This is a genomic window from Ralstonia sp. OTU4908 (assembly GCF_038440115.1).
Taxonomy (GTDB): Bacteria; Pseudomonadota; Gammaproteobacteria; order Burkholderiales; family Burkholderiaceae; genus Ralstonia; species Ralstonia pickettii.
Genome location: NZ_JASATD010000032.1, coordinates 1 through 47,572 on the forward strand (window position 1 = coordinate 1; position 47,572 = coordinate 47,572).

Here is a 47,572-nt window from a genome sequence, read left to right on the forward strand (position 1 = left end):
ATGAAACCAGGGATGAACCACAAACACAAAACAATCAAACAGCCGCCCGCAACAACCGCTGCTGATAAGCCTGCAAATGCGCAAACGCCACCCGCAGTAGCGAAACATCCGTCCCCAACGCCCGCCCACGGCGCAGCATGTCCCCCACGATGTGATCCGCCTCCACCCGCGCGCCATTCTCCAGATCCCGCAGCATCGATGCCGTCAGCGGTGACCCAGCCTGCGTCAGCACGTTCAGCGCACGTTCGCGCGCCGCCTGCCGATTCGGATACCCCGACGCCGCAGCCACACGCTCGCACGCGGTGAACATCGCCTCGTTCAGCGCCGCGCCTTCATCCGTGGCGACGATTTCGCCCACCGTCGCCCGCATCAGGCAAGTCATCGCGGCCAGAGAAGTGAGGAACGTGAATTTCTCCCACATGTCCTGCATGACGTTCTCGGCCAGCACGGAATCAAAGTTGGCCGTGGCAAACACGTCTCGAATCGCCTCAGTGCGCTCGCGCGGCGCATGCGGTGTGCGCTCGCCAAAGGTGATCGAGTGCACGGCGGGGCCCTGGCCGTTGCTCAGATGCAGCACGGCACCATCCGGCGCACTCGTCGCACTGATGTGGCACAGCCCACCCAGCACGCGCGATTCACCAAACGCCGCATCCAGCCGTTCCAGATGCGCCAGCCCATTGAGCACCGGCAGCACCACCGTGCGCTCGCCCACCACGGGGCGGATCGCGGTGATGGCGTCTTCCAGGTCGTATGCCTTGCAGCTCAGTAGAACCAGGTCGGCGCGGCCCCAAGCCGTGGCTTGGTCCGCGGTGATGGTCTGCACGGGCAATTGCGCATCGCCGTGCGGGCTGCGAATCACGAGACCGTGTTGGCGCAACCGCGCCGCGCGCGCGGGCCGCACGAGAAACGTCACGTCCGCGCCGGCCTGGGCGAGCCGCCCGCCAAAATAACCGCCGGTGCCACCGGCGCCAAGCACCAGAATCCGCATTGCTGTCGTCATGGGGTTCGTTTCCATCGAGCAGAAGATAGGCAAACGATTCTAGGCTTGTTCGCGTGACCCTGCAGACGGCGCCCCGTGCGCGCTAAAATGCTGATTTTCCTCACAATTTGACGCCTGTTCGGCCATTATTCAGCGCTGGCGGGGTCGAGATGCCATGACGTTTTCCAATAATTTCCACCGCCTCGAAACCCGACTGCAGTCGCAGGTTGGCCGCGCCATTGGCGACTTCAACATGATTGAAGACGGCGACACCATCCTCGTGTGCCTGTCCGGCGGCAAGGATTCGTACACGATGCTGTCGGTGCTGATGGCCCTGCAGAAGCGCGCGCCGGTCGACTTCAAGCTGATTGCGATGAACCTCGACCAGAAGCAGCCCGGCTTTCCGGAAGAGGTCCTGCCCAACTACCTGAAGAAGGTGGGCGTGGAGTACGTGATCGTCGAGGCGGATACGTATTCGATCGTCAAGGAGAAGGTGCCCGAGGGCAAGACCACGTGCTCGCTGTGTTCGCGCCTGCGTCGCGGTGTGATCTATCGCACGGCCAAGGAGCTGGGTGCCAACAAGATCGCGCTGGGTCACCACCGCGACGACATCGTCAACACGTTCTTCCTCAACATGTTCTTCGGCGGCAAGATGAAGTCGATGCCGCCCAAGCTGGCCACCGACAACGGCGACCACATCGTCATCCGGCCGCTCGCCTATTGCGCGGAAAAGGACATCGCCTCCTACGCCCGCGCGATGGAATTCCCGATCATCCCGTGCAACCTGTGCGGCTCGCAGGAAAACCTGCAGCGCAAGAAGGTCAAGGAGATGCTGCTGGAGTGGGAGCGCCAGACGCCGGGCCGTATCGACAACATCTTCGCTTCGCTGCAAAACGTGGTGCCGTCGCACCTGGCCGATACCGATCTGTTCGACTTCAACGGCCTGACCACAGGCCTGGCGAAGATCGGCGAAGACGCGCTGTTCGGCCAGACCGCCTACGACCAGGCCCCGCTTGTGTTTGCCGGCTCGCACGATGACCGGATCGAGTTCGTGCGGTTTGAGCGCAAGCCCGGCGACAAGTCCGCCGAGCAGGCCGTGCCCGGAGAGGCGGCGGCAAACTGAGCGCAACTCCCTCCATGCGAGGTGGCGTATGGCGCACTCATGCGCGCAGCGCGCCATGCCGCACGTCCACCATCCGTCCGACCGGCCGGCGGTCTACCCGTCTCGGTCATGGCGCGATTGCAACAATTCCACCGTTTGACCGGTTCAGGGGGAGGGCGGGCCCCATGCTAGAATTTTTCCATCTGTGTCTTATACGCCGCAAAAGCGCCCCGCAGAAGGGTTTGCAGGCGGTCCGGCCATCCTGAGGGGAGGTGGCGGGCGGTGGGTTACAGGCAGCCATTCCCGGTGCCGGCAACCCGTCGCAGGCTATCGCTTCGAGTCACTCTAGGAACCTCCTTGTGAATATCGTCATCCTGGCTGCAGGCATGGGCAAACGCATGCGCTCCGCCCTGCCGAAAGTGCTGCACCCCCTGGCCGGCAAACCGCTGCTGGCGCACGTCATTGAAACCGCCCGCACCATGTCGCCGACGCGGCTAGTGGTCGTGGTGGGCCACGGTGGCGACCGGGTGCGCGAGATGGTCGGCGCGACCGACATCGCCTTCGCCACGCAAGACAAGCAGCTCGGCACGGGCCACGCCGTCATGCAGGCCGTGGACCAGCTCGACGAGAGCGTGCCCACCCTCGTGCTCTACGGCGATGTGCCGCTCACCCGCGCCGAAACGCTGAGCGCGCTGGTAAGCGCGGCCGGCAACGACCACCTAGGCGTGCTGACCGTGCACCTGGGCGACCCGACTGGCTACGGCCGCATCGTGCGCGACGCCGCAGGCCGCATCACGCGCATCGTCGAGCAGAAAGACGCCAACGAAACGCAACTCGCCATCCATGAGGTGAACACCGGCATCCTGGTGTGCCCGACGGCCAAGCTCAAGAACTGGCTGGCGACGCTGTCGAATGACAACGCGCAGGGCGAGTATTACCTGACCGACGTGATCGAGCGTGCTGCCAGCGAAGGCGTGCCCATTACGTCCGCGCATCCGCTGGCCGAGTGGGAAACGCTGGGCGTGAACAGCAAGGTGCAACTGGCGGAGCTGGAGCGCATTCACCAGCGCAACATCGCGCAGCAACTGCTGGAAGACGGCGTGACGCTCGTCGACCCGGCGCGCATCGACGTGCGCGGCAAGCTCACCTGCGGCCGCGACGTCGTGATCGACGTCAACTGCATCTTCGAGGGCGACGTCACGCTGGCTGACGGCGTGCGCATCGGCGCCCATACGGTGATCCGCGATGCGGTGATCGAGGCCGGTGCCGAAATTTTGCCGTTCTGCCATATCGAGCGCGCCAAGGTTGGCGCCGACTCGCGCATCGGCCCGTACGCGCGTCTGCGCCCGGGCACCGAGTTGGCCCAAGACGTGCACATCGGCAACTTTGTCGAGGTCAAGAACAGCCAGATCGCGGCACACAGCAAGGCCAACCACCTGGCCTACGTGGGCGACGCCACGGTCGGCTCGCGCGTCAACATCGGCGCGGGCACCATCACGTGCAACTACGACGGCGCGAACAAATTCCGCACCGTCATCGAAGACGACGCCTTCATCGGTTCCGACACGCAGCTCGTGGCGCCGGTGCGCGTTGGCAAGGGCGCGACGCTGGGTGCCGGCACCACGCTGACCAAGGATGCGCCCGAGGGCAAGCTGACGGTCTCGCGGGCGCGGCAGGTCACCATCGACAGCTGGCAGCGCCCGGTCAAGCAGAAGAAGGAAGGCTGACAGGGTTTCTCCTGCGCCGAACAGCGGATGCCGCTTCGGCGCACGAGCATCGATACTGAATTACCGAGTGCGGCGCACATAGACAGTGCTGCCGCACCCCAAACTGGAGAAATCAACATGTGCGGTATCGTTGGCGCGGTTTCCACGCGCAATATCGTTCCCGTCCTGATCGAAGGTCTGCGCCGCCTGGAATACCGCGGCTATGACTCGTGCGGCGTCGCCATTCAGCGCGATGGCCAGCTCGAGCGCGCGCGCACCGTGTCGCGCGTGGCCGATCTCGATGCCCAGGCACAGACGAGCCACCTGGACGGCGCCATCGGCATCGCCCACACGCGCTGGGCCACGCATGGCCGGCCGGATACCGTCAACGCGCACCCGCACTTCTCGGGCGACACCATCGCCCTGGTGCACAACGGCATCATCGAGAACTACGAAGCGCTGCGCGAAGAACTCAAGGCCGTCGGCTACGGCTTCGAATCGCAGACGGATACCGAAGTTGTCGCGCACCTGATCCACCAGGCCTACACGTACCCGAGCAGCAAGACGCGCGGCGACCTGTTCGCCTCGGTGCGTGCGTCGGTCAAGCGCCTGCACGGCGCTTATGCGATTGCCGTGTTTGCACGCGACAACCCCGACGTGGTGGTGGGTGCGCGCGCCGGCTCCCCGCTGGTGGTGGCGATTGGCGAGAACGAATCGTTCCTCGCATCCGACGCGCTGGCCGTGGCCGGTACCGCCAGCCGCATGGCCTACCTGGAAGAAGGCGACGTGGTGGAACTCACCCGCGAAGGCTTCACCGTGGCCGATGCAAACGACAAGATCGTCGAGCGCGAAGTGAAGGAAGTCGGCACCTACGCCGCCGCCGTGGAACTCGGCCCCTTCCGCCACTTCATGCAGAAGGAAATCTTCGAGCAGCCGCGCGCCCTGGGCGACACGCTCGAAGGCGTGCAAGGCTTTGCGCCGGACCTGTTCGGCCCCGAAGCAGCCCAGGTGCTGCCCAAGGTCGACAGCGTGCTGATCCTGGCGTGCGGCACGAGCTTCTACTCGGGCTGCACGGCCAAGTACTGGCTTGAATCGATCGCCAAGATCCCGACGCAGGTGGAAGTCGCCAGCGAATACCGCTACCGCGAAACGGTGCCCAACCCGAACGCGCTGGTCGTCGTGATCTCGCAATCGGGCGAAACCGCCGACACGCTGGCCGCACTGCGCCACGCACGCGAACTCGGCCACACGCATACGCTCGCCATCTGCAACGTGGCGACCAGCGCCATGGTGCGCGAGACGCAGCTCAAGTTCCTCACGCGCGCCGGCACCGAGATCGGCGTGGCGTCCACCAAGGCATTCACCACGCAGCTGGCCGCGCTTTACATGCTGGCGCTCACGTTCGCCAAGCTGCGCGGCCATCTGAACGCCGAACAGGAAGAAGATGCGCTGCGCCATCTGCGCCACCTGCCGTCGGCGCTGAACGCGGTGCTGGCCCTGGAGCCGCAGATCATCGCGTGGTCGGACGAGTTTGCCCGTCGCGAAAACGCGCTGTTCCTCGGTCGCGGTCTGCATTACCCGATCGCCCTGGAAGGCGCGCTCAAGCTCAAGGAAATCTCGTACATCCACGCCGAGGCCTACCCGGCCGGCGAACTCAAGCACGGCCCGCTGGCCCTGGTGACCGAGCAGATGCCGGTCGTGACCGTGGCCCCGAACGACGCGCTGCTGGAGAAGCTCAAGTCGAACATCCAGGAAGTGCGTGCGCGTGGCGGCAAGCTGTACGTGTTTGCCGACGCCGATACGCATATCCAGTCGAGCGACGGCATCCAGGTGATCCGCATGCCGGAGCACTACGGGCAGCTCTCGCCGATCCTGCACGTGGTGCCGCTGCAGTTGCTGGCGTATCACACGGCGCTGGCGCGCGGCACGGACGTGGACAAGCCACGTAACTTGGCGAAATCGGTGACTGTCGAATAAGTTTCGGCGGGCGCAGAAACAGAAAAGGCCGTCCTTCGGGACGGCCTTTTTTTCGTGGTGTGCGCTTCGCCAGGACGAGCGGTCCACGGCGCTGAGCGAGATCACCTCGAAGCTGTTTCGTATGGATGAACTACGCAGGCGGCTCGTGGGGATGGTCTCCGCGCTCGACGTTCGCTACGACTTCGGTGAAGGACATCCGCTGCTCGGCCGCCGCATCCCCGATCTCGACCTGGACCCCGCCCTGGGCCAATCGCGTGCAACGGGGTCGACGCCCGCTATGCGGGAGCCTGGGCGCTGCCGGTGGTTGGCACGGTGCCCGCGCCATCCGCAGTACTGGTCCGCCTCGGCGGCCACGTGGCGTGGGTTGGTGACGGAACGACCGAGGGGCTGCAGGCGGCGTTGCAGCGGTGGTTCGGCTCGGCGACGGCCTGAGCGCCGCCCGCCGGCAGATGCAGCCGGGTGGAGGGCGGCGTCTATCCAGGTGTTTGAAGCGGACGGAGGGACCGCGGTGGCCGGTATGCTGCACGGCATCGGAATCACTGTCCCTCTGGAGTCCAGGCATGTTCAACGTCCTCAGCAAGATCGTCCTCCTCGCTGTGTATGGCCTCGCGTTGCTCAGCTATGCCACGCCACTGCCGCTGTCGACCGATGCCATCGGCTGGCTGCGCATCGTGGCGCTGGTGCTGCTGGCTGCGCACCTGCTGGAAGTGGTGCTGTGCTTTCGCAAAGTGGCGCTGCACAAGGGGCCGCTGTTCGACAGCGTGCTGCTGACGTTGCTGTTCGGTTTTCTGCACTGGAAGCACCTCGCGGACGCCGCGCGGCAAGCCCGCTGATCGCCGCAGACCGGCCCGACTAGCCGCAACGGCGGGGCAGACCTACTCTAGTTCCAGTCGTCCCTGGATTGACCAGTTGGGACTTCTTGCTGCAACGCGGCATCGATCATGGACAGAGTGGAACGAACGGCGTTTGTCTTTGCCGGTGGCGGCAGCCTTGGCGCTATCGAGGCCGGCATGCTGCGCGAGCTGGTGGCCTCGGGCGTGGTGCCCGACATGGTGGTGGGCGCCTCAGCCGGCGCCATCAACGCTGCCTTTTTTGCGTGCAATCCGCACGCGGCCGGCACCGCGCAGCTCGAGGCGCTGTGGCGCGGTGTGCGGCGCGCCGACGTGATGCCGTGGTCCTGGCGGGCAATGTTCAGCATGCTGGGCATCCTGGGCGGCCGACGCGAGCACCTCGTCGATGCATCCGGCCTGCAGCGCCTGCTGACGCGGCATTTCGCGCAGACCCTGCTGGAGGCGGCCACGCTGCCGCTGCACGTTGTGGCCACCGACATGCGCACCGGCGCCGAGGTGGTGCTGTCGTCTGGCGCCATCGTGCCGGCCGTGCTGGCCAGCGCTGCCATTCCCGGCGTGTTTCCGCCGGTGCGCATTGGTGATCGCCTGTTGATCGACGGCGGCGTTGCCAACAACACGCCGATCTCTGCGGCCATCCGGCTGGGCGCCACACGCGTCGTCGTGTTGCCGGCCGGGTTTGCGTGTGCCGACCGTCGTGCCCCGCGCAGCGCCATCGAGCACGCGCTGAACGCCTTGTCGCTGCTGGTCGCGCGCCAGCTTGTGCAAGACCTGGAGCGCTGGGCCGGGCAGGTGCCCATTACCGTCGTGCCGCCGTTGTGCCCGCTGGACGTGTCGCCCTACGACTACGCCCGCTGTGGCGAATTGATCGACCGCGCTGCTGCCGCCACGGCGGCATGGCTCGCAGCCGATGGTCTGGGGGCCACCAGCATCCCGGGCGCGCTGCGTGAGCACGACCACAACGAAGATCACCCGAACTGCAACGCAGACCTCCACGGCGTGCACGCGGCTTGATGCGGCAGGGTGCGATTTTCTGTCCGGCGTTGAAACTGAATCTGCGCCGCGCGTCTGTTTCCTCCAGCATTGCGCGCCCATGATGCGGCTATCCAATTCACTGGAATGTCCGCCATGAAAGCCGTTGCCTACTACCAAAGCCTGCCCATCGACCGCCCCGAGGCGCTCGTCGACCTGACCCTGCCCGAACCCACGCCAGGCCCCCGCGATGTGCTTGTGGAAGTGCGCGCCATCTCCGTCAACCCGGTCGATGTGAAAGTGCGCCTCGGCATGCCGCCGGTGGATGGTCAGCCCCGCGTGCTGGGCTGGGATGCTGCGGGCGTGGTGCGCGCCGTCGGCGCCGAGGTGTCGCTCTTCAAGCCGGGCGATGCGGTCTGGTATGCCGGTGCCCTGCAGCGCCCGGGCACCAACAGCGAGCTGCATGTCGTAGACGAACGCGTGGTCGGCGCGATGCCCGCCACGCTCGGGTTTGCGCAGGCAGCTGCGCTGCCGCTCACCGCCATCACCGCCTGGGAATTGCTCTTCGACCGGCTGCAGGTGCCGGAATCTGCAGCGCCCAGCGGGAAGACGGTGTTGATTGTCGGCGCGGCGGGCGGTGTTGGGTCGGTGCTCGTGCAGCTCGCGCGCCGGTTGACGGGCCTGACCGTGATCGGCACCGCCTCGCGCCCGGAGACGGCCGCCTGGGTGCGCGAGCTGGGCGCCCACCATGTGATCAACCACGCGCAGCCGCTGGCCGCGGAACTGCATCGCATTGGTGTGCCGGCGGTGGATTACGTCGCCAGCCTGAACCAGACCGAACACCACTTCGAGCAGATCGTCGAGGCGCTCAAGCCGCAAGGTCGCCTTGCGTTGATCGACGACCCGGCGCAGCTCGACGTGCGCAAGCTCAAGGCGAAGAGCCTGTCGCTGCACTGGGAGTTCATGTACACGCGCTCCATGTTCGGCACGGACGACCAGATCGAGCAGCACCGCCTGCTCAATCGCGTGGCCGCGCTCATTGACGAGGGCATGTTGCGCTCCACCATGAACGAGCACTTCGGCACCATCAATGCCGCCAACCTCAAGCGCGCACACGCCTTTATTGAAAGCAATCAGGCGCGCGGCAAGATCGTGCTGGAAGGGTTTTGATTCAGGCGTCGGCCAGATAACCGGCGATGCGCTCTTGCAGGAAGTCGCGCAGCCGCATCAGCGTGGGCGACAGCGCGAGGCGGTGCGTGCAGATCAAATGCAGCGGCGCCGCCTCGCCGCGCCAGTCGGTCAGCGCGGCTTGCAGCCGGCCGGCGCGCAGATCGGCCAGTACATCCAGCCGCGACTTGTAAGCGATGCCATGCCCCGCAACGGCCCAGCGGCGCACGAGTTCGCCGTCGTCAGCAATGCGGTTGCCGGTGACGCGCACAACGTGCGCCTGACCGTCGTCGCTCGCGCCGTGAAAGGTCCACTGGTCGTGCGTGGTGTCGGACAGGGCCAGCATCAGGCAATTGTGCTGACGCAGATCGTCGGGGGTCTTCGGCACCCCGTGCCGCGCAAAGTAGGCCGGCGCCGCGCACAGCACGCGGCGGTTGTCCGGCGCCAGCGGCAGCGCCACGAGGGACGAATCCTCCGGCTCGCCATAGCGCACCGCGGCATCGACGCGCTGGCGGAACATGTCGACCAGCCGGTCGCCGATGCGCACCTGAAGCGCCACCGCTGGGTGCTCGGCGAGGAAGTCGTCTAGCCAACCAATGAGCACGTTGCGCCCGAGGTCTGACGGGATCGACAGCGACACATCGCCGCCGATGGCTTGGCGTCCAAGGGCGAGCGCATCCTGCCCGGCCTGCAGATCGGCCAGCGCACGGCGTGCGTGTTGCAGATAGCGCTCGCCTTCGTGCGTGAGCGCCAGGCTGCGCGTGGAGCGCGCCAGCAGCCGCACGCCGAGTTCCGCCTCCAACCGCTTGACGGCTGCACTTGCTGCCGCGGGTGCAATGTTCAACACGCGTGCGGCCGCCGACAGGCTGCCGTTATCCACGGCCAGCACGAGGATGGTGAGGTCGTCGAAGCGGATCATCGTGCGTGGTGTGGAGTGGAGTGGAAAAACCGGGGATGGACGGCATCTTACCGAGCACATCGGCTTTCCGCACCTTGCCCCTTCGACTCGCATCCCACATGTCTTGTCGACATGCGCTCACGCTTCGACGCGCCACCGCGTGAGCGGGGGCGTTACGTCCATACGCCTATTCCCTATGCACCGGAAACAGCGCCGACAGCACCTGCCGTGCCGTCCCGCGCAGCACACCGCTCGCATCCGGGTCGCCATACGCCAGTGCCGTCGCAAAGTTGCGTGCCTGCTGCAGCATGACGTGGGGCGGCAGCGGCGGCACATCGGGATCGGTCTTCACTTCCAGCACCACGGGCCGATCGGCGTTGAGCGCTTCGTCCCACGCGCCGGCCAGCTGGTCGGGGTTGTCCACGTAGATGCCCTTCAGCCCGATCAACTCGGCAAAGCGGTGATACGGCACGTTCGGGATATCTTGTGCCGCCGGGAATTTCGGATCGCCTTCCATCACGCGCTGCTCCCAGGTGACTTCGTTCAGATCCTGATTGTTGAGCACCATGCAGATCCACTTGGAAGACTTCCAGCGCTTCCAGTATTTCGACACGGTGATGAGTTCCGCCATGTTGTTCATCTGCATGGCGCCGTCGCCCACCAGTGCGATGACAGGGCGCTCGGGATGCGCAAACTTGGCGGCAATCGCATACGGCACCGCCGCCCCCATCGATGCCAGCCCGCCCGAGAGCGAGCCCATCATGCCGGGCTTGAACTTGAGATCGCGCGCATACCAGTTGGCGCAGGTGCCGGAGTCGCTCGTGACGATCACGTTGTCCGGCAGCTTCGGTGACAGCTCCCAGAAGACGTGCTGCGGGTTGACGGGATAGGCCGGTTGCAATGCGCGGTCTTCCAGCGTCTTCCACCAGCTTTCATTCCAGCGTGCAATGCGGTCGGGCCAATAGGGATCGGTCTTGCGCTGGAGCAGCGGCAGCAGTGCACGCAGCGTCTGCGCGCTGTCGCCCACGAGGTTGACCTCCATCGGATAGCGCAGCCCCAGCATGCCGGGGTCCAGGTCGATCTGCACACCGCGCGCCTGGCCTTCCTTGGGCAGGAACTCCGCGTACGGAAAGCCGGAGCCGACCATCAACAGCGTGTCGCAATGGTTCATCAGCTCCCAGCTCGGCTCGGTGCCGAGCAGGCCGATGGCGCCTGTCACATAAGGCAGGTCGTCGGGCAACACGGCCTTGCCGAGCAGCGCCTTGGCCACGCCCGCCCCCAGCGTTTCCGCCACGGCCGCCACTTCCGCGCTGGCTCCGAGTGCGCCCGCGCCCACGAGCATCGCCACCCGGCGGCCGCTGTTGAGGATGTCCGCTGCGCGTTCCAGGTCGGCGGCTTGCGGGATCACGCTCGGCGCGCTGTAGCCCACGCCCGAGTGCACCGTGCCATGCGCACGCGGCGGTTCGGTGTAGGGCATTTCCTGCAGATCGTTTGGCAGCACGAGCGCCGTCACCCGGCGTTGCCCGATGGCGATGCGTACCGCGCGATCCAGCAGGTGCCGCACTTGCGCCGGCATGCTGGCCTGGTGGACAAACGCGCCGGCCACGTCGCGGAACATCGCCGCCAGATCCACCTCCTGCTGGTAGTGCCCGCCGACTGCGGTGCGCGCCTGCTGCCCGGTAATCGCCAGCACCGGCATGTGGTCGAGCCGAGCGTCGTACAGCCCCGTGATGAGGTGCGCAGCACCCGGCCCGGACGTTGCCATGCACACGCCAAGCTCACCCGTGAACTTGGCGTGCGCAGATGCCATGAAGGCCGCCATCTCTTCATGCCGCACCTGCACGAACTCGATCTTGCCGCCGGCGCGCTGTAGGGCCCCGAACATGCCGTTGATGCCGTCGCCGGGGTAACCAAAGATGCGCCGCACGCCCCACTCGGACAGGCGGGCGACGAGGAAGTCGCTGACGGTGGCTTGCATGATGTCTGTCCGGTGTCAGGTGGTCGGGTCCGTCTCGGGTCCGTCAACTGGGTCAGCTCGCCGTCTCGGCCAGCAGCGCTTCCTTGCGCGCGGCCATAGTCTCCTGCAGCGGTGTCAGGTCGACATGCTGTCGGACCAGCTTGGGAAAGAGTTCAGTCTCTTCCTCTTCGACGTGGTGGGAGACGTACTCGGCCAGCACGGTGAACTTGGCCGCGAACAGATCGTCGCCCGCGTGCATGCCGTTCAACTGCTGGATCAGATCCTTTGCGGTGGCGTGCTCCACCACGGCTTCGTCGACGAGGTCCTTGAACGCTTCGCCGCCGTTGTCGCGTACGTACGGGTAGAACACCTCTTCTTCGAGCTGCGTGTGCACGGTCAACTTTTCACACGCGTCGCGCACGATTTGCTCGCGGGCCGCTTCGTCTTTCTCCTGCTGGAACGTCTTGAACAGTTTTTTCACCTCGCGGTGATCGTCCAGCAGCATCGACAGCACGGCGCGTTGCGCCACAGGGATTTCAGCTTTGTTCATGAGGCTCTCCGGTAGGGGTTTCTGGTTTGATGCGCCGTACCGTCGAGCAAGCGGCATGCCGCACGCGCGCCTTTGCGGGCGATGTGTCGCAGGCAAGCTTCGTGCTGACACAGGTGGTTACGTGCGAGACGCCGCGCAGATGCGTGGCCGCCGCACATCATCCTGAACGTCAACTGATTGATGGGAGGTAACTGCTATGCAAACCACGACAACCGGCACCGCGCTGGGCACCGGTACTGGCACCGGTGTAGGAACCACCGCCGGTGTACGCATGCGCATCATCGGGCGTGCCGACTCCGATTCGGCGGGTCCGGGCCCCGAACTGATGGCCGCGGATACGCTGGAGGGCGATCGCGTCGTCAACCTCAATGGAGAAGACCTCGGCAAGATCACCGACATCATGCTCGACGTCCAGCGCGGCCGGATCGCCTACGCGGTGATGTCGGTGGGCGGCTTCCTGGGTATCGGCGACAAGCTCTTTGCCGTGCCGTGGAGCGCCATGTCGCTCGACGTGGACCGCAAGTGCTTCGTGCTCGATGCCAACAAGGATCGCCTGGAAGCCGCTCCGGGTTTCGACAAGGACAGCTGGCCCACGATGGCCGATCCGACCTGGGCGCAGTCGGTGCACGAGTACTACGGCTCGCGTCCGTATTGGGAAGAATATTGAGCACGCTCGGGCACGCCGTTCGCTTGCATGTCGTCAACCACGCTTGAAACAGGAGGTCGCCATGGAGAAGGGCAAGAAAGAGAAGCATCCGCACGCACATAAGCGTGAAGAGCTGGTGGAAAAGGCTGTGGAAGACACCTTCCCGGCCAGTGATCCGCCCGCCACGGGCGGCATCACGCGCGTTGTCGACAAGGACAAAGACGCCGACGCACACCAGGACAAGCGCACCCACAACGGCAAGCACCGGTAGCAGTCCGCCGGCACTGCCGCGCCCGCATCGCCTCTGGCATGCGGGCTTTTTTTTTCGAGGCTGGCGGCTTACCGGTGCGCCAGGATGTTCACGACGTTGCCGAACGGATCACGCACGTAAAAGCGGCGCACGCCCCACGGCTCATCAACGAGCGGGTAGACGATTTCCAGGCCCAGCGACACGGCACGCCTATGCACCGCATCCACATCGTCCACCTCCACCGACAGCGCCGGCACCGGTGTGCCGTTTCCACCTTCGCTGGCAATGCTGACTTGCGGCGTCATGGTGGCGGCCGTGTCGGCAAAGGTGACGATCCAGCCGTGGTCCATCACGGCTTCCAGATCGAGCAGTTCGGCATAGAACGCGCGGGCACGTGCCGGGTCGGCTGCATGCAGATTGGGGACGATGCGTCGGACAGCCATGCAGGGGCTCCTTTTTACCGATTCGGTGACGGCATTCTAGTCACGGCTGTGACGCCCTGTTGGCATGCGCACGCGGCGCACATCACGTAAAGTGGCGGGCACTCGAACTACAGAGACGCGCACGCCATGGAATTCCTGCAATCGCTGCTGGCACCCCGCCTGCAAAACGTTGAAACGTCCGCCATCCGCGAACTGTTCAAGGTGCTCGGCAAGCCGGGCCTGATCTCGTTTGCGGGCGGCTTTCCTGACTCGGCCCTGTTTGACGTGGAAGGCCTGAAGGCCGCGGCCGACAGCGCGCTCACCACCGACGCCGCCCGCGCGCTGCAATACGGCGCCACCGAGGGCTTCGAGCCGCTGCGCGAGGCCATCGTCACGCTGATGAAGGCGCGCGGCGCCAACGTCGCCAACACCGACATCCTCGTCACCACCGGGTCGCAGCAAGGGCTGGATCTGCTGGGCAAGGTGCTGATCGGTGAAGGCGACACAGTGCTGACCGAAGCGCCCACCTTCCTCGCCGCCATCCAGGCGTTCAAGCTGTACGGCGCCAAGGTGGCCGGCGTACCGACCGACGGCGACGGCCTGGATGTCGACGCGCTGGAAAAGGTGCTCGCCGGTGGTGGTGCCACCGCGCGCCCCAAATTCCTCTACATGATTCCCAACTTCGGCAACCCGAGCGGCGCGCTGATGAGCCTGGAGCGCCGCAAGCGCCTGCTGGACGTGGCCGTGCGCCACAACCTGCTGATCGTGGAAGACGACCCCTACGGCGATCTGTATTTCGACGCACCCCCGCCGCCGTCGCTGTACGCGCTGTCGCAGCAGACCGACGGCGCACAGGGGCGCGTGATCTACCTGGGCAGCCTGTCGAAGGTGGTGGCGCCGGGCCTGCGCGTGGGCTGGATGATCGCTTCGCAGCCGGTGCTGGGCAACGCGGTGATGGTCAAGCAGTTTGCCGATGCGCATACCTCCACGTTTGCGCAGGCCACGGCCGCTGCGTATCTGCGCAGCAATCGCCTCGAGACCGTGCTGCCGCGCACGCGCGCTGCCTATGCCGAACGCGCACACGCCATGGCCAACGGGCTGCGTGCGCTGCTGCCCGACACCGAACTGACCTTCAACCGCCCGCGCGGCGGCATGTTCCTGTGGTGCACCTTGCCGGGCCGCAATGCCGGCGATGTAGCCAAGATGGCCATCGAACGCGGTGTGGCGTTCGTGCCGGGTGCGGCGTTCTACCCCGTAGACCCGGATCGCTCGACGCTGCGTCTGTCGTACGCCACCTCGTCGCTGGCGCAGGTGGAAGAGGGTGTGCGCAAGCTTGCGCACGCCATCGGCGAGTTCAAGCTGGGCTGACCGCGCCGGCGCAGGCCGCGGTGGCACAGGCACACACCGACGCGCAGCAAGACCCCGCGCTGCTGCGCCGCCTGCTGCGCGCCAAAGACCGCATGGACGCCGCCTCGCACGAGGCGTGGCCTGTGAAGCGGCTGGCCGAAGTGAGCGGCGTGTCAGCGGCGCATTTTGCGCGCTCGTTCAAGCAGGCCTTCGGCATTCCGCCGCACCGCTACCTGCTCACGCGCCGCATCGAGCAGGCCACCACCCTGCTGCGCGACACCGACCTGCCCATCATTGAAATCGCTTACGCCACCGGCTGGGAAAGCCTCGGCACCTTCGGCCGCATCTTCCGCGACATCACCGGGCAGAGCCCGAGCGCGCTGCGCCGCCACGCACAGGCAACCGCGTCGCTGCAACAACTCGACCGCGTGCCCGCCTGTGTGCTGAAAGCGGCGCAGCGGCCCGACCTCGTCACAGCAGTTTCGGAGAAGCGCCGCCAACTGGCGGCGGGTACAAATCCGTCACCCACCAACAACGAGGAGCAGTGATGAGCCAAGGGATCAATGTCGTCGGGCTGTATGTGGATGACCAGGACGCGGCGCTGGCGTTCTATGTCGACAAGCTCGGGTTTCGCGTGCATACCGACGTGCGCAACGGCCCGTACCGGTGGCTGACGGTGCAGCATCCGGAGCAGCCGTCGTTTCAGCTCGGCCTGTTCCAGCCGGGCCCGCCCATCCACGACGAGGCCACGGCGCAGACGCTGCGCGCCATGGTCGCCAAGGGCGCGATGCCGCCGCTGGTGCTGACCGTTGCCGATTGCCGGGCCGCCTATGCGCAACTGCGCGAGCGCGGCGTGGAGTTCACGCAGGAGCCGATCGACCGCTTCGGCAGCGTCGATGCTGGCTTTCGTGACCCGGCCGGCAACGGCTGGAAGATGATCCAGGCCGCTGGGGGTGCAAAGTGAGCGCCCGCAACGCAATCCGCCAGTTCCATCGCTGGGTGTCGATGGCGTTCACGCTCACGGTCATCGCCAACTTTGTCGCCCTGGGGCTGGGCAAGGGTGCGCAGCCGCCGGCGTGGATTACCTATGCGCCTCTGCTGCCGCTGGCGCTGCTGCTGTTCACGGGGCTCTATCTGTTTGCGCTGCCGTACCTGGATCGGCGGGGTGCTCGGCGTTCGACCGGTGATCGGGGGGCGCCCACCGCGGCCATCTGAGCGTGGCGCGTGAGGCTCTGAGGCCCGATTGCCGAGCTCAGACTGTCGAGCGTGAGCCTCGAAGGCTTGGGCACCAAGCTCAACGCCCGGAGCATGACAGTTCGAGGTCGAAAAAATCGGGCTCAGAGGGCCGAGCGCGAGGGGGCGAGGGCCGGACGCCGAGCCTTTGAGGCCCAAGCGTCGACCTCAAAGCCCGGAGCGCGAGTGTTTGAGGTCGAAAATGTCGAGCTCGAACTGTGGAGCACGACGGTTTGAGGCTCGACCACCGGGTTCAGAACCTGGCGCGTCGCGTTCCGCGCCCGGGGGTTCAATGTGCGACCGACGTGGCTGCCGGTTCATCGGCCAGCGCCGCCTCATGCCGCCCACCCATGCGCCACAGCACCACGGCCACCACATGGCACGCGGCGGCGGCCCATCCCAGCATGCCGGGCCCGCCATGCGCCAGCGCCAGCGCGCCAACGCTCGACCCCAGCGCAATCCCCGCATACACGGCCGACGCATGCAACGACAGCGTGATCGGCGACACATCGGGGGCCAGGCGGATCAGCCGCGTCGCCTGCGCCGGGCCGAAGCCCCAGCCGGCCATGCCCCACAGCACGACCGCGCCGATAGCGACGGCGCCGGCCACCGTGCCGTGCAGCACCTGTGCCGACAGCGACAGCACCGAGAAGGCCAGCACGATGCCCGCGCTGCTGACCGCCAGCACGCGCGCCACGCCGGCGCGGTCGGTCAGGTGGCCGCCCAGGCCCGTGCCCAGCGCCGCAAAGCTGCCGACCAGGAACAGCACGATGCCCACGTGCTGCGGCGCGAAGCCCAGCCCCTGCACAAAGAACGGTGCGACGTAGGTGTAGAACGTAAAGCCGCCTGCCGCCCACAGCGTGGACACCGCCAGCGCGCCCAGCATGCCGGGGCGGCGTGCCACGCTCAGGCGTTGCGCCAGCGTGGTCACGCTGTGCGGCAGCGCGCGCGGCAGGCCGAAGGCCAGGCCCGCCGTGGCCAATGCCGACAACACACCGCATGCGATGAATGTCGAGCGCCAGTCGCCCTGCGCCGCAATCCAGGCGCCCAGCGGCACGCCGAGCGCCACTGCCACCGTGCCGCCGCCCGTGATGATGGCCAGCGCCGAGCCGCTGCGCGAGGCCGGCACCAGCGAGGTCGCCACCGCATTGGCCGTCGGCAGAAACACGCCGGCTGCCAGCGCCAGCAACACGCGCGCCGCCATCAACTGTCCGAAGCCGTGCGCGGTAGCCGCCAGCAGGTTGCCTGCCGCAAAGATGGCCAGCGCGCCGATCAGCACGCGTCGGCGGTCCACATTGCCGAGCAGCGTCGCCATCACCGGCGAGCCCACGGCATAGGTGATGGCAAACACGGTGACGAGCTGCCCAGCCGCCGGCACGCTCACGCCCAGGTCTGCGGCCAGCACCGGCAGCAGACCGGCGATCATGAACCCTTCAGTGCCGATGGCGAACGCGCCCAGGCACAACCACCACAGCGATGCCGGCATGGTCGGCTCCTGTCAGAAGAGGAAAGCGGAGAGAGGGGCGGAGCGCAGAGGCTCCGCGAGGATCAGCGCGCGGTGGAGCTGGCCGTCTGGCCCAACAGCACGTTGCGCTCGTCGTCGGAGATGTCTTCGCGGCGGCGCGAGTAGGCGCGCTCGACCCCGGCATAGGCGCGCTGCGTGGCAGGGCGTGCGCCAACGCCTTCGAACCAGCGCTGGAGATTCGGAAAGTCGTTCAGGTCCTGACCATGCCCGGCGTGCGGCACGATCCACGGATAGGCCGCGATGTCGGCAATGGTGTAGTCGTTGCCGGCAATGTAGGGGCGATCGGCCAGGCGGCGGTCGAGCACACCGTACAGGCGGTTCGTTTCCTTGGTGTAGCGCTCGATGGCGTAGGGCACGCGCTCGGGGGCATACACGTTGAAGTGGCCGATCTGCCCGGCCATCGGGCCCAGGCCGCCCACCTGCCAGAACAGCCACTTGAGCACTTCCATGCGGCCGTGCAGGTCGGCGGGCATCAGCTGGCCGGTCTTCTCGGCCAGGTAAAGCAGCATGGCGCCCGATTCAAACAGCACCACGGGGTCGCTGCCTTCGGCCGGGTCGTGATCGACCATGGCCGGGATCTTGTTGTTGGGCGAGATGGCCAGGAACTCGGGCTTGAACTGGTCGCCCCGGCTGATATCGACGGGGATGACGCGGTGCGGCAAGCCGGTTTCGGCAAAGAACAGCGCCATCTTCAGGCCATTGGGCGTGGCGCAGTAGTAGAGGTCGATCATGGCGGGGCCCTCGTGTTCTGTCATGTTGGTTGACAGCGTAGGCGCGCGAGTGGCCTTTTGTAATGTCCAGAAACTGGAATTTTCAGGTGACCACTCACGGGTTGTGCGCCTGTGCGGGTTCCACTGTCTCGCAAGAGCGTGCGTACCATTCCCACGCCGCGGTGCCGCACAGCACGCCCGTCGCCAGCGCGGACACCGCGAGCGCCGGCAGTTCACCCGCCGGCAGCCAGGCGCCGCCCAGCACCACCAGGCCGACAGCATGTGCCGGGCGCAACCGCCCGAAGATCGCCCACTTGAACAGCAGGTTGCCCAGCAGATATAGCGCTGCGCTGCCCAGCACCGCCAGCGTCGTCCCTTCATGGGCGCGGCCCACCGGATGCGCCAGCACGAACTCATCGGCCACGGCCCCGACGATGATGCCGGCCACCAGCACCACGTGGATGTAGGTGTAGGCCAGCCGTGCAAGCCGCCCCGGATCAGCCGAATGCGACATGGTGCGCGCGCCGCGCTCGGCAATCCTGTCGAAATACAGCCACCACATCGCCAGGCTGCCGATGAACGACAGCGCCATCGCCGCGATGTTTTCTGCGGTCCAGTCGAGGCCAGCAAACGTGGATCCCGTCACCAGCACCGATTCGCCGAGCGCGATGATGATGAACAGCGAGCAGCGCTCGGCCATGTGGCCGCCTTCCACGTTCCAGTCGTTGGTGGTGGAGCGGCCCAGGCCCGGCGTGTAGAAGCCTATCGATGGCCCAAGCCATTCGATGACCAGCGCGAAGATCCAGCACGCCCAGCGCACGGAACCGTCCGACAGGCCGCCCGCCAGCCACAGCACCGCAGAGATGCCGAGCCACGTGGCGATGCGCTGGAAGTTGCGCCGCATGGGCAGCGACTCGCCGCGCACGGCCCACAGGAAGAACACCGTGCGGCCGAACTGCATGAACACATAGGCCAGCGCAAAGGCCAGCCCGCGCGAGCCGAACGCCTGCGGCAGCGAGGCCGAGAGCAGCAGCCCGCCCGTCATCAGCACGAGCATCAGCATGCGGATGGCGAGCTTGTCCGGATCGAGCCAGTTGGTCACCCACGACGTGAAGATCCACACCCACCACACCGCCAGCATCAGCAGCAGCGCCTGTGCGCCGCCTTGCAGCGTGAAGTTGCCAATCAGCAGGTGCGAGAGCTGCGTCACCGCAAACACGAACACCAGATCGAAGAACAGCTCGATGTTGGTGACGCGGTGGTGGCCGTGGGCCCCTTCGGGCGCGGGGCGGAGGTAACTGCGGGGCATTGGGTGTCCTCGGTGCGGCCTTGGGGGGGGGCGATCAGGCCGAATGCATGCCGAGCGTGAGCGTGCCTGCGCCCACCATCACCGCGCCGCCCGCGTAGCCGAAGCGGCGCTGTGCGGCCACGCTCGTCAGGCGCTTGGCGAGCAGCTTGGCGGCCAGCGCGTACATCGATGCATTGGCGGCAGCCAGGATGACGAAGGTCGGCAGCAGGATCGCACTCTGCGAGAGGAAGGTCTGCTCGGCCGACATGAACTGCGGCACGAAGGCGACGAAGAAGACGATGCTCTTGGGGTTCAGTGCGGTGACCGTCCAGGCCGACAGGAAGCGGCGGCCCGCGGACTTCCGCTGCACGGGGAGGGTGGCCTCGGGCGCGTCCGCCTGTACGTCGTCCTGCAGGCGGCGTGCGCTGAGAATGGACTTGATGCCCAGATAGACGAGGTACGAACCGCCGATGAGCTTGAGCGCCGTGAAGGCCGCAGCCGAAGCGGCCAGGAGGGCGCCCGCACCGGCAAGGGACACGGCCATGGCGGTCGTGTCGCCTGCCGCCACGCCGGCAACGGTGCTCCACGCCGAGCGGCCACGGTTGGCCAGCGAATCACCAATCACCAAAAGGATGGTCGGGCCGGGGATGAGCAGGATGATGATGCTGGCGCCGATGAAGGCCAGCCAGGTTTGGAGGGTCATGGGGTGGCTCGCTGTGTTGTTGGGGGGGTGGGGAGACAGTTATCCATGAAAAAAATGGGGCGTCAAATGGGGGGGGGTGTTTTTTGTCTTTGGTTTTTGGGTTGGTGGTCCGCCCCCCTTTCGTTCCCTGCCGGGACCGACTTACTTTTCTTTGTCTTGCCAAAGAAAAGTAAGCAAAAGAAAGGCGCGCCCGAGATGGCGACTTCCCCTTGAATTTGTGTGACCGGGCGGAGAGGGAGGCAAACTCGCTGCGCTCAGACAGGCCTCCCTCTTTTTTCCGCCCGCTCACAAAAATTCAAGGCGCCATCAAGGGCCTAACGTCAAAAGAAAAAGGCCAACCCGTCGCGAGGTTGGCCTTGTCGTTTGGGCGTGCGTTTAGTTGGTGTGGCTTTTGTCCATTGACTTTCCTGCCCTAGATGGCGCCTTCAATTTTCGTAAGCGGGCGGAAAAAAGGCGGGGAACTGTCTGAGCGCAGCGAGTTTTCCCCGCCTCCGCCTGGTTACGGAAATTGAAGGAATCTTTCGCCATCTCGGGCGCGCATTTCTTTGCTTACTTTCTTTGGGCAAGACCAAAGAAAGTGAGTCAGCCCCGGCAGGGGATGAAACAAGGGATGCACCACCAAGGCAAAAAACAACCAAAAAACCCCTACCCATGCCTCCGCGCCGCCAACCCCACCCCACTCACCAACAAAACCGCAGCCGCCACTTCAAGCCCATGCGGCCATCGTGCCTCATAGATAAACCCATACAAAAGCGCAAACACCGTCTCGAACACAATCAACTGCCCCGACAGCGTCAACGGCAACTTGCGGCTGGCTGCATTCCACAGGCTGTTCCCGAGCACAGACGCCCCCAGCGCCACGCCCATATTCACCAGCCAGAACATACCCCACGCCGATGCGGGCTGCGCAGAAGCCGTCGCCATGCCGGGCAGCAAGAACGCCGGCACGGCCAGTGCCAGTGACAGCACCCCGGTCGCAACGCCAGTCAACAGCGACCACTCTCGACTCGTGAACTGCGGCCGCGCGCGCAGATACCGCGCATTGCACACCGCATATACCGTCCAGCACGCCAGCGCACCCGCTGCCATCAAGAGGCCGATGAAATAGGTTCTGCCGCCCGCACTCGAATGCATGTTGGGCGCATCCAGATAAATGCACACCACGCCCGCAACCGCCATCAGCAAGGGCAGGGCCAGTTGGCGCAGCGGCAGGCTGCCGCGTTCAGCGGCGCCGGCCAGTGTGACCGTCACGGGCAACAGCCCGACGATGAGCGACACCGGCGCCACGCCTGCGCGCTGCACACCACCGGCCACGCACAGGTAGTAAAGGATGTTGCCCGGCAGCGATAGCAACAGCAGCGCCACCCAATCCCGCCGCGTCGTCTTGCGCCACAGCGTGCGCCACACCGGCAGCGCCAGTACGAGCGAGAGCACGCCGTACAGCACATATCGCGCGGCCGACAGCGCCAGCGGCGAGAACTGCGGCAGCATTTTCGGCGCGACGAAGATGACGCCCCACAGCGCGCCGGCCGCGACGCCGTAGCCGATGCCCGTGAGGTGGTCGCGCCGCGCGTCGTGTTGACCGTGATGCAGCTGCGTTGCAGTGGAGGTGTCGCCAACAGCCATGGAGCGCCTGTCCGAAAAGATCAATCGAACCGGCACTCTGCGCGTGCGCGTGCCGCGCGTCTTGGCGAAGACGGCTGCGCTTTGGAAAAAACGGAAATGGCCGGGTTAGCGCCGCAACGCTGCGGGCGTGACGCCGTGTGCGGCCTTGAGGTGGCGCGTGAGTGCGCTTTGGTCGTAATAGCCGGTGCGCGCGGCGATCTCGGCGATGGGCAGGGCGGTGGTTTCCAGCAGCGTCAATGCATGCCGCAGCCGTACCTGGGCCAGATGCGCATGCAGCGTGGTGCCGTAGGCGGCGCGGAACAGCGTGGCGAGGTGGCGCGCGCTGACGCCCGCTTTTACGGCAAGCGCATCGACCGTGAGCGGCTCCGCGTAGCGGTGCTCGATGGCGTGCCATGCGCGCTCCGCACGCGCATCGGGGCGTGCGCGGATCTGCGTGGATTGATTGTCCGGATGCGCGGCCAGCGTTGCCAGCGCGAGTGACGACCACGCAGTGGCCAGCACCGTGTCGACGATGGGCGCGTCCTGCAGCCATGTCGTCAGTGCGCGCAGGCCGGGCGTGAGCGGAAAGAACACGCGATCGGCCAAGCCGCCCAGGCTGGGGGCGTCCGCGCTTTGCCCGGGGATGTCGAAGACGATGAAACGGTTGGCGCCGCTGGCTTCAAACGCATGCGTGGCGCCGGCCGGAATGAGCGCGGCGTGGTGCGTGTCGACGCGGCCGCCGCGGCCGTCCACGTCCATCTCGAGGATGCCGCGTGCGGGCATCACGACCTGCATGAAGTCGTGCGAGTGTGGGGGCGCGGCGAGGCCGTAAGTGCGGAAGTCCAGCATGGTGCCGCCGAGAATAGCACCGGCACCCGCCCAAAAAAATACCCGGCCACAGATCGTCTGCGTCGGGTCTCGGAACTTTCACGGAAAGAGGATCCGTGAGAAGAGGAACAGGCGCATCGTGCGCCGCCCGCATGACAGCGGCATGTCAGCGGCGCCTGCGTCCTCATTCCTCCTGGATCGTCACCTTGTTGGGATAGAACGCCAGATAGCCGGCCACTTCACGCGCGACGGGCTTGGGCTGTTCGTACGTCCAGACGGCGTTGTCGACGCGCACATCGCCGGCCACGATCGTGTAGTACGACGCATCGCCCTTGTACGGGCAATGGGTGTGATGCTGCGTGCGCTCCAGCAGGTTCATCTGCACATCGTCGCGCGGGATGTACTGCACCGGCGGGTACGATGCCTCGCGCAGCGTGCGCGCCAGGTGCGTGCTGGCAATGGTGAAACCATTGAGCGTTACGGTCACGCGGCGCGGGTTGGACTCGACGGTGATGGGGTGATTCGGATCGATATCGGGCATGCGGCACTCCTGCAGTGCGAGGGAAGACGCTGTCACTGTAGCAAGCGCCGCGCGCGCGTTCCCCTGACTGCCGGTTACTGCTTACCAGTGCGTTTCCGATTCCGGCGTGGACGAGACGCGGTGGATCGCCAGGTCGGCCCCCATGAATTCGGCTTCGCGATCCAGGCGCAGCCCCACGAGCTTGCGTAGCGTGCCGTACACCACCGCGCCGCCGATCAGCGCAATGGCAATGCCGCCTGCCGTGCCCGCCAGTTGCGCCCAGAACGACACGCCGCCCAGGCCGCCGAGCGCCTTCAAACCGAAGATGCCGGCCGCGATGCCGCCCCACGCGCCGCACAGGCCATGCAGCGGCCACACGCCGAGCACGTCGTCGATGCGCCAGACGTTCTGCACGCGCGTGAACATCCAGACAAACAGCACGCCCGCGATGCCGCCGACGGCAAGCGCCCCCAGCGGGTGCATCACGTCGGAGCCGGCGCACACGGCCACCAGGCCGGCCAGCGGCCCGTTGTACGAGAAGCCCGGGTCGTTCTTGCCCATCCACCACGCGGTGAGCGTGCCGCCCACCATGGCCATCAGCGAATTGATGGCGACCAGGCCGCTCATCTTGTCGAGCGTCTGCGCGCTCATCACGTTGAAGCCGAACCAGCCCACCGCCAGCACCCAGGCGCCGGCGGCCAGGAACGGGATGTTGGACGGCGGATGCGCGGCGATGCGGCCGTCGTCCTTGTAGCGGCCGTGGCGCGCGCCCAGCAGCAGCACCGCCGGCAGGGCGATCCAGCCGCCCACTGCGTGCACGACCACCGAGCCCGCGAAGTCGTGGAACTCCGCGCCCGTCACGCTCTGCAGCCAGTGCTGGATGCCGAAGCGCTCGTTCCAGGCGATGCCTTCAAAAAACGGGTAGACGAAACCGACCAGCACGAAGGTCGCCGCCAGTTGCGGCTCGAAGCGCGAACGCTCGGCAATGCCGCCCGAGATGATCGCCGGGATGGCCGCCGCAAACGTCAGCAGGAAGAAGAACTTCACCAGTTCGTAGCCGTTCTGCTGGGCGAGCACATCGGCGCCGGTAAAGAAGTTGACGCCGTACGCGACTGAATAGCCGATGAAGAAGTACGCGATGGTCGACACGGCAAAGTCGACCAGGATCTTGACCAGCGCATTGACCTGGTTCTTCTTGCGGACGGTGCCCAGCTCAAGGAACGCGAAGCCGGCATGCATGGCCAGCACCATGATCGCGCCCAGCAGGATGAAGAGCGCGTCGCCCCCGGTTTTGATGGAGTTCATTGCGGTTGTCGTGCGGGTTGAAGGTCAGCGCCATCCGGGTGCAGGGTTTGCCCACAAATGACGCAAAAAGCGCCGACAGATGCAAAAGTTGTTCCAGCGGTGTGCAAAAAGGTGATGTGGCGCACCATGGTCGTGCGCGGGAGGTCATTGCCCCGCAGCGCGACGGCCGTGGCCCGAAATCGGTGCGTTCGTGCTTTTAATTGGTGCATTTGGCGCTGCACGTGCGCTTTGATGGTGCGTTGCGCCGTTCTGACAGGCGCTACGGTTTGGCGCCGGACACGCTGAACGACGCGGCCACGGCGTCCCACAATGGTTCGTACCGCAAGCGCACGGCGCTGGCCTGCTCGGGCGATGTGGCCAGAGACTGCATGTGCAGCATCAGCAGCGCGCCCTCGGTCGGCACCATGAAGACGCGACCGACCAGCGTGTTGCCGGGGGCGCGCGGGATATTCGGCCCGGGCGATTCGCCGATGTAGCTGGCCCACACGCCGATGCGCCTGCCCAACGATTGCGTACCCCAGCCGAGCAGTCGGCAGGGGGCCGCCACGGCTTGCTTCACGGCATCGCGCATCCAGCGCGGTTCGCGGCTGTCGGGCACGGTTTCGGGGTCGCCTTCGGTGGGGCGCACGATGAGCTCAATGCGCGACAGCCCAGAGCCGCCCTGATTGGCCCATGCGCCGATCGCCACCCGTGCCGGGTCGGGCTTGCGCGGCGCCGTGGGCGGCACGCGTTCCCAAGAGAACGGCAGCCGCAGGGCGAGGCTCGCGCCGCGCGCATTCGGCCAGTCAGACAGGGTCACGGCCTGGGTAAAGCGGCTGCCCAGCTCATCGGCGGGGCGGTCGTCGTAGACCACCGCCAGCAGGGTCTGCAGCGTGGCGCGGTCCTGGCTGCCCTGCGCACGCGCAACCACGCGTTCGGCCAGCGAGTGGGCGGTTTCGGCCGTCTGGGTGGCAACGCCCACGCTGGGCTGGTGGAGGTCCAGCGCGCGCTCGATCAGCAGTTGGCGCTCGTCGTCGGATAGCGGAATGCCGGCGATCAGGCGGCGCGTGCGCGCCAGCGCTTGCGGGAAGGTGTTGTCGAACTGGGTACGGGCGCGGATCAGCTCTTCACGCTGGCCGGGAAAGCGCTGGATGGCGCGGTCGAGCGCCTGCGACTGCACGGTCAGGAACCCAAGCACGCTGATCAGCCCCGGAATGGCGCCGGGCGTGTAGTCCCACGCCAGGGCGTGACCGGACCACGCCAGCAAGGCGGTCAGACACCAGCGCATCGTTGCGCGGCTTGGCATTGGAAGTTCCTCCTATGGCCGGACCCGTTTCCGACCAGAACGCGACTGTAACGATTTGTTTCGATTGTGTGCAAGCTGGGTGTTGCACCGAGATCGGACCGTTCAGGCCGTCCAATTTGCGCAAATGGCTCGGGCAGTCTGCGCCCCTATTTAAGGGAATGGCGCGCATCTCACCGTGAACCCGCAAGGGTAGGCGGGCGAAAAAGTCAGAGCCCGTGCGGCCCGTTGACGAGTGCGTCAAGCCCGAAAATACTGTCTGTTCGACCCGCTGACCGGCACGCTTCGCCTTGTGCGTCGCACAACACATCCAACGCCGGCGCCCCACTTATAGAAGGTGGAGACATGACCGATCTTTCCGCCGCCCGCGCGGCCGATCCCACGCCTGCCAGCGAACCTGGGCTCGCGCGCAACAAGGTGCGCTTCGTGACGGCCGCTTCGTTGTTCGATGGGCATGACGCGTCGATCAATATCATGCGGCGCATCCTGCAGTCGATGGGCTGCGAGGTGATCCACCTCGGGCACAACCGCTCGGTGGACGAGGTGGTGAACGCGGCGTTGCAGGAAGACGTGCAGGGCATTGCCGTGTCCAGCTACCAGGGCGGCCACGTCGAATACTTCAAGTACATGATCGACGCGCTGCGCGCACGCGGCGGCGAGCACATCCAGGTGTTCGGCGGCGGGGGCGGGGTGATCGTGCCGGCGGAGATCCGCGAACTGCAGGACTACGGCGTCGCGCGCATCTACAGCCCAGAAGACGGCCAGCGCATGGGCCTGGCCGGCATGATTGCCGACATGGTGCAGCGCTGCGATATCGATCTCTCCATCCATGCGCCTGCTACCCTTGACCCGGTAGCCAATGGCGACCGCCGTGCGCTGGCGCAATTGGTCACCGCACTCGAGTCGGGCCGCATCGATTCGCCATTGCGTGAAGCCGTACATGCGGCTGCGGCAGCCACGCCGACGCCGGTGCTCGGCATCACGGGCACGGGCGGCGCGGGCAAGTCGTCGCTGACCGATGAGTTGATCCGCCGCTTCCGGCTCGACCAGCAGGACACGCTGCGCATCGCCGTCATCTCGATTGATCCGTCGCGGCGCAAATCGGGCGGCGCCCTGCTGGGCGACCGCATTCGCATGAACGCGATCAATCATCCGAACATCTTCGTGCGTTCGCTGGCCACGCGCGAGGCCAGCCGCGAAATTTCCGACGCGCTGCCTGACGTGATCGCAGCATGCCGCGCCGCCGGATTCGATTTCATCATCGTGGAGACCTCGGGCATCGGGCAGGGCGATGCGGCCATCGTGCCGCATGTCGATCTGTCGCTCTACGTGATGACGCCCGAGTTTGGCGCCGCCAGCCAGCTGGAGAAGATCGACATGCTGGACTTTGCCGATCTGGTGGCGATCAACAAGTTCGACCGCAAGGGCGCGCAGGATGCGTGGCGTGACGTCGCCAAGCAGGTGCAGCGCAACCGCGAGCAATGGCATGCCCGCCCCGAAGATATGCCGGTGTTCGGCACGCAGGCCTCGCACTTCAATGACGACGGCGTGACGGCGCTGTATCACGCGCTGGCCGATCGGCTGAGCGAGCGCGGCATGGCGCTGGCCGAGCGCACGCTGCCACGCACGGCCGGCAAATGCTCCACCAGCCACGACGCCATCGTGCCGCCGGCGCGCGTGCGCTACCTGGCGGAGCTGGCCGATACCGTGCGCGGCTACCATCGCCGCGTCGACGCGCAAAGCCGCCTCGCGCGCGAGCGCCAGCAGTTGCGTGCCAGCCACCGCATGCTGGAGCAGGCCGGCGCCACCGTGCAGACGCTGTCCGCGCTCGACAAGCAGGCGGCCGAGCGCGACGCGCAGCTCGGCGCCGCCGAGCGCAAGCTGCTCGCCATGTGGCCTGACCTGCGCCGCGCGTATTCCGGCGACGAATACGTCGTCAAGATTCGCGACAAGGAAATCCGCACGCAGCTCACGCACACCACGCTCTCCGGCACCACCATCCGCAAGGTCGTACTGCCGCCGTATGAAGACGACGGTGAAGTGCTGCGCTGGCTGATGCGCGAGAACGTGCCGGGCAGCTTTCCGTACACCGCCGGCGTGTTCGCCTTCAAGCGCGAGAACGAAGACCCGACGCGCATGTTCGCAGGCGAGGGGGATGCCTTCCGCACCAACCGCCGCTTCAAGCTCGTCTCCGAAGGCATGGAGGCCAAGCGGCTGTCCACCGCGTTCGACTCCGTCACGCTTTACGGTGAAGACCCGGCGCTGCGCCCCGACATCTACGGCAAGGTCGGCAACTCGGGCGTGTCGATCGCCACGCTCGACGACATGGAAGTGCTCTACGACGGTTTTGACCTGACCAGCCCCGCCACGTCGGTGTCCATGACGATCAACGGCCCGGCACCGACGATCCTGGCGATGTTCATGAACACCGCCATCGACCAGAACCTGGCCAGGTTCCGTTCGGACAACCGGCGAGAGCCGACGCAGGACGAGGAAGCGAAGATTCGCGCGTGGGTGCTGCAGAACGTGCGCGGCACGGTGCAGGCCGACATCCTCAAGGAAGACCAGGGGCAGAACACCTGCATCTTTTCAACCGAGTTTTCGCTCAAGGTGATGGGCGATATCCAGGAATATTTCGTGCACCACCAGGTGCGCAATTTCTACTCGGTGTCGATCTCGGGCTACCACATTGCCGAGGCGGGCGCCAACCCGATCTCGCAACTCGCCTTCACGCTGGCCAACGGTTTCACGTATGTGGAGGCGTACCTTGCGCGCGGCATGCACATCGACGATTTCGCGCCCAACCTGTCGTTCTTCTTCTCCAACGGCATGGACCCGGAGTACAGCGTGCTCGGCCGGGTCGCGCGTCGCATCTGGGCGGTGACGCTGCGCGACAAGTACGGCGCGAATGAGCGCAGCCAGAAGCTGAAGTACCACGTGCAGACCTCGGGCCGATCCCTGCACGCGCAGGAGATCACCTTCAACGATATCCGCACGACGCTGCAGGCGCTGATCGCCATCTACGACAACTGCAACAGCCTGCACACGAATGCCTACGACGAGGCCATTACCACCCCGACGGCCGAATCCGTGCGGCGTGCGCTGGCCATCCAGCTCATCATCAACCGCGAGTGGGGCCTGGCCAAGTGCGAGAACCCGAACCAGGGCAGCTTCGTCATCGACGAACTGACGGACCTCGTGGAAGAAGCCGTGCTGCGGGAGTTCGAGCGCATTGCCGAGCGCGGCGGTGTGTTGGGGGCGATGGAAACCGGCTACCAGCGCGGCAGGATCCAGGAAGAGTCGATGCTGTATGAGCAGCGCAAGCACGATGGCTCGTTGCCGATCATCGGTGTGAATACGTTTCGCAACCCCGACGCCGAGAGCGTGGTGCCGCCGCACATTGAACTGGCGCGCTCCAGCGAGGAAGAGAAGCAGAGCCAACTCGCGCGGCTGCAGGATTTTCATGCTCGGCATGCCGGGGAAGCCCCGGCCATGCTGCAGCGCCTGCAGCGCGCGGTGATTGACGATCAGAACGTGTTTGCGGTGCTGATGGACGCGGTGCGGGTTTGCTCGCTGGGGCAGATCACGCATGCGTTGTTTGAGGTGGGGGGGCAGTATCGGCGGAATATGTAGGGGTTTTTGGTTTTTGGTTTTTGGTTTTCGGTTTTTGGTTTTTTGTTTGTGGTGCATCCCTTGTTTCATCCCCTGCCGGGGCTGACTCACTTTCTTTGGTCTTGCCCAAAGAAAGTAAGCAAAGAAATGCGCGCCCGAGATGGCGAAAGATTCCTTGAATTTATGTCGCAGGGAGGGGAAGGGAAAAACTCGCTGCGCTCAGACAGTTTCCCTTCCTTTTTCCTCCCTGCAACAGAAATTCAAGGCGCCATCTAGGGCAGGAAGGTCAAAGGACAAACCCAAACCCTCGGGGCGCCAGCCCAAACGAAAAGGCCAACCGTACGATGGGTTGGCCTTTCTCTTTTGACGTTGAGCCCTTGATGGCGCCTTGAATTTTTGTGAGCGGGCGGATCAAGGAAGGAGGCTGTCTGAGCGCAGCGAGTTTGCCTCCTTCCCCGCACGGTCACACAAATTCAAGGGGGTGTCGCCATCTCGGGCGCGCCTTTCTTTTGCTTACTTTTCTTTGGCAAGACAAAGAAAAGTGAGTCGGTCCCGGCAGGGAACGAAAGGGGGGTGGACCACAAAAAAATCCCAGAAGAAAACAAAAGCCGAAAAAGCAAAACGCCCCTCAGAGAGATACCCCCTCCGAGAGGCGTTCCTTCATCCCAAATGCCCGTCAGGCAACAGGCGCCGTGCCCGCCCCATGCTCATGCCTGCCCGCCGGCTTGACGATCGCCAGCGTGGCAATCAACCCGCACAGGGCAGCGAACGACACCCACACGCCGGGCATGGCCTTGTTGCCCGTCTCGTGGATCAGCCATGTGGCAATCGCCGGGGTAAAGCCGCCGAAGATGGCCGTGGCGAGGCTATACGCCAGCGAGAAACCGGTGGTGCGCACTTCCGGCGGCATGATTTCAGTAAGCGTGACGACCATCGCGCCGTTGTAGCTGCCGTACAGGAACGACAGCCATAGCAGCACGGTCAGCATGCGGGCGAACGACGGTGCAGCAACCAGCCACTGCATGGCCGGGTAGGCCGTCACCAGCATCAGCACGGTAAAGAGGATCAGTAGCGGGCGGCGGCCGACGCGGTCAGATACGGCGCCCATTACCGGCAGCCAGAAGAAGTTCGAGGCGCCCACGCACAGCGTGACGATCAGGCTGTCCATGTCCGACAGGTGCAGCACGCTCTTGCCGAAGGTCGGCGTGTAGGCGGTGATCAGGTAGAACGACACCGTGGTCATCACGACCATCAGCGTGCCCGCGCCCACCAGGCGCCAGTTCTGGCCCATCGAGCGGAACACGGCGCGCAGGTCCGGACGGTGCTTGCGCTTCTGGAATTCTTCCGTCTCTTGCAGCGAGCGGCGGATGATGAACAGGAACGGCACGATCAGGCAGCCGATCAGGAACGGCACGCGCCAGCCCCATGCGCTCATCTCAGACGGCGGCAGCAGGTACGACATCAGCACGCCCAGCAGCGCGGCAAACATGACCGCCACCTGCTGGCTGGCCGATTGCCAGCTCACGAAAAAGCCCTTCTTGCCTGGGGTGGCGATTTCGGCCAGGTAGACCGACACACCGCCCAACTCCACGCCAGCCGAGAAGCCCTGCAGCAACCGGCCGATCAGCACCAGCAGCGGCGCCGCCAGCCCGATGGTGGCGTATCCCGGCACCAGCGCGATCAGCAGGGTGCCGCAGGCCATGAGCGCCAGCGTGACGATCAGCCCCGTGCGACGGCCGTGACGGTCGATGTACGCGCCCAGGAAGATTGCGCCCAGCGGCCGCATCAGGAAGCCGGCACCGAAGGTCACGAGCGACAGCATCAGCGAGAGGAACTCGTTGCCGGCGGGGAAGAAGGTGTCGGCAATGGCCTTGGCGTAATAGCCATAGACCATGAAGTCGTACATCTCCAGGAAGTTGCCGCTAACCACCCGGAAGACGGTGCGGGCCTTGGATTCGTTGGGGTTGGAGGTATGCATGATGGTTCTCACTGAACAGCTTGGGTACAACGTGCGGGCGAGCCGGACAGCGCGCTGCGGGCCGCCTCATAAAAGGTGGTGATGTGATACGGCGTGCTCGATGGCATGTCGGCGCGCAGGCGCTGGCCGGCGGGGTCGACCACTTCGTTCCAGCCTTGCGCATGCAGGAAGCGCGCAGACCACGCCGGCAGAAGGCGCGCGAGCATGGCGCCCTGCGTTTCGGTGCAGAGCGCGAGCGCGCGGCCGTATTCCGTCTGCGCCCAGATGCGCTGGCTGGCGTCGCGCATCGTGCCGTCCAGATTGAGCGCCAGGCACACGCCCTGCGTCTCGGCATCCACGCCATCGGCGCAGGCGGCATCCACCGCGCGGGCGAGGGTTTCGGCCAGGCGGCGGCCGGCTTCGGACCGCGTGAAGACAGCGGCGTGTCCTCGCACGAGATAAAACCATTCGAACTGGTGACCGGGTTCGATGCGGTTGTCGGTGCTGGCCTCGTCAACCGGCAACTCGGTGATGCTGCCCGTACGCGTATCGATGAAGCGCGCAAGGATGCCCTCGGCCAGCGTGCGCACGCCTGCCTCGGCCCAGGCGGGCGGTTCGTCCAGCGCGGCGGCGGCCAGGTACGCCTCGGTCAGATGCATCACCGGGTTCTGCGCGACACCGGCCAGCGTGGTGCTGAACGTGCCGTCCATGGATGCGACCGGCAGCGGTTGGGCTCCGGCCCGCGCAAAGCGGCGCGTGATCACATCGTGCGCGTCGTGCATCAGCGCGGCGGCACGCGGGTCGTCACTCACGGCCAGCCAATGTGCGGCGGCAAACAGCACAAAGGCGTGCGTATACAGATCCTTCGTGGTGTCGTGCGGGGCCAGCGCGCTGTCGATCGCAAACAGCCAGCCGTCTTGGATCGTGTCGCGAAAGCGGGTGTCCAGCGCATGGCACAGCGCGGCGGCGCGTTCGGCGCAGAGATCGCGATGTCGCTCGGAGAGTTGCGTGGCACGCGCGAAGGTATACAACTGCCGCGCACACGCCATCGCCCGGTAGCGTGCGGTGGATGCCGGCACCAGCGCGCCGTTGTCGACGACGAGCGCCTCATAGCAGAGGCCGGCCTGAGCATTCCAGCCGGGGCCCAGCCACATGGGCAGCAGGACGTCGTCGTAGTAGCGGTCGAAGGATTCCAGCGCCGCCGCAATCGCGGCGGACGGTTCGGTCGTGGCCGTATCGGGCGGCGGGGGCGTGGAGGGTTGTGAAAGCATGTGCGCCGTGATGATCGTGGCGGGCGCCGACCCATTCTCGTCGGGCCGGTTGCTCGTATCTGTTCTGTCCACCATAGGCGACGTACATCCGTTCTACATGTGAACAGACCCGGGATTGTGCTCCAACTGGCGGCCCGACGCCACGCACAAGTGGGCCAATCCCGGTCGCGGCGCAGGGTTGTGGGTCCAATGAAAGGTTTTTGCCGGATGCTGCCTGGACGTGGGTTGTGCGAAGATGAATCACCCCTGGCTCATCCCCTGGTCCTGCCCCGATCCATGCACCGTCGCGACCTGCTCAAGCAGTTGGCCGCCGGGCTGCTTGCCCTGGCTCCTGGTTTGTCCCGCAGCGCCACGCCCGGCACCGCCGCTGGCGCCCCCGAACCGTTTGACGAAGCCCGCCTGCTGGCGCGCGCTCGGACCTTGGCGGCACGGCCGTATCGGCCGCGCAGCACGCAGTTGCCTGCGCCGCTGGCTGCACTGAACTGGGACGGCTATCAATCGATTGGCTATCGCCCCGATCACGCCCTGTGGGCAGGGCAGCACTTGCCGTTCGAGGCCAGGTTCTTCCACCTCGGGCTGTTCTTCAAGTCGGCCGTGCAGATGCACGAGGTGGTGGACGGCCAGGCTCGCCTGATCGCCTACGACCCTGCCATGTTCGATTACGGCCGGAGCGGACTGGCCCGCCAGGCGCTGCCGGCCGATCTTGGTTTCGCCGGTTTCCGGCTGACGACCAAGGCGGACCCGACGCGCGATGTGGCGGCCTTCCTGGGTGCCAGCTACTTTCGCGCCGTCGGCGGGCAGTGGCAATACGGCATGTCGGCGCGCGGCCTGGCGATTGATACGGGGTTGCCTCGCGCAGAAGAGTTTCCGGACTTCACTGAATTCTGGCTGGTGCGCCCGGCCGCCGATGCCGATACGGCGCGCGTCTATGCGCTGCTCGATTCTCCGAGCGTGGCCGGCATCTACCGCTTCGACATCCGCCCCGGCGACGCGCTCGTGATGGACGTGGCCGCCACGCTCTACGTGCGCAAGCCGATCGAGCGTCTGGGCATCGCCCCGCTGACCAGCATGTTCCTCTACGGCGAGAACGACCGCACCGACCGCGCCGGCGATCGCCACAGCGCTGCACGTCGCTGGCGCGCATCGGACTGGCGCCCGGAAATCCATGATTCCGATGGCCTGGCCATCTGGCGTGGCTCGGGCGAGTGGATCTGGCGGCCGCTGGCCAATCCGCCCGTGCTGCGCAGCCAGCGCTTTGCCGACGACAGCCCGCGCGGCTTCGGCCTGCTGCAGCGTGACCGCAATTCCGATCACTACCAGGATGACGGCGTGTTCTACGAGAAGCGCCCGAGCGTGTGGGTCGAGCCCACGCACGACTGGGGTGAAGGCGCGGTGGAACTGGTGGAGCTGTCGGCCAACGATGAAACATTCGACAACATCGTCGCGTTCTGGCGGCCGGCTGTTGCGCCGCATGCCGGGCAGGAGCTGGCGTTCGGCTATCGGCTGACGTGGGGCGCGCAACCCGCGGCGGCCTCCCCGCTGGCGCGGGTGGTGGCGACGCGCACGGGCATTGGCGGCGTGGTGGGACAGCCGCGCAAATACTTCTCGTGGCGCTTCGTGGTGGACTTTGCCGGCGGCGAGCTGTCTCGGCTGGGGCGCAGCACGGCGGGGTCGACTGTGGAGCCTGTCATACGCGCCTCGCGCGGGCGGGTGGAGATTGCGTCGGCGCGGCCGCTGGCGAGCATCGATGGCGTCCGGGCGATGTTTGATGTGGTGCCGGATGCGAGCAATGCGCCGATTGAGTTGTTGCTGACGTTGCAGTCGGGGGAGCGGTTGCTTTCTGAGACTTGGGCGTATCAGTGGACGCCGCCGGTGGATCGGGGCGTGTGAGACTGGTTTCTTGGGGCGTCGGCTTTTATGGCTGGTGCCGGTCCATCCCTTGTTTCACCCCCTGCCGGGGGGGCGACTCACTTTCTTTGTCTTGCCAAAGAAAGTAAGCAAAGAAAGGCGCGCCCGAGATGGCGACCCACTCCTTGAATTTATGTCGCACGGAGGGAAGGGAGGTAAACTCGCTGCGCTCAGACAGGCCTCCCTTCTTTTTCCTCCCTGCAACAGAAATTCAAGGCGCCATCAAGGGCATCAACGGCCAAACCGTCGCTGCGTTTGGTCAGTTGGTTAGTCGCGGGGCGGTATCTTGCCGAACTTCTTTGCCATTTCTGCCCAGCCTTCGGGGCCCAGCTTTTCCATCGTCGCGATATTGCGTTCGTAGATGTCCGCTGCGTCGGGCACGGCTGCGGCGGCGCGGGCGATGCTGTCTTCGCGCAGCAGATGCAGGATGGGGAGGGGCGCGCGGTTGGTGGCGTTGGCGATGTCGTCAGGCTCTGCGTCGGCGAAGACGAATTCGGGGTGGAAGCTGGCCAGTTGCAGTTCGCCTTCGTAGCCGGCCTTGGCGAGCACGGATTCAGCCCGCTCCGTGAGCGAATGGAAATCGAGGAAGTCGGCAAGGGCGGGGACGATCAGCAACGTGGTGTCGATCTGTGCGGCGGGGGTGGCGTGCAGCAGGTCCGCTTCGGCACGCAGGTGGTCGAGCACGTCGCCGTCCATCGTGGCGCGGCTGACGACGTATCGAACCTGCCGCTTGACGTGGACGGCCTTGGCGAAGGGGCAGAGGTTCAGACCAATGACGGCGTCTTCCAACCAGCGCTGTACCGTCGAGACATGAAGGGCGGCGGCGTTTGCGTCCAAGTTGACGGCATCGGCGGGGGGATCCAGCAGGACGAAATCGGGGGCGTGGTCAGACACGGCGTGCGGGCAGGGAAGAGACAGCGGGCAGTGTAGTCGATGGGTCGGGAGCGTTTCTTGCGACGGTGTAGACGTTGTGATTTGCAACGTCCGGCGCGCGCCGTTGATGTGCGCCGAGATCACTTCGGGTGCCTCGTGCGCCGCTAATGTGGTCCGTCCATTCCGTGTTTTTGTAAAAGAAGGAGCTCAACCATGATTGAACTGCGCCTGAAAACCGCCCTTGCCGTTGCCGCTACGTTTGCTGCGTCGGCTGCTTTCGCACAGATGACGCCGGCCCCGCAGACTTCACCGCAGACCACCGGCACCGTGCAGACCGCCCCGCAAGACGGGCCGGCCACTTCGTCGTCTGACCCGCTGGTTCAGAAGCGCATTGACGACAAGGCTGCAAGCGACGAGTACAAGGCTCGCAAGGCCGACGCCAAGGCTGCCTACAAGGAAGAAAAGAAGGCTGCCAAGGCCAACCGCAAGGCCGAGAAGAAGGAGGCTCGCGCCAAGCGCAAGGAAGCGATGAGCGAACAAGGCGGCCCCGCCCAGACGCCGAACAGCGAAGGCAAGTAAGCCCTTGTCTCGCTCATGAAAAAAGGCGACCTTCGGGCCGCCTTTTTTTTTGGGCTCATTGTGCGCCTTCAGTGAGCACGCGCGGTCGGCAGGCGGACCTGCGCGACGGCCATTTCCCACTGGGCGATGCGATGCGCCGCCTCGTCGCGGCTGATGACCGGGTGGAACGTGCGCGAGGCACGCCATTGCTGGGCGACTTCCGCTTCATCACGATAGAAGCCGGTTGCGATGCCCGCCAGGTAAGCCGCGCCGAGCGCCGTCGTCTCGATGATCTCCGGGCGCACCACCGGAATACCCAGCAAATCTGCCTGGAACTGCAGCAGCAGGTTGTTGGCCGAGGCACCGCCATCGACGCGCAGTTCCGAGATGGTGGAAACGGCATCGCGCGTCATGGCCTGCAGCAGTGCCGTGCTTTGGAAGGCGATGGATTCGAGTGCCGCACGAGCGATGTGGCCGATGGTGGTGCCGCGTGACAGGCCGACGATGGCGCCTTGTGCGGTAGGGTCCCAGTACGGCGCACCCAGGCCTGTGAACGACGGCACGAACACCACACCTCCGGAATCGGGCACCGAGGCGGCCAGCCCTTCGACGTCGGCGGACCGCTGGATCGCGCGCAGGCCGTCGCGCAGCCACTGCACGACCGCGCCGCCCACAAACACACTGCCTTCGAGCGCATAGCTGCGCTTCGTGCCGCTCTGGCATGCCGCCGTGCTGATGAGGCCGTTGTGCGACTGGACCGCTTTGTCGCCCGTGTTGAGCAACATGAAACAGCCGGTGCCGTAGGTGTTCTTGGCCATGCCCGGCTTGAAGCAGGCCTGGCCGAAGAGCGCCGATTGCTGGTCGCCGGCAATGCCGCCGATGGTGAGCGAAGCGCCGAGCCAGTCCGCATCGGTCTGCCCAAACTGGTACGCAGACGGATGCACCTCGGGCAACAGGCTCGGGTGAATGTCCAGCGCGCGCATCAGGTCCGCATCCCATTCGCCCGTGTGGATGTTCCACAGCATCGTGCGGGAAGCGTTCGACACGTCGGTCACATGGAGGCGGCCGCGCGTGAGCTGCCACACGAGCCAGCTGTCGATGGTGCCGAAGGCGAGTTCGCCACGCGCCGCGCGCTCGCGGGCGCCGTCCACGTGGTCGAGAATCCAGCGCAGCTTGGTGGCCGAAAAATACGGATCGATGATCAGGCCGGTGCGCTTGCGCACCTCGTCTTCCAGGCCCTCGGCGCGCAGGCGTTCGCAGATGGCTTCGGTGCGGCGGTCCTGCCAGACGATGGCGTTGAAGATCGGTTTGCCAGTGGCGCGCTCCCACACCATGGTGGTTTCGCGTTGGTTGGTGATGCCAAGCGCGGCCATGTCGGCAGCGGTCAGCTTGGCTTGTTCGAGTGCGGCGCGGCAGGTGGCGAGCTGGCTGTTCCAGATGTCGAACGGGTCATGCTCGACCCAGCCGGGCTGCGGGAAATGCTGCGGAAACTCCTGCTGGGCACTGGCGACGATCTGGCCGGCGCGGTTGAAGACGATGGCGCGTGAGCTGGACGTGCCCTGGTCGAGCGCGAGGAGGTATTCCATAAGGCAGATTCAGGTGACCGCCGGGCCGGAGTGAACCTGTCCGGCGGTGGGTAAAACGGAAGCAGGCATGGTAGCCCGCCGGCCGATGTTTGGTCGACCGGCGGGCATGCGAATTAACGTACCTTGCCGGCCTTCCAGGCTGCGAGCAGCTTGTCGTAGGCCACCGTCTCACCCTTCGGACGCTCGTTGTCGAGCTTCTTCCAGGGGGCGTGTTCGGTCGACAGCCACTTCGACGGATCGCTTTCCGGGTTCAGCTTCGGCGCGCAGTTCTTCATGCCGGCGCGCTGCAGGCGGCCCATCACCTGGTCCATTTCCTTGGCCAGGTTGTCCATCGCGCCTTGCGGCGTCTTCTCGCCCGTGACGGCCGTGGCGACGTTCTTCCACCAGAGCTGCGCCAGCTTCGGATAGTCGGGCACGTTGTTGCCGGTCGGCGTCCAGGCCACGCGGGCCGGGCTGCGGTAGAACTCGATCAGGCCGCCGTACTTGGCCGCGTTCTTGGTGAAGTAGTCGCTGTGGATATCGGAGTCACGAATGAACGTGAGACCGGTGATCGACTTCTTGAGCGACACCGTCTTCGACGTGACGAACTGGGCGTACAGCCACGCAGCCGAGCGGCGCTCGAACGGGGTGGATTTGAAGAACGTCCACGAGCCGACGTCCTGGTAGCCGTTCTGCATGCCGTCTTTCCAGTACGGGCCGTGCGGCGACGGGGCCATGCGCCACTTCGGCGAACCGTCGGCGTTCACGACCGGGCCCGGTTTGGTCATCGGCGCGGTGAAGGCGCTGTACCAGAACACCTGCTGGGCGATGTGGCCTTGTGCGGGCACCGGGCCGGCTTCGTTGAAGGTCATGCCGGTCGCTTCAGGCGGGGCGTACTTCTTCATCCAGTCGATGTACTTCGCGAGGGCGTACACCGCGGCCGGGCTGTTGGTGGCGCCGCCGCGCGAGACCGATGCGCCCACCGGAGTGCATTTGTCCTTGTCATCCACGCGGATGCCCCATTCGTCCACCGGCAGGCCGTTCGGGATGCCCTTGTCGGCGGAGCCGGCCATCGACAGCCATGCATCGGTAAAGCGCCAGCCGAGCGACGGATCCTTCTTGCCGTAGTCCATGTGGCCGTAGACGCGCTTGCCGTCCAGCTCCTTCACGTCGTTGGTGAAGAAGTTGGCGATGTCTTCATAGGCCGTCCAGTTGACGGGCACGCCCAGGTCGTAGCCGTACTTGGCCTTGAACTTGTCCTGCAGGTCCTTGCGGGCGAACCAGTCGGCGCGGAACCAGTACAGGTTGGCGAACTGCTGGTCGGGCAGCTGATACAGCTTGCCGTCGGACGCGGTGGTGAAACTCGTGCCGATGAAATCCTTCAGGTCCAGGCCCGGGTTGGTGAACTCCTTGCCTTCACCCGCCATGTAATCGGACAGCGGCATGATCACGCCGTAGCGGTAGTGCGTGCCGATCAGGTCGGAGTCGGAAATCCAGCCGTCATAGATGCTCTTGCCCGATTGCATCGAGGTCTGCAGTTTTTCGACGACATCGCCTTCCTGCATGATGTCGTGCTTGACCTTGATGCCGGTGATTTCTTCGAAGGCCTTGGCCAGCGTCTTCGATTCATACGCGTGCGTGTCGAGCGTTTCCGACACGACGTGGATTTCGGTTACGCCCTTGGCCTTGAGCTTGGCTGCGGCGTCCATGAACCACTTCATTTCCGCCATCTGCTTGTCTTGCGACAGCGTGCTGGGCTGGAATTCGCTGCTGATCCACTTTTTGGCTTCGGCTTCGCCGGCATGGGCTGCGCCGACTGCCAGGGCGCTTGCCAGTGCGATGGCACTGATCTGAAGCGTCATGCGCCAGGATGTTTTCATCGGTATCTCCTCGTGCTTTTTGTTCTCCCCGCAGCGAAAACATCCGACATTCCGACGCGGGGAGCGTGGTGGAATGCGTGTGCCCACAAGGGCGTAGAAGCGCGGCATTCTGCCGAGACTTCCGGTCTTGCGTAATCGAGGTTGCCTTCTAACTTAGCCGCGCCACATCACGATGATCAGCACCACCATCGAGGCGATGAAGCCGCCCCAGGCGCTGGTCTCTTCCGACGTGAGCCCAACCCACGCCAGGTTGATATAGGCCGCGGTCAGCAAGCCCATGAAGAGGCGGTCGCCGCGCGTGGTGGCAATGGGCAGGAAGCCCTTGCGCTCCACCGTCGGGCGGGCCACTTCCCACACCGTCATGCTGGCCAGCATCAAGGCGATGCAGCCAAAGAAGATCGCCACTTCGGGCGTCCAGGCCATCCAGCTGAACATGGCTGTGTCTCCCGTTCTTGTTTTAGACGCGGCCCATCGCGAAACCCTTCGCGATGTAGTTCCGCACAAACCAGATCACCAGCGCACCCGGAATGATCGTCAGCACACCGGCTGCAGCCAGCACGCCCCAATCCATGCCCGAGGCCGACACCGTGCGCGTCATCACCGCGGTGATGGGTTTGGCATCGACCGAGGTGAGCGTGCGCGCGAGCAGCAGTTCCACCCAGCTGAACATGAAGCAGAAGAACGCAGTCACACCCACGCCTGCCTTGATGAGGGGCAGGAAGATCTTTAGGAAGAACTTGGGGAAGCTGTAGCCGTCGATGTAGGCCGTCTCGTCAATCTCACGCGGGATGCCCGACATGAAGCCTTCGAGAATCCACACCGCCAGTGGCACGTTGAACAGCATGTGCGCCAGCGCCACGCCCAGGTGCGTGTCCATCAGGCCGACCGTCGAATACAGCTGGAAGAAGGGCAGCAGGAACACCGCGGGCGGCGTCATGCGGTTCGTCAGTAGCCAGAAGAACATGTGCTTGTCGCCCAGGAAGCGGTAGCGCGAGAAGGCGTAGGCCGCCGGCAGCGCTACCACGGTCGAGAGCACCGTGTTCATCGTCACGTAGATGATGGAGTTGATGTAACCCCAGTACCACGACGGGTCGGTGAAGATGATCTTGTAGTTGTCGAACGTGACGAGCTTCGGCCAGATCGAGAAGCCGGCCAGCGTCTCCTCGTTGGTCTTGAGCGACATGCTCAGCATCCAGTACAGCGGCAGCACGGCAAATGCCACATACACCGCCAGCGTGATCGCGCGGGCGATCTTGCGCTGGTGTTCGTTGTTGTTGTTCTTAGGCATGGTCGTCTCCCACGGCCGTGCTCGCGCTGCCCATGCGTTGCATCCAGTTGTAGAGGACGAAGCAGAACAGCAGGATGATGAGGAAGTACACGATCGAGAATGCTGCCGCCGGGCCCAGGTCGAACTGGCCGACCGCCTTCTGCGTCAGGTACTGCGACAGGAACGTCGTCGCGTTGCCCGGGCCGCCGCCGGTCAGCACGAACGGCTCGGTGTAGATCATGAAGCTGTCCATGAAGCGCAGCAGCACGCCGATCATCAGCACGCCGCGCATCTTCGGCAGCTGGATGTAGCGGAACACGGCCAGGCGGCTGGCGCCGTCAATCTCGGCGGCCTGGTAGAACGCATCCGGGATCGAGCGCAGGCCGGCATACGCCAGCAGCGCCACCAGCGGCGTCCAGTGCCACACATCCATGATGAGCACGGTGATCCACGCATCGAACGAATGCGACGTGTAGTTGTAATCGATGCCCATCTGGTTGAGCCAGTAGCCGGCCAGGCCGATATCGGAGCGCCCGAAGATCTGCCAGATCGTGCCGACCACGTTCCAGGGAATCAGCAGCGGCATGGCCAGCACCACCAGTGCGGCCGAAGCCTTCCAGCCCTTGGACGGCATCGACAGCGCCAGGCCGATGCCCAGCGGAATTTCCACGGCCAGCACGCACAGCGAGAAGATCAGCTGGCGCGTGAGCGCGTCCTGCAGATCGCCGTCGCGCAGGATCTGGCGGAACCAGTCCACGCCCACGAACACGTGCTGCTCGGGGCTGATGATGTCCTGCACCGAGTAGTTCACCACCGTCATCAGCGGCAGGATGGCGGAGAACGCCACGCACAGGAACACCGGCAGGATCAGGAACCACGCCTTGTTGTTGAGCGGCTTGTTCATCGGCCGATCCTCTCGTCATTGCTGTAGTACAGCGTCTGCGGCGCATCCAGGCGCAGCCACACGCGCGATTCGGTCACGGACACTTCGTTGGGCAGCTTGGCCTTGATCGGCAGTCCGCCGCCTTCACCGAGGCTGGCGATCAGCAACTGGTGCGTACCCAGTTGCTGCACCTGATGGACGCTGGCGGCGACGGTGCCGACTTCGCCGGGTGCGGCCAGTTGCACGAATTCCGGGCGAATGCCGAGCTTGAGCGAACCGTTTGCGTTCTTGAGCGTGGCGAGCGTGTCCCGCCCCACCGACAGGCGCTGACCGCCCAGCGCAATCACATCGCCATCCACCGTCACCGGGTAGAGGTTCATGCCCGGGCTACCGATGAAGTAGCCGACGAAGGTGTGGTCCGGCCGCTCGAACAGCGCTTCCGGCCCACCTTGCTGCACGACCTTGCCTTCGGTCATGACGACCACCTCGTCGGCAAAGGTCAGCGCTTCCACCTGGTCGTGCGTCACGTAGATCAGCGTGAGCTTGAGCTGCTGGTGAATCTTCTTGAGCTGGCGACGCAGTTGCCACTTCAGGTGCGGATCGATGACGGTGAGCGGCTCGTCGAACAGGATGGCCGCCACGTCCTTGCGCACCAGGCCGCGGCCCAGCGAGATCTTCTGCTTGGCGTCGGCCGCCAGGCCTGAGGCGCGGCGCTTGAGCGCGTGCTGCAGCTCGAGGATCTCGGCCACTTCCTCCACGCGCTTCTTCACTTCGGCTTCCGGCGTCTTGCGGTTGCGCAGCGGGAAGGCGAGGTTGTCGAACACGGTCATCGTGTCGTAGATGACCGGGAACTGGAACACCTGCGCGATGTTGCGCTCGCGCGGGCTGGCGTGCGTGACGTCACGGTCGTCAAACAGCACCTGCCCTTCGGACGGCGTCAGCAGCCCCGAGATGATGTTCAGCAGCGTGGACTTGCCGCAGCCCGACGGACCGAGCAGGGCATACGCACCGCCGTCGCGCCAGGTCATGTTCATGGGCTGCAGCGCGTAGTCGCTCAGGTTTTGCGGATCGGGGCGGTAGCTGTGCCCCAGGTTGCGGAATTCAATGCGTGCCATGTGCGCCTCCCTGCTTGGGCGCGTTCACCAGCTTGCCCGCATCGTCGAACAGGAACAGTTCGGCCGGATCGACAAATACGTCCAGCGCCGCGCCCAGTTCGAATTCATGCACGCCCGGCAACTGCGCGACCAGGCCAATGCTGCTTGTCTGGCCAGCGGCGTGCGCGCGCACGTGCAGATACGTTTCGGAGCCAGACAGCTCGGCCAGCTCCACCGTGCCCGGCAGCGCGACGGCACCACCGTTGCGCGGCGCCAGGCGGATGTGGCTCGGACGCAGGCCGATGCGGCAGCGCGTGCCGGCCGCCATCGGCAGCGGGCGCGTCCATGCAACGTCAATGCCTTGTGGCAGGCGGATCTGGTTGCCTTCCACTACGGTGGCGTCCAGCACGTTCATCGGCGGGTCGTTGAAGATGGCCGCGGCGTCAACCGACACCGGCACTTCGTACATGTCGAGCGTCGGGCCGTCCTGCAGCACGCGGCCTTCATGCATGACGACGGTGTGGCCGCCGAGCAGCAGCGCTTCCTGCGGCTCCGTGGTGGCGTACACGACCGTCGTCCCGCCGTCGGCAAAGAGCGATGCCAGCTCGGCGCGCAGTTCTTCGCGCAGCTTGTAGTCGAGGTTGACGAGCGGCTCGTCCAGCAGTACCAGCGGCGCCCGCTTGACGAGTGCCCGGGCCAGCGCGCAGCGTTGCTGCTGTCCACCGGACAGCTCGGCTGGCAGGCGCTGCAGCAGATGGTCGATGTGCAGCTTGGAGGCGACGGCCCGCACGCGCGTGTCGATCTCGCCCTTGTTGGTGCCCTGCAGGCGCAGCGGAGAGGCGATGTTGTCGTACACCGTCATCGCCGGGTAGTTGATGAATTGCTGGTACACCATCGCCAGATTGCGATCGCGCACTCCCACGCCCGTCACGTCCTTGCCGTCGACCAGTACGCGGCCGGTGGTCGGCCGATCCAGCCCGGCCATGATGCGCATCAATGTGGTCTTGCCGGCTTGCGTCGGCCCGAGCAGCACATTGATCGCGCCGGGCGCCAGCCGCAGGCTGGTCGGGTACAGATGCGTCTGCGCCCCGACCATGGCCGTAACCTGGTCCAGTTCCAGAATCAATTGATGTCTCCCGTCTTACTGCTTTGATTTCTTTGATGTCTTGAATCGGGCGCCTAGCCCCCGGTGGTTCAGGGCGCCCGTTCCGCAACTGGAGCGGTCCCGCCTTCCGGCAGATGTCGCGCCAGCCAGCCTTCCAGGCGGCTGCAATCGGCATCGCTGGCGTGCAGGCCCAGCTTGGTCCGCCGCCACAGGATGTCCTGCGCCGTACGGGCCCATTCGTGTTCGATCAGGTAACGGATTTCGGCTTCATACAGGCCAGGCGTCACTTCGGCGCCCAGCTCTTCGAGCCGCGTGGCGCCTGCGAGCAGCGTGTTGATGCGGGTGCCGTACTGGTGGGCGTAGCGCAGTGCCAGTTGGGTGGGCATCCACGGCAAACGTTTTTGCAGGCGCGTCACAAAATCGTCGAAGGTGTATTCGGCAACCAGCTGCCCCGGCGCTTCCAGATCACCGCCCGGCAGCGATGCGGTAGCCGTCCACGATGGCTTGCCGGCCAGCGGCAGATGCGGGGCCAATTGATCCAGGGCTTCTTCGGCCAACTTGCGGTAGGTCGTGATCTTGCCGCCCCACACGTTGATGAGCGGCGCGCTGGCGCTATCGGCGCCGGTCTCGCATTCGACCAGGTAATCCCGCGTGATAGCCGAAGCATTGGCCGCGCTGTCGTCCAGCAGTGGCCGTACACCCGAATAGCTCCACACCACGTCGGCTGGCGTGAGCTGCTGGGTGAAATAGCGGCTGGCCATTTCGCACAGGTATTGGATTTCGCCGGCATCGATGGCCACTTGATCCACCGAGCCCTTGTATTCCAGGTCCGTTGTGCCGATCAGCGTGAAATCGTTTTGGTACGGGATCGCAAACACGATCCGCCCGTCCGGGTTCTGGAAGATGTAGGCGAACGGGTGATCGAACATCCGCCGCACCACGATGTGGCTGCCCTTGATCAGTCGCAGGCCGCGCGTGCTCGGAAGCGCGTGCGCGGAGCGCGCGAATTCCGCGGCCCACGGCCCGGCCGCATTGACGATCGCCTTTGCGCGCACCGAGCGGATACCGTCCGGGCCGGCCAGCGAGGCGTGCCAGCCACCAGCGCGGCGCTCGGCGTTCAGGCAGCGCGTGCGGGTGAGAATCTGCGCGCCGCGATCCGCCGCATCGCGGGCGTTGAGGACCACCAGGCGGGCATCGTCCACCCAGCCGTCGGAATAGACGAAGCCACGCGTATAGCCTGCCTTGAGCGGCTGACCCGCCGGATGCCGCGCCAGCTTGATCGATTCCGAGCCCGGCAGAAAACGCCGACGCGCCAGATGGTCATACAGGAAGAGGCCTGCACGGATCATCCATGCTGGGCGCTGCGCGGCATCGTGCGGCATCACGAATCGCAGCGGCCACATGATGTGCGGCGCCATGCGCAGCAGCACCTCGCGCTCCTGCAGTGCCTTGCGCACCAGGCTGAATTCGTAATATTCGAGGTACCGCAGCCCGCCGTGGATCAGCTTGGTCGAGGCCGAAGAGGTGTGCTGGGCCAGGTCGTCCTTTTCACACAAGACCACCGACAGGCCACGGCCCACGGCATCACGCGCGATACCCACGCCGTTGATGCCGCCTCCGACCACCAGCAGATCACAGTCCAGATGCGACGCGTCAGTGAGTTGCATGGGTTTGAATCTGTTGATTTTCGCGCCTTTCCTTGCGAATAGTGACGCATTGGCGGATAGTTTAGTGAAGGGCGAAAATAAAGCAACATAGGGAATCGCCTAATCCGCTCATATGTGTTCGTTTGCGTTCATTTAGTGACTTGATGCTTCCGCGACACCGCCAGATCCTCGAATACGTCCGTCAACACGGCGATGCCTCCGTCGATGCGCTCGCCCGCGTGCTGGGCGTCACGACGCAAACCATCCGTCGCGATATCCGGCAGCTCGAAGACGAGCGCCTGCTCGCGCGCTACCACGGCGGCGTCGGCCTGCCGTCGTCGGTCGAAAACATCGATTACGACCAGCGCCAGGTTCTGCACATCGACGCCAAGCGCCGCATCGCCGAAGTCGTCGCGCGCCATGTCGAGCCTGGCCGCTCGCTCATCATCAATATCGGTACCACGACCGAAGAGGTTTCCAAGGCGCTCGTCGGCCCGAATGGCCCGCGTGGCTTGCGCGTCATCACCAATAACCTGAACGTCGCGTCGATTCTTTCCGGCAGCCCGGACGCCGAAGTCATCGTTGCCGGCGGTCTCGTGCGCAACCGCGACCGCGGCATCGTCGGCGAAGCCACGATCGACTTCATGAAGCAGTTCCGCGTCGACATCGGCATCATCGGCGTCTCCAGCATCGACGAAGACGGCACGCTGCTCGACTACGACTACCGTGAAGTCCGCGTCGCCCAGTCCATCATCGAGCAGTCGCGCGAAGTCTGGCTCGTGGCCGATCACTCCAAGTTTGGCCGCCGCGCAGTCGTCCGTCTGGGCCATGTCTCGCAGATCGACAAGTTCTTCACCGACATCCCCGTGCCGGAGCCAATGGCCGAAGTCCTCCGCGCCGCCGAGGTCGACGTGATCGTCGCCAGCGAAACGCGCTGACGTTCGATCAGGCTTTCCTGCAGTCTTTGCTCGCTCGACTACAGTGAAATGGCAAGGCGCGCACCTTGCGTGCCCCCTTGTCATCCAGACTCGTCATACGGAGCGCATCGTGAGCAAGCACTCACATGCGGCAATCCTTTCGATCTTCGCGCGCATCGTCACCGAACACATCGCCGTGCTGCGTCAGGCGCTTGCCAAGCTGGCGGCGCCGGATCCCAGTCACGGAGATCTTCACCAGTTCCGTGTCACCCTGCGCCAACTACGTTCAGCCTGGGTGACCTTTGCGCCGGTTCTGCCAACCAGCTTTGTCGACCAGTGGAAACCTCGTCTGCGGGCGCTCGCCGCTTCGACCGGCCCTGTCCGGGAGTGGGATGTGCTGCTCTCAGATTGGTTGCCCGCTGTCCGGGAGGTCCTCGCCGATAGTGACGAGGCCGCTCGCGTATGGCTAGAGGAGGCTGTTATCAAGTCCCAACAGGCGCGCGACAGCGCTTGGGAAGCGTTGCGCGCCGAGTTGGCATCGCCGAATGTGCGCGGAGCACTGCTTGAACTGGAAGAGGGGGTCGCTGGCTTCCATACAGAAGGCGAGCCGGAGCGGCATCGCCGCTTTGCCCGGGCCCGGGCCCGGGCGCTCCAGAAGAAGCTGATCCGTCGCGGGCGCCGCCCCAAGCGCTCGTCGGCGCCCCGGCTACATCGAGCCCGCATCGCCGCAAAGCAGTGGCGCTATTTATATGAGGCGTTCTACCCGGCGCTCGGCGCCCACGCGAGCAAGCGCTACCGGAAGCACTTGCGCAATGTCCAGGACCCCTTGGGCGAGGTGCACGATGCGAGTGTCTCTCTCGACAGCGTCGCGGCCTTATTGGAGGTGCCGCCCCCACTTTCTATAGTGAATGCCTTTCACAAGCGCGCCTGCCGCGCGCGGAGGCAGGCTGCCAAGGATCGCCGCTGGGTCCGATCGCATACCGTGCAGCAGCCCCCGAAAGTGCAGAGAAAGCCCTACGAAGAGAAAGGGCTTGCGCTGCTCCATAAACCCGCCTATAGTTCGCCCCTCGCTGCAAAACACAGCGCCGAAACGCAGGTGTCGGTGGTGGTGTTGAGTGGTGGAGAAGCAGGTGTAGAGCGGGTTTGCGGTCGATTGGGTGGTTGACGGTTGGCTGGGGATTCGGTGGTGGTTGGCGGCGCGTTGGTGGATAAAAAA

The 47,572-nt window shown here is 65.3% G+C and carries 42 protein-coding genes and 1 pseudogene; 18 read left to right on the plus strand and 25 right to left on the minus strand.

All coding sequences use genetic code 11. From position 1 onward, the window contains the following. Positions 1-34 precede the first annotated feature (34 nt). A complete protein-coding gene (gene panE, locus AAHM38_RS20360) occupies positions 35-988 on the minus strand; it encodes a 2-dehydropantoate 2-reductase (RefSeq protein ID WP_165835813.1) in 954 nt (317 codons plus the stop codon). 166 nt (positions 989-1,154) lie between these two features. Here panE and ttcA point away from each other — a divergent pair, with 166 nt between their 5' ends. The 7 genes from ttcA (at position 1,155) to AAHM38_RS20395 (ending at position 8,754) form a co-directional block, all read left to right on the plus strand. Next, a complete protein-coding gene (ttcA, locus tag AAHM38_RS20365; protein ID WP_012760902.1) occupies positions 1,155-2,102 on the plus strand; it encodes a tRNA 2-thiocytidine(32) synthetase TtcA in 948 nt (315 codons plus the stop codon). Between the two features lie 338 nt (positions 2,103-2,440). Then, the gene (gene glmU, locus AAHM38_RS20370; protein ID WP_116577068.1) at positions 2,441-3,808 is read left to right on the plus strand and encodes a bifunctional UDP-N-acetylglucosamine diphosphorylase/glucosamine-1-phosphate N-acetyltransferase GlmU; all 1,368 of its coding nucleotides are present in this window, start codon (positions 2,441-2,443) and stop codon (positions 3,806-3,808) included. Positions 3,809-3,925: 117 nt separating this feature from the next. Next, on the plus strand, positions 3,926-5,764 hold the full coding sequence (glmS, locus tag AAHM38_RS20375) for a glutamine--fructose-6-phosphate transaminase (isomerizing) (protein ID WP_037027997.1): 1,839 nt from the start codon (positions 3,926-3,928) through the stop codon (positions 5,762-5,764). A 312-nt stretch (positions 5,765-6,076) separates the two neighbouring features. Next, positions 6,077-6,196 carry an aromatic-ring hydroxylase C-terminal domain-containing protein gene (locus AAHM38_RS20380; RefSeq protein WP_342234314.1) on the plus strand — a complete coding sequence of 40 codons (120 nt, stop codon included), beginning with the start codon at positions 6,077-6,079 and terminating at the stop codon, positions 6,194-6,196. Between the two features lie 128 nt (positions 6,197-6,324). Further along, on the plus strand, positions 6,325-6,597 hold the full coding sequence (locus tag AAHM38_RS20385) for a hypothetical protein (protein ID WP_116577067.1): 273 nt from the start codon (positions 6,325-6,327) through the stop codon (positions 6,595-6,597). Between the two features lie 108 nt (positions 6,598-6,705). Further along, positions 6,706-7,626 carry a patatin-like phospholipase family protein gene (locus AAHM38_RS20390; RefSeq protein WP_116577066.1) on the plus strand — a complete coding sequence of 307 codons (921 nt, stop codon included), beginning with the start codon at positions 6,706-6,708 and terminating at the stop codon, positions 7,624-7,626. A gap of 114 nt (positions 7,627-7,740) precedes the next feature. Continuing rightward, entirely contained in the window at positions 7,741-8,754 is a 1,014-nt protein-coding gene (locus AAHM38_RS20395) for a zinc-binding alcohol dehydrogenase family protein (RefSeq protein ID WP_116577071.1), read from the plus strand. 1 nt (position 8,755) lies between these two features. On the opposite strand, the gene AAHM38_RS20400 is transcribed toward AAHM38_RS20395, so the two are convergent. The 3 genes from AAHM38_RS20400 to AAHM38_RS20410 form a co-directional block, all read right to left on the minus strand. Beyond that, positions 8,756-9,670 (minus strand): LysR family transcriptional regulator, encoded by a 915-nt coding sequence (locus tag AAHM38_RS20400; RefSeq protein ID WP_012760907.1) that lies wholly within the window; start codon positions 9,668-9,670, stop codon positions 8,756-8,758. A 166-nt stretch (positions 9,671-9,836) separates the two neighbouring features. Further along, a complete protein-coding gene (locus AAHM38_RS20405; protein ID WP_116577065.1) occupies positions 9,837-11,627 on the minus strand; it encodes a thiamine pyrophosphate-requiring protein in 1,791 nt (596 codons plus the stop codon). Between the two features lie 52 nt (positions 11,628-11,679). Further along, positions 11,680-12,156, minus strand: coding sequence for a hemerythrin domain-containing protein (locus AAHM38_RS20410; RefSeq protein WP_037028006.1), 477 nt, complete (start codon positions 12,154-12,156; stop codon positions 11,680-11,682). 196 nt (positions 12,157-12,352) lie between these two features. On the opposite strand from AAHM38_RS20410, the gene AAHM38_RS20415 reads away from it, so the two are divergent. Further along, positions 12,353-12,823: a PRC-barrel domain-containing protein gene (locus tag AAHM38_RS20415; protein WP_004633581.1), complete on the plus strand. Its 471-nt coding sequence runs from the start codon at positions 12,353-12,355 to the stop codon at positions 12,821-12,823. Between the two features lie 61 nt (positions 12,824-12,884). Beyond that, the gene (locus AAHM38_RS20420; protein WP_116577064.1) at positions 12,885-13,073 is read left to right on the plus strand and encodes a hypothetical protein; all 189 of its coding nucleotides are present in this window, start codon (positions 12,885-12,887) and stop codon (positions 13,071-13,073) included. A gap of 68 nt (positions 13,074-13,141) precedes the next feature. On the opposite strand, the gene AAHM38_RS20425 is transcribed toward AAHM38_RS20420, so the two are convergent. Then, positions 13,142-13,495, minus strand: a complete 354-nt coding sequence (locus AAHM38_RS20425) for a glyoxalase superfamily protein (protein WP_004633583.1) — start codon at positions 13,493-13,495, stop codon at positions 13,142-13,144. Between the two features lie 126 nt (positions 13,496-13,621). On the opposite strand from AAHM38_RS20425, the gene AAHM38_RS20430 reads away from it, so the two are divergent. From AAHM38_RS20430 to AAHM38_RS20445, 4 genes are read left to right on the plus strand one after another with little or no spacing between them, the layout of a single operon-like run. Beyond that, complete coding sequence (locus AAHM38_RS20430; protein WP_116577063.1) at positions 13,622-14,842, plus strand: aminotransferase-like domain-containing protein; 1,221 nt, start codon at positions 13,622-13,624, stop codon at positions 14,840-14,842. Between the two features lie 20 nt (positions 14,843-14,862). Then, the gene (locus AAHM38_RS20435; protein WP_037028009.1) at positions 14,863-15,369 is read left to right on the plus strand and encodes a helix-turn-helix domain-containing protein; all 507 of its coding nucleotides are present in this window, start codon (positions 14,863-14,865) and stop codon (positions 15,367-15,369) included. Continuing rightward, positions 15,369-15,785, plus strand: a complete 417-nt coding sequence (locus tag AAHM38_RS20440; protein WP_043412060.1) for a VOC family protein — start codon at positions 15,369-15,371, stop codon at positions 15,783-15,785. The genes AAHM38_RS20435 and AAHM38_RS20440 overlap by 1 nt, the downstream gene beginning before the upstream one ends. After that, positions 15,782-16,036 (plus strand): hypothetical protein, encoded by a 255-nt coding sequence (locus tag AAHM38_RS20445; protein WP_116577062.1) that lies wholly within the window; start codon positions 15,782-15,784, stop codon positions 16,034-16,036. Before AAHM38_RS20440 ends, AAHM38_RS20445 begins: the two co-directional genes overlap by 4 nt. Positions 16,037-16,343: 307 nt before the next feature. On the opposite strand, the gene AAHM38_RS20450 is transcribed toward AAHM38_RS20445, so the two are convergent. From AAHM38_RS20450 to AAHM38_RS20490, 9 genes are all read right to left on the minus strand, one after another. After that, entirely contained in the window at positions 16,344-17,540 is a 1,197-nt protein-coding gene (locus tag AAHM38_RS20450; protein WP_116577061.1) for an MFS transporter, read from the minus strand. 62 nt (positions 17,541-17,602) lie between these two features. Further along, positions 17,603-18,310 (minus strand): glutathione binding-like protein, encoded by a 708-nt coding sequence (locus AAHM38_RS20455; protein ID WP_116577070.1) that lies wholly within the window; start codon positions 18,308-18,310, stop codon positions 17,603-17,605. Between the two features lie 94 nt (positions 18,311-18,404). After that, positions 18,405-19,598 carry a low temperature requirement protein A gene (locus AAHM38_RS20460; RefSeq protein WP_116577060.1) on the minus strand — a complete coding sequence of 398 codons (1,194 nt, stop codon included), beginning with the start codon at positions 19,596-19,598 and terminating at the stop codon, positions 18,405-18,407. 34 nt (positions 19,599-19,632) lie between these two features. After that, a complete protein-coding gene (locus AAHM38_RS20465; RefSeq protein ID WP_116577059.1) occupies positions 19,633-20,280 on the minus strand; it encodes a LysE family translocator in 648 nt (215 codons plus the stop codon). Positions 20,281-20,925: 645 nt separating this feature from the next. Beyond that, a complete protein-coding gene (locus AAHM38_RS20470; RefSeq protein WP_116577058.1) occupies positions 20,926-21,906 on the minus strand; it encodes a DMT family transporter in 981 nt (326 codons plus the stop codon). 105 nt (positions 21,907-22,011) lie between these two features. Continuing rightward, entirely contained in the window at positions 22,012-22,734 is a 723-nt protein-coding gene (locus tag AAHM38_RS20475) for an AraC family transcriptional regulator (RefSeq protein ID WP_116577057.1), read from the minus strand. A gap of 163 nt (positions 22,735-22,897) precedes the next feature. Further along, entirely contained in the window at positions 22,898-23,254 is a 357-nt protein-coding gene (locus tag AAHM38_RS20480) for a DUF427 domain-containing protein (protein ID WP_116577056.1), read from the minus strand. Between the two features lie 81 nt (positions 23,255-23,335). After that, positions 23,336-24,538 carry an ammonium transporter gene (locus tag AAHM38_RS20485; protein WP_116577055.1) on the minus strand — a complete coding sequence of 401 codons (1,203 nt, stop codon included), beginning with the start codon at positions 24,536-24,538 and terminating at the stop codon, positions 23,336-23,338. A gap of 259 nt (positions 24,539-24,797) precedes the next feature. Beyond that, positions 24,798-25,823, minus strand: coding sequence for a hypothetical protein (locus AAHM38_RS20490; protein ID WP_116577054.1), 1,026 nt, complete (start codon positions 25,821-25,823; stop codon positions 24,798-24,800). A 342-nt stretch (positions 25,824-26,165) separates the two neighbouring features. Here AAHM38_RS20490 and icmF point away from each other — a divergent pair, with 342 nt between their 5' ends. Then, a complete protein-coding gene (icmF, locus tag AAHM38_RS20495; protein WP_116577053.1) occupies positions 26,166-29,453 on the plus strand; it encodes a fused isobutyryl-CoA mutase/GTPase IcmF in 3,288 nt (1,095 codons plus the stop codon). A 655-nt stretch (positions 29,454-30,108) separates the two neighbouring features. Here icmF and tcuC read toward each other — a convergent pair. Then, on the minus strand, positions 30,109-31,410 hold the full coding sequence (gene tcuC, locus AAHM38_RS20500) for an MFS transporter (RefSeq protein WP_015855780.1): 1,302 nt from the start codon (positions 31,408-31,410) through the stop codon (positions 30,109-30,111). Positions 31,411-31,418: 8 nt separating this feature from the next. Further along, positions 31,419-32,660, minus strand: a complete 1,242-nt coding sequence (locus AAHM38_RS20505; RefSeq protein WP_041668551.1) for an AGE family epimerase/isomerase — start codon at positions 32,658-32,660, stop codon at positions 31,419-31,421. Between the two features lie 276 nt (positions 32,661-32,936). Between AAHM38_RS20505 and AAHM38_RS20510 the strand changes: the two genes are divergently transcribed. Continuing rightward, the gene (locus AAHM38_RS20510) at positions 32,937-34,550 is read left to right on the plus strand and encodes a glucan biosynthesis protein (RefSeq protein ID WP_041668384.1); all 1,614 of its coding nucleotides are present in this window, start codon (positions 32,937-32,939) and stop codon (positions 34,548-34,550) included. 285 nt (positions 34,551-34,835) lie between these two features. Here AAHM38_RS20510 and AAHM38_RS20515 read toward each other — a convergent pair whose 3' ends face one another. Next, on the minus strand, positions 34,836-35,462 hold the full coding sequence (locus tag AAHM38_RS20515; RefSeq protein WP_041668382.1) for a DUF1415 domain-containing protein: 627 nt from the start codon (positions 35,460-35,462) through the stop codon (positions 34,836-34,838). Positions 35,463-35,654: 192 nt separating this feature from the next. Between AAHM38_RS20515 and AAHM38_RS20520 the strand changes: the two genes are divergently transcribed. Continuing rightward, a complete protein-coding gene (locus AAHM38_RS20520) occupies positions 35,655-36,020 on the plus strand; it encodes a hypothetical protein (protein WP_015855776.1) in 366 nt (121 codons plus the stop codon). Between the two features lie 68 nt (positions 36,021-36,088). Here AAHM38_RS20520 and glpK read toward each other — a convergent pair whose 3' ends face one another. The 8 genes from glpK to glpD form a co-directional block, all read right to left on the minus strand. Next, on the minus strand, positions 36,089-37,585 hold the full coding sequence (gene glpK / locus AAHM38_RS20525; protein ID WP_015855775.1) for a glycerol kinase GlpK: 1,497 nt from the start codon (positions 37,583-37,585) through the stop codon (positions 36,089-36,091). Between the two features lie 113 nt (positions 37,586-37,698). Continuing rightward, complete coding sequence (locus AAHM38_RS20530) at positions 37,699-39,444, minus strand: ABC transporter substrate-binding protein (RefSeq protein WP_015855774.1); 1,746 nt, start codon at positions 39,442-39,444, stop codon at positions 37,699-37,701. 153 nt (positions 39,445-39,597) lie between these two features. Next, positions 39,598-39,879: a DUF2160 domain-containing protein gene (locus tag AAHM38_RS20535; protein WP_015855773.1), complete on the minus strand. Its 282-nt coding sequence runs from the start codon at positions 39,877-39,879 to the stop codon at positions 39,598-39,600. 22 nt (positions 39,880-39,901) lie between these two features. Further along, on the minus strand, positions 39,902-40,732 hold the full coding sequence (locus AAHM38_RS20540) for a carbohydrate ABC transporter permease (protein ID WP_015855772.1): 831 nt from the start codon (positions 40,730-40,732) through the stop codon (positions 39,902-39,904). Then, positions 40,725-41,615, minus strand: coding sequence for a carbohydrate ABC transporter permease (locus AAHM38_RS20545; RefSeq protein ID WP_004637132.1), 891 nt, complete (start codon positions 41,613-41,615; stop codon positions 40,725-40,727). Before AAHM38_RS20545 ends, AAHM38_RS20540 begins: the two co-directional genes overlap by 8 nt. Beyond that, entirely contained in the window at positions 41,612-42,709 is a 1,098-nt protein-coding gene (locus AAHM38_RS20550; protein WP_015855771.1) for an ABC transporter ATP-binding protein, read from the minus strand. Before AAHM38_RS20550 ends, AAHM38_RS20545 begins: the two co-directional genes overlap by 4 nt. Next, entirely contained in the window at positions 42,696-43,814 is a 1,119-nt protein-coding gene (locus AAHM38_RS20555; protein WP_015855770.1) for an ABC transporter ATP-binding protein, read from the minus strand. Before AAHM38_RS20555 ends, AAHM38_RS20550 begins: the two co-directional genes overlap by 14 nt. 68 nt (positions 43,815-43,882) lie before the next feature. After that, positions 43,883-45,460, minus strand: a complete 1,578-nt coding sequence (glpD, locus tag AAHM38_RS20560) for a glycerol-3-phosphate dehydrogenase (protein ID WP_015855769.1) — start codon at positions 45,458-45,460, stop codon at positions 43,883-43,885. 143 nt (positions 45,461-45,603) lie between these two features. Here glpD and AAHM38_RS20565 point away from each other — a divergent pair, with 143 nt between their 5' ends. After that, positions 45,604-46,377, plus strand: a complete 774-nt coding sequence (locus AAHM38_RS20565) for a DeoR/GlpR family DNA-binding transcription regulator (RefSeq protein WP_009239738.1) — start codon at positions 45,604-45,606, stop codon at positions 46,375-46,377. Positions 46,378-46,486: 109 nt separating this feature from the next. Further along, positions 46,487-47,335, plus strand: a pseudogene (locus AAHM38_RS20570) (CHAD domain-containing protein); the annotation flags it as partial. Positions 47,336-47,572: the final 237 nt, after the last annotated feature.

Excerpts from the sequence above, each read along its gene's own strand:
- panE (WP_165835813.1), bottom strand. The coding sequence starts at position 988 with ATGCGGATTCTGGTGCTTGGCGCCGGTGGCACCGGCGGTTATTTTGGC.
- ttcA (WP_012760902.1), top strand. The coding sequence starts at position 1,155 with ATGACGTTTTCCAATAATTTCCACCGCCTCGAAACCCGACTGCAGTCG.
- glmS (WP_037027997.1), top strand. The coding sequence starts at position 3,926 with ATGTGCGGTATCGTTGGCGCGGTTTCCACGCGCAATATCGTTCCCGTC.
- AAHM38_RS20385 (WP_116577067.1), top strand. The coding sequence starts at position 6,325 with ATGTTCAACGTCCTCAGCAAGATCGTCCTCCTCGCTGTGTATGGCCTC.
- AAHM38_RS20390 (WP_116577066.1), top strand. The coding sequence starts at position 6,706 with ATGGACAGAGTGGAACGAACGGCGTTTGTCTTTGCCGGTGGCGGCAGC.
- AAHM38_RS20395 (WP_116577071.1), top strand. The coding sequence starts at position 7,741 with ATGAAAGCCGTTGCCTACTACCAAAGCCTGCCCATCGACCGCCCCGAG.
- AAHM38_RS20400 (WP_012760907.1), bottom strand. The coding sequence starts at position 9,670 with ATGATCCGCTTCGACGACCTCACCATCCTCGTGCTGGCCGTGGATAAC.
- AAHM38_RS20405 (WP_116577065.1), bottom strand. The coding sequence starts at position 11,627 with ATGCAAGCCACCGTCAGCGACTTCCTCGTCGCCCGCCTGTCCGAGTGG.
- AAHM38_RS20410 (WP_037028006.1), bottom strand. The coding sequence starts at position 12,156 with ATGAACAAAGCTGAAATCCCTGTGGCGCAACGCGCCGTGCTGTCGATG.
- AAHM38_RS20415 (WP_004633581.1), top strand. The coding sequence starts at position 12,353 with ATGCAAACCACGACAACCGGCACCGCGCTGGGCACCGGTACTGGCACC.
- AAHM38_RS20420 (WP_116577064.1), top strand. The coding sequence starts at position 12,885 with ATGGAGAAGGGCAAGAAAGAGAAGCATCCGCACGCACATAAGCGTGAA.
- AAHM38_RS20425 (WP_004633583.1), bottom strand. The coding sequence starts at position 13,495 with ATGGCTGTCCGACGCATCGTCCCCAATCTGCATGCAGCCGACCCGGCA.
- AAHM38_RS20430 (WP_116577063.1), top strand. The coding sequence starts at position 13,622 with ATGGAATTCCTGCAATCGCTGCTGGCACCCCGCCTGCAAAACGTTGAA.
- AAHM38_RS20440 (WP_043412060.1), top strand. The coding sequence starts at position 15,369 with ATGAGCCAAGGGATCAATGTCGTCGGGCTGTATGTGGATGACCAGGAC.
- AAHM38_RS20450 (WP_116577061.1), bottom strand. The coding sequence starts at position 17,540 with ATGCCGGCATCGCTGTGGTGGTTGTGCCTGGGCGCGTTCGCCATCGGC.
- AAHM38_RS20455 (WP_116577070.1), bottom strand. The coding sequence starts at position 18,310 with ATGATCGACCTCTACTACTGCGCCACGCCCAATGGCCTGAAGATGGCG.
- AAHM38_RS20460 (WP_116577060.1), bottom strand. The coding sequence starts at position 19,598 with ATGCCCCGCAGTTACCTCCGCCCCGCGCCCGAAGGGGCCCACGGCCAC.
- AAHM38_RS20465 (WP_116577059.1), bottom strand. The coding sequence starts at position 20,280 with ATGACCCTCCAAACCTGGCTGGCCTTCATCGGCGCCAGCATCATCATC.
- AAHM38_RS20470 (WP_116577058.1), bottom strand. The coding sequence starts at position 21,906 with ATGGCTGTTGGCGACACCTCCACTGCAACGCAGCTGCATCACGGTCAA.
- AAHM38_RS20475 (WP_116577057.1), bottom strand. The coding sequence starts at position 22,734 with ATGCTGGACTTCCGCACTTACGGCCTCGCCGCGCCCCCACACTCGCAC.
- AAHM38_RS20480 (WP_116577056.1), bottom strand. The coding sequence starts at position 23,254 with ATGCCCGATATCGATCCGAATCACCCCATCACCGTCGAGTCCAACCCG.
- AAHM38_RS20485 (WP_116577055.1), bottom strand. The coding sequence starts at position 24,538 with ATGAACTCCATCAAAACCGGGGGCGACGCGCTCTTCATCCTGCTGGGC.
- AAHM38_RS20490 (WP_116577054.1), bottom strand. The coding sequence starts at position 25,823 with ATGCCAAGCCGCGCAACGATGCGCTGGTGTCTGACCGCCTTGCTGGCG.
- icmF (WP_116577053.1), top strand. The coding sequence starts at position 26,166 with ATGACCGATCTTTCCGCCGCCCGCGCGGCCGATCCCACGCCTGCCAGC.
- tcuC (WP_015855780.1), bottom strand. The coding sequence starts at position 31,410 with ATGCATACCTCCAACCCCAACGAATCCAAGGCCCGCACCGTCTTCCGG.
- AAHM38_RS20505 (WP_041668551.1), bottom strand. The coding sequence starts at position 32,660 with ATGCTTTCACAACCCTCCACGCCCCCGCCGCCCGATACGGCCACGACC.
- AAHM38_RS20510 (WP_041668384.1), top strand. The coding sequence starts at position 32,937 with ATGCACCGTCGCGACCTGCTCAAGCAGTTGGCCGCCGGGCTGCTTGCC.
- AAHM38_RS20520 (WP_015855776.1), top strand. The coding sequence starts at position 35,655 with ATGATTGAACTGCGCCTGAAAACCGCCCTTGCCGTTGCCGCTACGTTT.
- glpK (WP_015855775.1), bottom strand. The coding sequence starts at position 37,585 with ATGGAATACCTCCTCGCGCTCGACCAGGGCACGTCCAGCTCACGCGCC.
- AAHM38_RS20530 (WP_015855774.1), bottom strand. The coding sequence starts at position 39,444 with ATGAAAACATCCTGGCGCATGACGCTTCAGATCAGTGCCATCGCACTG.
- AAHM38_RS20535 (WP_015855773.1), bottom strand. The coding sequence starts at position 39,879 with ATGTTCAGCTGGATGGCCTGGACGCCCGAAGTGGCGATCTTCTTTGGC.
- AAHM38_RS20540 (WP_015855772.1), bottom strand. The coding sequence starts at position 40,732 with ATGCCTAAGAACAACAACAACGAACACCAGCGCAAGATCGCCCGCGCG.
- AAHM38_RS20545 (WP_004637132.1), bottom strand. The coding sequence starts at position 41,615 with ATGAACAAGCCGCTCAACAACAAGGCGTGGTTCCTGATCCTGCCGGTG.
- AAHM38_RS20550 (WP_015855771.1), bottom strand. The coding sequence starts at position 42,709 with ATGGCACGCATTGAATTCCGCAACCTGGGGCACAGCTACCGCCCCGAT.
- glpD (WP_015855769.1), bottom strand. The coding sequence starts at position 45,460 with ATGCAACTCACTGACGCGTCGCATCTGGACTGTGATCTGCTGGTGGTC.
- AAHM38_RS20565 (WP_009239738.1), top strand. The coding sequence starts at position 45,604 with ATGCTTCCGCGACACCGCCAGATCCTCGAATACGTCCGTCAACACGGC.